Raw genomic sequence first — 56,142 nt, forward strand, 5'->3', positions numbered from 1 at the left:
GATACAGCTATGCGGGTGAGCTGCGGGCCATCGGAGATGTCTGGCATGACCATTTGCAAGCCCTTTGGCTGGTGGGCTTCGATAGCTTCGAAATCAAATCTGGCAAGCCTTTGCCACAGGACATACAGGCCGCGCGCCCTTTCAGCGAGCACTACCAGGCTAGCTTCCGCCAGCCGTGGCCACTGTTTCGTAGATGCATCAATCACGGTTGATGTGTTGTAAATTTGTTACAATACTTGTGCGGTAGGTGGATACAAAGTAGGTTCTTTAGCAACAGCTTGGTTCCTTTTGCCTCAGCTGTGCTGTTGACATGGGGTAGCCTGATTCCTATAGTGCCGGTTAACTGCATAAACACAGCCGAGGGCAAGAATCTGTTGTTTGCAGCCAAGCTTTACCTTGTGGGCACTTGTACCTCACACATGGGCCTGTAATCAGATAAGAAAGAGGGAAAAACATGACTAAACAGCTGAAACTGAGTGCGCTGGTCGCTGCTCTGCTGGTTTCCGCAAGCGCCTTCGCGGTCAAGCCGGGCTACACCGTTGACCAGTCGACCGACGCCGTTACCCGCAACAGCTACAACGAATGCTGGCACACCACCTACTTCGACAAGGCTACCGAAGGCCTGGTCGAATGTGGCGACAAGGCTGCGGCAGCTCCGGTAGCCAGCGCTCCGGTCGCTCCGACCGTGATGCATGAAAAAGTGACCCTGTCCGCCAAGGTGCTGTTCGCCTTCGACAAGGCTGTCCTGCGTCCGGAAGCCAAGGATGTTCTGGATCCGCTGGTAGCCAAGCTGAAGGGTGCTGACCTGAAGGGTGTTGCCGTGAATGGTTACACCGACTTCCTGGGCTCGGAAAAGTACAACCTGACCCTGTCGCAGAAGCGTGCTGACGCCGTCAAGGATTACTTCGTCGCCGGCGGCGTGCCGTCCGACAAGGTTGTTGCCGTAGGCCAAGGTCCGGCTAACGCCACCATGACCGACGAGTGCTCGACCAAGTTCAAGTACAAGAAGGGCCGTCGTGCTTCTCCGGCTCTGAAGGCCTGCCTGGAAGCTGATCGTCGCGTCGAACTGATGATCGACACCGTTCAGACCACGACCAAGTAAACGGTTCCGCCGTTCACCGAACCGCCTGTCACATTAGTGGCCGGCGGTTTTTGTTTTTTTGTTGGGCCTCATGTTGCCGAGGCCGGCTGGACGCTCGCGAGCCAAGGCGGCTACAATCGGACGTTTAAGTATGCAACTAGAGCCCGCTCATGCAGGTATTTTTTGGAAATCCGCGCCGCTTCGCTTTGTCCCCCTGTGCATTGACCATCGGTAACTTCGACGGCGTGCATCGCGGCCATCAAAAAATGCTGCAGCGTTTGCGGAGCGAAGCGGATTCGAGGCAATTGCCCGCCGCGTTGTTAACGTTCGAGCCGCATCCGCGCGAATTTTTCGCCCGTGGGGAACCGACGGCCCGTCTCGCCACGCTACGCGATAAGCTGGTGTTTCTACGGCAGTCAGGCCTTGTCGATTATGTCTTCGTGTATCGCTTCAATCACGGCTTTTCGCGCATGCCGGCGCAGGATTTCGTGCAGCATGTGCTGGGCGACGCGCTGCAAGCGCGCTACTTATTGATCGGCGACGACTTCCAGTTCGGCGCCGATCGCCGCGGCGATTTCGCCATGCTCTCCCGAGCGGACGGGGTGGTGACCGAAGCGATGCCGCCGGTACTGGTGGAAGGGGAGCGGGCGTCCAGTTCGTTGGTGCGCAACCGCCTGGCCGCGGGCGACCTTCGGAGCGCCGCGACCTTGCTGGGTCGGCCATACCAACTGTCCGGCCGGGTGATCCACGGCAAAAAGTTGGGGCGAACCCTGGGTTTCCCCACCGCCAACGTCCACTTGCCGCACCGCAAGCCGGCGCTCGACGGCGTATTTGTGGTCGAGGTCGAGACCGAAGCGGGTTGTTTCGGCGGCATGGCGAGCTTGGGACGCAATCCGACGGTGAGTAGTACCCAGGACTATAAGTTGGAAGTGCACCTGTTTGATTTCGCCGGCGACCTGTACGGTCGCCGCATCGTGGTACGTTTTCTAAAAAAACTGCGCGACGAAGCGCGTTATGATGACCTTTCCGCACTGGTGGCCCAGATCGAACTCGACGCCATCAATGCCAAAACCTATTTGACCAGTTTGCAACGAGAGCAGGCATGAGCATCGACTACCGTAAGACCGTCAATCTACTCGACACCCCGTTCGCCATGCGCGGCGACCTCGCCCGCCGCGAGCCGGCCTGGGTCAAGCGCTGGCAAGAGCAGAAGCGCTATGAAAAGCTGCGGCAACTGACCGCCGGCCGACCGAAATTCATCCTGCATGACGGCCCGCCCTATGCCAACAACGACATTCACCTGGGGCACGCGGTCAACAAGGTGCTCAAGGATTTGATCATCCGTTCGAAAACCCTGGCCGGTTTCGACGCGCCGTATGTGCCTGGCTGGGACTGCCATGGCCTGCCGATCGAGCTGATGGTGGAAAAGCTGCACGGCAAGGCGATTCCCGCCGCCAAATTCCGCGAGCTATGCCGCGAATATGCCAAGGAACAGGTGGCGCGCCAAAAGAAGGGCTTTATCCGCCTGGGCATTCTCGGCGACTGGGACAACCCCTATTTGACGATGGACTTCAAGACCGAAGCCGACATCGTGCGCACGCTGGGCAAGATTCATGACAACGGCTTCCTCAACAAGGGCGAAAAGCCGGTGCACTGGTGCATCGAGTGCGGCTCGTCGCTTGCCGAGGCCGAAGTCGAGTACGAGGACAAGGTTTCGCCGGCGGTGGACGTCGGCTTCAAGGTGGTCGATACCGCGCGCCTGGCCGAGATCTTCGGCCTCGCGGCGCCCGTGCATGGCGCCATGGCGGTTATCTGGACCACCACCCCGTGGACGCTGCCGGCCAACCAGGCGGTGTCGGTCAACCCGGGCCTGACCTATCAATTGCTGGAGACGGCCAAGGGCGTGCTGATTTTGGCCAAGGAACTGGCGGAAGCGACGCTCGCGCGCTATGGCATCGAGGCCGGCCGCGTGCTGGGCGAAGCACAGGGCGCCGCACTCGATCTTTTGGCGCTCTCGCATCCGTTCTACGACCGCCAAGTGCCGATCATCTGCGGCAACCACGTCACGACCGAAGCAGGTACCGGCCTGGTGCACACTGCGCCGGCGCATGGTCTGGACGACTATCTGGTCGGGCAGGCGTACCAACTGGGTATCAACAACCCGGTGGCCGACGACGGCCGCTATAAGTCGAACACCGAACTGTTTGCCGGCTTGCTGGTATGGGATGCCAATCCCAAGATCATCGAAGTGTTGGTCGAGCGCGGGGCGCTGATCCACCAGACCAAGCTGTCGCACAGCTATCCGCATTGCTGGCGCCATAAGACGCCGATCATCTTCCGCGCCACGCCGCAATGGTTCATCAGCATGGATCGTGCCGGCCACGGCGGCGAGACGCTGCGCGCCATCAGCCAGCGCGCCGTCGACGCCACCGAGTTCTTCCCGTCCTGGGGACGTGCCCGCCTGGAGGCGATGATCAAGAACAGCCCGGACTGGTGCGTATCGCGCCAGCGTAACTGGGGCGTGCCGATGACCTTCTTCGTGCACAAGGAAAGCGGCGAGCTGCACCCGCGTTCGGCGCAGCTTCTGGAAGAAGTGGCGCTGCGCATCGAGCAGCAGGGCATCGAAGCCTGGTTCAGCCTGGAGGCCGGCGAGCTGTTGGGTGCGGAGGCCGAGCAGTACAAGAAACTGTCCGATACGCTGGACGTGTGGTTCGACTCCGGTTCGACCCACTTCGCCGTGCTCAAGCAGCGTGCGGAACTGGCCTGGCCGGCCGATCTCTATCTGGAAGGGTCCGATCAGCATCGCGGCTGGTTCCAGTCCTCGCTCAAGACCGGTTGCGCCACCATCGGCCGCGCGCCGTACAAGCAGTTGCTGACACACGGTTTCACCGTGGACGACAAGGGCTACAAGATGTCCAAGTCGCGCGGCAACGGCATTGCGCCTGAAGAGATTTGCGGCAGCCTGGGCGCCGATATCCTGCGACTGTGGATCGCCAGCGCCGATTATTCCGGCGATATGGCCCTGTCGCAAGAGATTCTCAAGCGCACCACGGAGAGCTATCGTCGACTGCGCAATACGCTGCGTTTCCTGCTGGCCAACCTGTCGGACTTCGATCCGATCGATCACGCCGTGCCGTTCGAGCGCATGTTGGAAATCGACCGCTATGCGCTTACGCAAGCCAAGGCGCTGCAGGAGAAAGTGGCCGGGGAGCATTACGCCCGTTATGCCTTCCACCACGCCATGCAGGAAATCGTCGTCTACTGCGCGGAGGATCTGGGCGCCTTCTATCTCGATATCCTCAAGGATCGTCTGTACACCACGAGCGCCAATTCGCCGGCGCGTCGTTCGGCTCAGACCGCGCTCTACCACATCACCCGTTCGCTGCTGTTGCTGCTGTCGCCGGTGCTGTGCTTTACCGCCGACGAGGCCTGGGAAGTGTTTACCGGCAGCGAGGAGGAGTCGACGCTGTTCCATACCTGGCACGAGTTCCCGCTGCCCGACGCCGAGGTCGAGGCCGAACTGTCGGCCAAGTGGCAAGCTATCCGTGCGCTGCGCGCCGAGGTGAATCGCGAGATCGAAGTGCTGCGTGCCGGCGAACAGCTGGGCTCTTCGCTGCAGGCCGAAGTCGATATCGAGGCCGACGCGGCGCTGTTCCCGTTGTTGGCAAGCTTGGGCGACGATCTGAAATACGTGCTGATCGTCTCGCGCGTCGGTATCGCCCAGGGCAATGCCACGCGCATCCGCGTCACGCCGTCGAGCCACGGTAAGTGCGAGCGCTGCTGGCATTACCGCGCCGACGTCGGTCGCCACGCCGCGCATCCGACCCTCTGCGACCGCTGCGTGGGCAGTCTGGACGGCCATGGCGAGGGGCGGCAGCATGCATGATGTCCGTCGTTGGCCGTGGTTCGGCATCGCGTTGCTGATTATCGTGTCCGACCAGTTGGCCAAGTTGTATTTCAACGGCACGTACCAGTATGGCGAAACCCGCGCGGTGATCCCTGGGCTGTTCAACTTCACCTTGATCTACAACCCCGGTGCCGCCTTCAGCTTTCTGGCCGATGCCGGCGGTTGGCAGAAGCATGTTTTCACCGTGCTGGCCTTCGCGGTATCGGGCTGGCTCGGCTGGAATATCCTGCGCGGGCACTTCTCTTGTCTGATGCGCTGGGCAGCCGCCCTGATCATGGGCGGTGCGCTCGGCAACGTGATCGATCGCATGGCCTATGGCCACGTCGTCGATTTCATTCAGGTCTACTACCATGACTGGTACTATCCGGCCTTCAATCTGGCCGATTCCGCCATTTGTATCGGCGCGGCACTGATGGTGCTCGACAGTCTGAGAAAGCCGAATCGATGAATAAGACCATCATGCTGGCCAACCCGCGCGGCTTCTGCGCCGGGGTCGATCGGGCCATCGCCATCGTCGAGCGCGCCATCGAACTGTACGGCGCGCCGATTTACGTGCGTCACGAAGTGGTGCACAACCGCTTCGTGGTCGAGCAACTGCGCGACAAGGGCGCTATCTTCATCGAGGATCTGGCCGACGTGCCGACGGGCTCGATCCTGATCTACTCCGCCCACGGTGTGCCGCAATCGGTGCGGCAGCAAGCCGAGGCGCGCGGTCTGCAGGTTTACGACGCCACCTGTCCGCTGGTGACCAAGGTGCATGTCGAGGTCAAGCGCATGCACAAGGCCGGCATGGAAATCATCATGATCGGCCATGCCGGGCACCCGGAAGTGGAGGGCACCATGGGCCAGGTGCCGGATCGCATGTACCTGGTGGAAAGCATCGCGGATGTCGAGCGTCTCGAGGTCGTGCATGCCGATGCGCTGGCCTTCGTGTCGCAGACCACCTTGTCGGTCGACGAAACGCGCGACATCATCGCCGCCTTGCAGGCGCGTTTCCCAGCGATTGCCAGTCCGAAAAAGGACGATATCTGCTACGCCACGCAAAACCGCCAGGATGCGGTCAAGACGCTGGCCGATGCTTGCGACCTGGTGATCGTGGTCGGTTCGCCCAACAGCTCCAACTCCAATCGTCTGCGCGAAGTCGCGGCGCTCAAAGGCGTGACGGCGTACATGGTCGACAATGCCACCCAGCTTGAGGCGTCCTGGTTCGACGGCCCGACACGCATCGGCGTCACGGCCGGCGCATCGGCGCCGGAGGTGCTAGTGCAGGCGGTCATCGAGCGCATCCGCCAACTGGGCGTGGGCGAGGTCACCGAACTGCCGGGCGTCGAGGAGCACACCACCTTCGCCTTGCCGCCGGGGTTGCGCGCGGAAAAAGCCTGAACGATCCATCTCCTGTGAGTGTTAAGCCCGGCTGTCATGCCGGGCTTTGTCGTCTATGTGTTGTCTATTTCATAAGCTGAAGGCATGATGGTGCCCCCATCACTTGTTGAACTCTTCTCCCGGCAACGGGTTCGGAGCAAGCGGAAGACTGTCATGCCTATGCACGCAACCCCTCTTCGGTTCGACCTCGATGCGCTCACCATCCGCCAGGCGTCGCCTTACGAATTCGCCTCGGTGGTGCGTCTCTACGACGAAGGCGGTTACGACGGGCGTTATCAGGCATCGGACTTCCTGTTGTTGGCGCTGTCGGGGCAGCAGGCCGTCGGCGTGGTGCGCTTGGTGCAGGATCAGGGCTACACGCTGCTGCGCGGGCTGTACATCGGCAAGGACTGGCGCGGTCGCGGCATCGGCCGCCGGCTGCTGGCCGCCGCGGCTGGCCATCTGACGACGCCGTGCTATTGTCTGGCGCAGAGTTCGCTGCTTGGCCTGTTCGCCGCCCAGGGGTTTATTCCTTGCGACGACAGTATCTCGCCGCCGTTCCTGTTGGAGCGCCGCCACCGTTACGGCTGGACCGGCAAGACCTACCACATCCTCTATCGGCCGGACTAAGCGCGCGAACGCACGCAAATTGGCGCGTAGCTACCCGAACGCGCCCTACCATGCCGTTGGCCGTCTATTGAAATCGGGCAAGGCGCCCCTATCTGCGCTTTATCGTTGATCAACCCCGATGAATCTCCATGAGCGCACATAAAGAGACCTTGGGCTTTCAGGCCGAAGTGAAGCAACTCCTGCAACTGATGATCCACTCCTTGTATTCCAATAAGGAGATTTTCCTGCGGGAACTCGTTTCCAATGCCTCGGATGCCGCCGATAAACTGCGTTTCGAGTCGATGAGTAACCCGGCGCTGCTGGACGAGGACGGCGAGCTCAAGATCCGTGTCAGCTTCGACTCGGCGGCACGCACGCTGACCGTGGCCGATAATGGCATCGGTATGAGCCGTGACGAGGTGATCGAACATATCGGCACCATCGCCAAGTCCGGCACGCGTAAATTCTTCGAGGCGCTGACCGGCGACGCTCAAAAGGACGCCAACCTAATCGGTCAGTTCGGTGTCGGTTTCTACTCCGCTTTTATCGTGGCCGACAAGGTGACGCTGACCACGCGCCGTGCCGGTGCCGCCGCCGAGAGCGGTGTGCGCTGGGAGTCGACCGGCCACGGCGAATACACGCTGGAAGCCGTCGATAAGCCGAATCGCGGTACCGAAGTGGTGCTGCATTTGAAAGAGGGCGAGGACGAGTTCCTCAACGACTGGCGTCTGCGCCACATCGTGCGCACCTATTCCGACCATATCTCGCTGCCGATCGAGATGAAGACCGTCGCAACCGCGGACGAAGAGGGCAAGGAAGCCGCCGAGACCGAGGAAACATTCGAAGCGGTCAACCAGGCCTCCGCACTGTGGGCGCGCGCCAAGAGCGAGATCAGCGACGAACAATACCGCGAGTTCTACAAGCATGTGGCGCACGACTTCAGCGATCCGCTGGCATGGAGCCACGCTCGCGTCGAAGGACGCCAGGAATACACCGAGTTGTTGTACATCCCATCGCGTGCCCCGTTCGATCTGTACGACCGCGAACGCAAGCAGGGCGTCAAACTGTATGTCCGCCGCGTGTTCATCATGGAAGATACGGAAAAGCTGATGCCGCATTACCTGCGCTTCGTGCGCGGGGTCATCGATGCCAGCGATCTGCCACTTAACGTATCGCGTGAAATCCTGCAGGAATCGAAGGATATCGACGCCATCCGCGCCGGTTGCATCAAAAAAGTGCTCGGTATGCTCGACGACCTGGCACAGAACGATGCCGACAAGTACGCCAGCTTCTGGCGCGAGTTTGGCCAAGTGCTGAAAGAAGGCGTGGGCGAAGACTTCGCCAACAAGGAGCGCATCGCCAAATTGCTGCGCTTCCACTCCACTGCCGGCGAGAGCGACGCCGCCGACGTTTCGTTGGCCGATTACGTCGGCCGCATGAAGGAAGGTCAGGAGAAGATCTACTTCATCACCGCGGAAACGCTGGCCGCGGCCAAGAATAGCCCGCACCTGGAAGTCTTCAAGAAGAAGGGTATCGAAGTCCTGCTGTTGGTCGACCGGGTCGACGAATGGGTCGGTAGCCATCTGCACGACTTCGAAGGCAAGGCGCTGCAGTCGGTCGCCAAGGGCGAACTCGATCTGGGCGCGCTGGAAGACGAAGCCGATAAAGTCGCGCAGCAACAAGCCGAAGAGGCTGCCAAACCGGTGATCGGCCGCATCGCCGCGGCACTAGGCGAGCGGGTCAAGGAAGTACGCGCTACCGCGCGGTTGACCGATAGCCCTGCTTGCTTGGTGGTGGGCGAGCACGATATGAGTGCGCATCTGGAGCGCCTGCTCAAGTCGGCGGGCCAGGATGTGCCCGACGTCAAACCGGTGCTCGAGATCAACCCGGAGCATGTCCTGGTGCAGCGGTTGTCGTCGGAGGCCGACGAGGCGCGCGCGGCCGACTTGGCCCAGGTGCTGTACGACCAGGCGTTGCTGGCCGAAGGGGGCAAGCTCGACGATCCGGCATCCTTCGTCAAACGCATCAACCGCTTGATGCTTGAACTGTCTGCTTGATCTTTCTCCCCGCCCAGCCGGTCATGAGACCGGTAGGGCGGGGATTCCTACCTATCCGGGGCGGGTTAACGCTTCTCCGGCATCAACGACGAATGGTGGCTGGTGATCAGCCACTGTTTGCCATCGTAGTCGTAGGTGAAGGTGTAGCGCGCGTGCGCGAGACTGCCGTCGCCGAAGCGGAACGTGTATAGGCCGCTATCCAGCGCCGAATTACAGCCAATGCTAACGACGCGCTGGTCGATCTGACCGACCGGCTTCTTGACCAGGAAATGCTCAAAATAGTCGATCTTTTCCGCCTGCGTCAGCCGGGGCTTGTTAGACAGCGTCGGGAGCAGGAGCGAGCCCTGTGCGTAGTTGGCGGCGACCTTTGCCGGGTCGCCGGTTTGCAGCGAGGCATTCCAGCGGTCGAATAAGCCGGCGATTTCGGCTTGTGTGGTCGGCTTGCAGTTGGTGTCGGCATACGCGAGCGCGTTGGTGCCGGCAAGCACCAACGACAGGCAGAACGATAGAACTTTCATGGCGATTTCTCCTTATTTTGATGCGAACGATCCGCATGAAGGCAATGCGGCCGTGAGATTCTAGTGTTCTGTTGATCGCGAATAGCTAGGAAGAGTCTTAACAGGTCGACATTTGTCGTTCGCGCGCCCCTTTCCCCTCGGACGAGAGGTGAGGGCACGCGTTTCGGTCACGCAAAACGTATCAAGCCGACGGCGGGCAGGTGTCGACGAAGGACGGGCGCGTTTCCAGCTTTTGCTGCAAGGCGAGCAGGTTGGGATAGGCATCCTTCCACTGAATATCGGGGAAGCGGAAGTCCAGGTAGGCCAGGCAGCAGCCTACGGCGATGTCCGCCAGGCTGTAACCGTCGCCGTGGCACCACGGTCGTTCGCCCAGGTCGTGCGATAGCGCCGCCAGGCCGCGATCGATCTTTCCGTGCTGACGATCGAGCCATTCCTGGCTTTGTTGGACTGCCGGACGTTTCTTCTCCAGGAAGATCGCCACCGCGGCATCGATGATGCCGTCGGCCAGCGCTTCCCAGCGCTTGGTCTGGATCAGTTGACGGTTGCCGTCCGGCAACAGCCGCTGAACCGGCGAAACGTTGTCTAGATATTCGACGATGACGCGCGAATCGAACAGTGTCATGCCGTCGTCGAGTTCGAGTACCGGCACCTTGCCCAACGGGTTGTAGTCGGGCACTTTGCTGTCGGCATTCCAGGGAATGTCGACCTCGATCGGGCAGTCGATTTTCTTTTCCGCCAGCACGATACGCACCTTGCGGGCATAGGGGCTGGTGAGCGAAGCGATCAGTTTCATAAGAGGTTCAAACCGGGTTGATGATTCATCCGACTTGCGGAGCGACGACTTACTTTAGCGCAAGCGTCGCCGCCCCGGAAGAGCCTGCAAACCGACTTACTTCAAATCCAGCTTACCGCTGACCTGCAATTGCAGCATGGTGGTGCCTGCCTGCCAGTCGGGTGCGGCGACGCTTTCGGTGCTGGCGATGCCGCGTTTGGCCATCATCGCCATCAGCGGACGCGGCCCGTTGCCGCCGTTGCCGATCGACAGCTCGCGCACGCTGACGCTTGTTTTACCTAGCGCGCCGGCTGCGATCTTGGCGGTCGCCTGCAACTGGGAAATGGCTTCCGGCAGCATCTGTTGTTCGACGGTTTTGCGCATCTGATCCGATACGCTGAAGTCTACATTGCCTAAAAGCATGCTCTGCTGCAACTTGGCGACCAGTTGGGCCCCCTGTACGAAATCACGGCTCCTCAAGTGGATTTCCGCCCGCCCCTGCCAGCCTTTGATCTGGTTGTTCTTGTCGTACAGCGGCCAGCTCGAATAGGCCCCGCTCGTCGCTTGAACCGCGCTGTAGCCGCGAGCCACGGCCATGGCGGCGGCGGACTTGCGGTTCAGGCTATCGGCCAGTGTGGCCGGCTGCGACTGGGTTTCCTGGACGTACAGGGTGGCATCCAACTGGTCGTTGGCGACTTCGCGCTGGCTGGAAGCGGTCAATTCGAGCTGCGTGGCGGCCTCTTCGGCCGTGGCGGGCAACGCTGCGGCCAGTAGCAGGGTGCCGCCGATCAGGGCGTGCATGGGTTTCATGGCATCTCGCTGTCAATAAGGGAACTCGTCTGGACAAAAAAATGACGAGATCGTTCAGTTGATCTCGTCATTAATTTAGCGACATGTTGGCCGTTGAGACAAGTGCGTTATGACAGGTACTCGTAACCAGGCAGTGTCAGGAACTCCACGAAGCGGTCGGAAGTGGTGAGCATATCGAACATTTCGACCGCATCTTGGTACTGTTTGGTCCAGCGTGCGCCGTACTCTGCCTTGAGCTTGCCTACCTCATCCTCCTGCAGTTGGCGGAACAGTTCGACCGTGACCTTGCGGCCATCGTCCAGCACGCCTTTGGGCGAGCGGATCCATTGCCAGATCTGCGAGCGCGAGATTTCCGCGGTGGCGGCGTCTTCCATGAGATTGTGGATCGGCACGCAGCCGTTGCCCGAAATCCATGAGCCGAGATACTGGATGCCGACGTTGATGTTCATGCGTAGCCCGGCTTCGGTAATCGGCGTTTCCGGCTGGAAATTGATCAGATCGGCTGGCTTGACCTCGACATCCGGCCGCTGCTTGCCGATCTGGTTCGGTTGCTCGCCCAATACGGCGCTAAAGGCTTCCAACGCGATCGGCACCAGTCCCGGGTGTGCGATCCAGCCGCCGTCGTAGCCGTCGGCCGCGTCGCGATCCTTGTCGGCCTTTACGCCCGCCAGTGCCTTTTCGTTGGCAACCGGATCGTTCTTGATCGGAATCAGTGCCGCCATGCCGCCGATCGCCGGGGCGTTGCGGCGATGACAAGTCTTGAGCAGCAGCAGGCTGTAGGCACGCATGAACGGGACGGTCATGGTGATCTGGCCGCGGTTGGCCAGGCAGAAGTCGCGGTTGTTCTTGAACTTCTTGATGCAACTAAAGATGTAGTCCCAGCGCCCGGCGTTCAGCCCCGAGCTATGCTCGCGCAGTTCATACAGGATCTCGTCCATTTCGAAGGCGGCAAGGATGGTCTCGATCAGCACCGTCGCCTTGATGGTGCCGCGCGGCACCGAGAGCGCGCCTTGCGCCGCCACGAAGATGTCGTTCCACAGCCGGGCTTCCAGGTGGCTTTCCATCTTGGGCAGATAGTAGTAGGTCGCCGAACCGTTGGCGGTCAGATAATGGATGTTATGGAAGAACGACAGCGCGAAATCGAAAATCGCGCCGCTGACTTGTTCGCCGTCCACCGTCACGTGCTTTTCCATCAGGTGCCAACCGCGCGGACGCAGGATCAGTGTGGCGATGGTGTCGTTCAGGCGGTAGGCCTTGCCCTCCGGACTCGTCCAGGCGATGGTCTTGCGATAAGCATCGCGCACGTTGATTTGGCCGGTGATCTGGTTTTCCCAGCTCGGGCAGTTCGAGTCTTCGAAATCGGCCATGAAGCTCTTGGCGCCCGAGTTGAGCGCATTGATCATCATCTTGCGCTCTACCGGGCCTGTGATCTCAGCGCGGCGATCCAGCAGATCCGCCGGTAGCGGTGCGATTTTCCAGTCGCCTGTGCGGATGTGGCCGGTTTCCGCCAGGAAGTCGGGCAGCCGGCCGCCATCCAGTTCGGCTTGGCGAGTGACGCGCGCTGCTATCAGCTCGCGGCGGCGCGGCTCGAACTGGCGGTGCAGTGCCGCCACCAGCGCCAATGCGTCGGGGGTTAGTATGCTGGCGAATTCCGGCGTTACCTGCGCGTTGATCGCGACGCCCTGTGGCAATGTTGTCGACATAATGCTTCCTCTCGTGCTGTGCTTTTTATGAAAATGCGATAACCCAGTTTAGTGACCTCGATGTGATAAAAAAAGAGCTAAAATGCCATAACATCTTTTACTTTTTAGTAACTAATGGACAGCCTCAAGCAACTGGAAAGTTTTGTCGCGGTGGTCAAGCACGGCAGCCTGTCCGCCGCTGCGCGCAGTGAGGGCGTGGTGCCGGCGGTGATGGGGCGGCGGTTGGATGCCCTGGAGGAGCGGCTGGGCGCCAAGCTGCTGGTGCGCACGACGCGTAGTCTGACACTGACGCAGGAGGGGAGTGCCTTCTACGAGGACTGCCTGCGCATTCTGGCCGAATTGACGGAGGCGGAGGCGGCGGTTGCCTCCGGCAGCGCCCGTGCTCGTGGCCATTTGCGCATCAGCGCGCCGGCCGGCTTCGGCAGGCGCCATGTCGCGCCGCATGCCGCCGCCTTCCAACAGGCCAACCCCGACATCAAGGTCACGCTCGACCTGTCCGATCGTATGGTCGATCTGTTGCGCGACCCGATCGACTGTGCCATCCGCATCAGCGATTTGTCGGATTCCAACCTGGTTGCGGTGCGGTTGGCGCAGAATCGCCGCGTGGTGGTTGCCGCGCCCGCCTATCTCGCCCGGCACGGTATCCCGCGGACGCTGGACGATTTGGCCCGCCATGCCTGCTTGACCCTGGGCGAAAGCCAGAGCCGCGGTTGGCGCTTCGTGGTCGACGGCGAGCAGATCAACCTACGGGTCAGCGGCATGCTGGAGTGCAACGACGGCGCCGTGCTGCACGATTGGGCCTTGCAGGGCAGGGGACTGGCTTGGCGCTCGCTGTGGGAGGTCAAGGACGACTTGTCGGATGGCCGGCTGGTCAGTGTGCTCGATCACTATTCCTCGCCCGACTACCCGGTTTACGCCGTGGTGCCGCAACGAAAATTCCTGCCGCAGCGCGTGCGGCACTTCATCGATTATTTGAAAGCGGTCTATGCTCAAGCCGGTTATTGGGACTAAGGGAGAATGCCGATGAATAAACGCTTGCTTTTGCCGGGGGCGCTCATGCTGCTGGCAAGCTATGTTGCCGCTGCCGCCGAGCCGACCTATCAACTGACCTGTTTGCCGGACAATGCCTCACCGTCGCTGGTGGAAAACATCCACACCCGGCTGGCGTTGCACGGCTGGCAAGAAGCCCGGGGCAAGGCGGACTATCAGCTGTGCTTCCAGGTTTTGACGCGCCAGCAGATCGTCGCCGATCCGGCACCCTATCGCTACGGTCCCTATTGGGCGCCGCCTGTCGATCAAGTGGTGGACGTCCCCTACCTGTCGTTGCGTGCCACCGGCACCGACCAACCGGCCTGGCGCGGCGAGCAGACGCTGGATCAGGATGGTGGCCTCGAGGCGGCAATACGTAGTCTGATCGACCGTCTGCCGTTATGAGGCCTTAGCGCCTCGAGCGAGATGCGCCACAGCTTGTGGCGTTTTTTTTGCGTTGCAGTAAACTATTCGTGTTGCGAATTGATCAATGCAATATTTGCATTAAGTCAAGAGGAGTGGAAATAACTGCCTGGCAGCCTCGCGATGTGCTCTTAGCGCCATAAACTGTCTGTAATCGACAAATTTGGCTTTCACAAGGAAACAATCATGCGTTTACGCCCTTACCAACCAGGCGAAGAACCCAAGCTATGGGATCTTTACCTGCGGCTCGGCAAGACCGGGCAAAGCCGGCAGCAATGGTTGACGCGCCTGCAGTGCAGCATACCGTTCGTGGTCGAGTATGACCGGCAGGTCATCGGCTATGCCAATCTCGACAATGATGGCGTCATCGATCATTTCTTCGTGCGGGAAAACTGGCAGGGCAGGGGCGTCGGCACCCTGCTCATGGAAAAGATGCATAAGCAGGCTGCCAATCAGCGTCTCTCGGTGCTGACCGCGCTGGTGTGCCGCGAGTCGCAATCGTTCTTCGCCCGCTGGGGCTTTGTGCTCGAACCGGGCCAAGCGGTCGGCGCCGACAACGCCTTCATGCGCAAGAATCTGCGCTAAGCTTTCACGGCAATCATTCTTCCCCGCGGTCGGACGACGCGCCCCAAGCGCCTTCCGCCGCGACTTTGTCCATTAGATCCCGCATCAATGCACGCAGCCAGGCCAGTCCTGGCTCGCGATCTCGTACCGGATGCCAGACACAATTGAGGTGATAGCCCGGCAGTACCGCCGGCAGTGCGAGCAGCCGCAACGGCCAGAAGCCCGCCATCATCGACGCCACCCGGCGCGGCAGGATGAACAGGTGATCCGACTGGCTGACGATAGCCGCCGCCGACATATAGCTCTGGCTATTGACCGCGATGCTTCGCGACAAGCCGCGTTCGGCCAGGAAGCTGTCGAGCGCCGAACCGGACTTGCCAAGCGGCGAATGGAACACATGCGGCAGCAGAATGAGTTGATCGAGCGACAGCGCTTCGCCCGCCAGCGGGTGCCCTGCGCGCAGCAGGCCAGCCAACGGTTCGGTGAGCCAGGTCTCGCGGTGTAGATAGGCCGGGATCTGCATGTCTTCATCGAACCCCAGCACCAGATCGATTTCTCCATTGGATAAGGCATCCTCCGGCACTTGCTCGCGCAGGATCTGAATGTCGATGTGCACGCCGGGCGCTGCGTTGGCGAGATGGTGCACCAATGGCGGGATCAGCACGCATTCGACGAAATCGGTGGTGCTGATGGTGAACCGGCGTTGCGATGTGCGTGGGTCAAAGGCCTCGGGCTGATTCAAATGCGTTTCCAACTGGCTGAGCATCTGATGGACGCCGCGTTGCAGGTAGAGCGCGCGTTCGGTCGGCTGCATGCCCTGCGGTGTGCGCACCAGCAGTGGATCGTCGAAGGTGGCGCGCAGTCGGTTCAGGGCGTGGCTCATCGCCGGCTGGCTGATGAACAGCCGATCCGCTGCGCGGGTCACGCTCTTCAGACCGACCAGCGCATCCAGTGCCAGCAGTAGGTTCAGGTCAATCTGGTGTAATTTCATATTCGTGCCATGGATGGTTGTATTTGTATTATTCATTTGTTGCATGAAAGGTCAATGCCTAGACTGGCGGCATCACTACCGATCAACGCAAGGAGCCTAGTCATGGCAAGAATCGTCACTGTCGCAGCCACCCAGATGGCTTGTAGCTGGGATAGCGCCGGCAATATCGCCCGCGCGGAGAAACTGGTCCGCGAAGCCGCCGCCCGCGGTGCGCAGATCATCCTGCTGCAAGAGCTGTTCGAAGCACCCTATTTTTGCATCGAGCAAAACCCGCAGCATTTCGATCTGGCCACCTCGGTGGAGGAAAGTCCGCTGATCGCGCACTTCAGCGCCTTGGCACGCGAACTGCAGGTGGTGCTGCCGATCAGCTGGTTCGAACGCGGCCAGACCGCTTTCTACAATTCGCTGGTGGTGATCGATGCCGATGGGGGCGTGTTGGACACCTATCGCAAGACGCATATTCCCAATGGGCCGGCCTACCAGGAAAAGCAATACTTCACCCCGGGGGATACCGGTTTCAAGGTGTGGGATACCCGCTATGCCCGCATCGGCGTCGGTATCTGCTGGGATCAGTGGTTCCCTGAGACCGCACGCTCGCTGGCGCTGATGGGGGCCGAACTGATCTTCTTCCCCACGGCTATCGGCAGCGAGCCGGACTACCCGGAAATCGACAGCCAGCCGCACTGGACGCGTGTGCAACAGGGCCATGCCGGTGCCAATCTGGTGCCAGTCATTGCCTCCAACCGCATCGGCACCGAGGCCAGCGTACTGCATCCGGACTACCAGATGACCTTTTACGGCACGTCGTTCATCGCCGACGAGACCGGCGCATTGGTCTGCCAAGCCGACAAGACCAGCGAAAGCGTACTTGTGCACGCCTTCGATTTGGATGCGGTCAAGCGACGTCGCGTCGCCTGGGGTGTTTTCCGCGACCGTCGGCCGCAGATGTACGATGTACTGGCAACCTCCGATGGTCGGCATCGGGCGAAATAAGGAGAACGTCATGGATGCATTGCACTCGCCGTCGGCGGACGGCTACCACATGCCTGCCGAATGGGCGCCGCAACAGGCTGTCTGGATGCTCTGGCCCTATCGCGCCGACAACTGGCGCGAAGGTGGCCGCTTTGCCCAGCCGGTGTTCGCCGCCGTGGCCCACGCCATCGCCGCAGTCACGCCGGTGTTCATGGGTGTCCCGCCGGAGCATCTGGCGCAAGCGCGCGAAATCATGCCGTCCGAGGTGACGCTGGTGCCGTTGGCGAGCGACGACTGCTGGATGCGCGACACCGGGCCGACCGTGCTGGTCGGTCCTGCGGGCGCTCGGCGCGGCGTCGATTGGCAATTCAATGCCTGGGGCGGTCTGCAAGGCGGTTTGTACCATCCATGGGATCGCGACAGCGAGGTGGCGGGCCAGGTGCTGTCGAGCTTGGCGTTCGAGCGTTATGCGGCACCGCTGGTGCTGGAGGGCGGCTCGATCCACGTCGACGGCGAGGGCACTTTGCTGACCAGCGCCGAATGCCTGCTCAACGCCAACCGCAATCCGCAACTGAATCAGGGGCAGATCGAGGCGTTGCTTCGCGATTACCTGGGCGTCACGCACTTCATCTGGTTGCCGGAAGGCGTCTACATGGATGAAACCGATGGCCACATCGACAATATGTGCTGTTTCGCCCGCCCGGGCGAGGTCATCCTGCACTGGGTGGACGATGAAAACGACCCGCAGTATCCGCGCTCGCAGTCGGCCTACCAGGTTCTGTCGCAGGCGGTGGACGCCCGCGGTCGCCGGCTGAAGATTCATAAGATGGTGGCGCCGGGACCGTTGTACTACACCGAGGAGGAGGCCGCCGGCGTTGTCAGCGGCGACGCGGTGCCGCGTCCCGCGGGCGAGCGTATGGCCGCGTCCTACGTCAACTTCCTGATCAGCAATGGGCGTGTGATCTTCCCCTTGCTGGATGCGGCCACCGACGAACAGGCGCGCGACCAATTGGCGGCGATTTTTCCGGATCATCAGGTCGTTGGCGTGCCGGCGCGCGAGATTTTGCTGGGCGGCGGCAATATCCACTGCATCACGCAGCAGATTCCCGCCTGAACATGGTCTGCCATCGAGGCGTCGCGCTGGTTTGCCGGCGTGGCGCCTTTTGCTTGGTGGGCGGGCTTTCCCCGCCTTTTATCCAGTTGCGACAAGTTAATAAGAAGATGGTGATTTTGTGGTCTAGTCTTGATCTAGTGCAACTTGTCGCATCAGGCCTTGATGCACGATGCGAGCACTATAAAAAGACCTAAAAATTCGTATAAAAGGAAATCGATCCATGACTACCCCAATCATGCCGATTAATGTCGGAAACACTGGTTTCATGTTGTTGTGTTCCAGCCTGGTGATGTTGATGACACCGGGTCTGGCGTTCTTCTATGGCGGTCTGGTCGGCCGCAAAAACGTGCTGACCATCATGGCGCAGAGCTTTATGTCGCTGGGCTGGACCACGGTTCTGTGGTTTGCCTTCGGCTACTCGATGAGCTTTGGTCCGACCTGGCACGGCATCATCGGCGACCCCACTTACTATGCCTTCATGCGCGGCGTCACGCTGCACACCATGTTCGGCGGTAACGATGCGGGCATTCCGTTGATCGTGCACGTGGCCTACCAGATGATGTTCGCCATCATCACCCCGGCACTGATCACCGGCGCCTTCGCCAACCGCGTGACCGTCAAGGCCTACTTCCTGTTCTTGACCGCCTGGCTGATCTTCGTCTACTTCCCGTTCGTCCATATGGTATGGAGCCCGAACGGTCTGTTGGCGCAGTGGGGCGTACTGGACTTCGCTGGCGGTATCGTGGTGCACAACACCGCCGGTTTCGCCGCCCTGGCTTCGATCCTGTATGTCGGTCGCCGTTCGTTCGTCGAGAACAAGCCGCACAACGTACCGTTGATCGCCCTGGGTACTGGTCTTTTGTGGTTCGGCTGGTACGGCTTTAACGCCGGCTCCGAACTGCGCGTCGACTACGTCACCTGCTCGGCCTTCCTGAATACCGACGTGGCCGCCTCGTTCGCCGGCACCACCTGGTTCTTCCTCGAGTGGTCGCATTCCAAGCAACCGAAGCTGATCGGTCTGTTGACCGGTGCCGTTGCGGGCCTCGCTACCGTGACCCCGGCCGCCGGCTACATCTCGCTCGGCTCCGCCGCCACCATCGGCGTGATTGCCGCCGTAGTGTGCTACTTCGCCGTGATGATGAAGAATCGCCTGGGCTGGGACGATGCGCTCGACGTTTGGGGTGTGCACGGTGTCGGCGGTCTGCTCGGCACCATCCTGCTGGGCGTATTCGCCGACAAGGCGTGGAATGCCGCCGGCGCCAATGGCCTGCTGCTGGGCGATGCCTCGTTCCTGTGGAAGCAGGTCGTCGCCGCCGTGGTTTCGGGCATTTGGGCCTTTGTCTTCACCTACGGCATGCTGTGGGTGATCGATCGCTTTACGCCGGTGAAGGTAGATCCGAAGACCCAGGAATCCGGTCTGGATGCTGCCTTGCATGGCGAAGAGGCCTATACCCAAGGGCTGTGACCCGAGGGATACCTCTCTTTTCAAATTTTGTAAGCCGCGATGCGTTTCGCGGCTTCTTTTTTTGTTTGGATAACGAAAAAGCCGCCTCCACACAGTGGAGACGGCTTTTGTTTTGCGAACCCGCGAAAATCAGTGGAACTGTTCTTCTTCCGTCGAGCCGGTCAGCGCGGTGGTGGACGATTGCCCGCCCTGAATGGTCTGGGTGACGGCGTCGAAGTAGCCGGTACCGACTTCGCGTTGATGCTTGACGGCGGTGAAGCCCTTCTCGGCGGCCGCGAATTCGTTCTGTTGCAGTTCGACGAAGGCGGTCATTTGCTGACGGGCATAGCCGTGGGCCAGGTTGAACATCGAGTAGTTCAGGCTGTGGAAGCCGGCGAGCGTGATGAACTGGAACTTGTAACCCATGGCGCCCAGTTCCTTCTGGAAACGGGCGATGGTGGCATCGTCCAGATTCTTCTTCCAGTTGAAGGACGGCGAGCAGTTATAGGCCAGGAGCTTGCCCGGGAATTGGGCATGGATCGCTTCGGCGAATTTGCGCGCGTACTCCAGATCCGGCTTGCCGGTTTCGCACCAGATCAGGTCGGCGTAAGGCGCATAGGCCAGACCGCGCGAGATGGCTTGCTCCAGGCCCGGCTTGGTACGGTAGAAACCCTCCACCGTGCGTTCGCCGGTGCAGAACGGACGGTCGCGCTCGTCGACGTCGGAGGTCAACAGATCGGCGGCTTCGGCATCGGTACGCGCCACCAGAATCGTCGGCACGCCGTAGATGTCGGCGGCAAGGCGGGCGGCGACCAGCTTTTCGACGGCTTCGCGCGTCGGGACCAGTACCTTGCCCCCCATGTGACCACACTTCTTCACCGAGGCGAGTTGGTCTTCGAAGTGAACGCCGGCGGCACCCGCTTCGATCATGCTCTTCATCAGTTCGTGGGCATTGAGCACACCGCCGAAGCCGGCTTCGGCGTCGGCTACGATCGGGGCGAAGAAGTCGATTTCATCGTTGCCCTCGGCGTGGTGCAGTTGGTCAGCGCGCTGGAAGGTGTTGTTGATGCGCTTGACCACCGCCGGTACCGAGTTGGCCGGATACAGCGACTGATCGGGGTACATTTCGCTGCCGAGGTTGGCATCGGCGGCGACCTGCCAGCCGGACAAGTAGATGGCCTTCAGACCCGCTTTGACCTGTTGCATGGCCTGATTGCCGGTCAAGGCGCCCAGTGCGTTGACGAACGGTTCCTCATTGATCAAAGTCCACAGCTTCTCGGCGCCGCGACGGGCCAGGGTGTGTTCGATCAGTACCGTGCCGCGCAGTCGTTCGACGTCGGCGGCGCTGTAGCCCCGGGTGATGCCCTTCCAGCGTGGGTTCTGATCCCAGTCTTTTTGGATGGCAGCAATGCGTTGTTCGCGAGTAGTCATACGTTACCCTTCATCGATATGTTTCTTCCAAGTCGCCGGCAAGCGACTTCCCTCGTGGTGGCCACCGGTAGGGGATGCTTGACTTCGGTGGCTAAGCAGTCCGGGATCACCGGGGCCGTTCTCTCTTTGCGGCGGCCGTCGGTGGGTGGTGCGGCCGCTATAAAACGTCATATGACGTCCTTCTTGTGAGGCTATTTAAGCATAAATAATCTGCTTTGTGTGCGGCGCAGCACAAAAAAATCGTTTATTTTCAATTGCTAACAAATTTGACCGAAAACGAATATGTATTCGAATATTTGTTTTGCATTTTCGAACCTGAGAGGCCGAAAGCGAGCATTGCCGCTATTGCACTGCGCAATTGGCTTGGCGTGGAGAATTTGTGCCGGTTGCATCGCCACCCCCTTGAATTCGCCGCTAAAGACCCTACTTTGCAAGAAGTTAACATTTAGTCACAGCCGTTCCATCGAGGATTTGCCATGCAGGAAAAACCGGAAAACGTCGCCGCGGCAGCGGTGGACGCCGTCGAAACGACCGATTCGCATACCGAAATCATCAGCGAAGCCAGCGCCGAAGAGCGCATCGGCGTTCTGGAGGCCGAACTGGCCCAGGTCAAGGATCAGTACCTGCGAAGCCTTGCGGATATGGAAAACCAGCGTCGCCGGCATCTCGACGAACTGACCAATACGCAGAAATACGCCATCAACAAGTTCGCCATGGAGCTTCTGAGCGTCAAGGATAGCCTCGAGATGGCGCTGGCCGATCAGAGCGGGCAATTCGACAACCTCAAATTCGGCGTCGATCTAACCCTCAAACAACTCGCCAGCGCGTTCGAGAAGGCACAGATCGAGGAGATCAATCCCTTGGGCCAAGCGCTTGATCCGCACAAGCACCAAGCGATCAGCAGCGAGGAGGCGGAAGTCGAAGCCAATACCGTGCTGCGCGTGATGCAGAAGGGTTACGCCGTTGCCGATCGCCTGCTGCGTCCGGCCATGGTGGTGGTGGCGAAATAACCGACGGAAAGTGCTGGCGTGACCCTTGAAAAAGCGGACTTCGCCACGACTTGCAGAACATGATCAAGGAAGCCGACCGTTCAACGGGGTTTCCAACCGGATTAAAGGGAAGACAATATGGGCAAAATCATTGGTATTGACCTCGGCACCACCAACTCCTGTGTCGCCGTGGTAGAAAACGGCAACCCGAAAGTTATCGAGAACGCCGAAGGCAACCGCACCACCCCGTCGATCATCGCCTACATGGAAGACGGCGAAATCCTGGTGGGTGCGCCGGCCAAGCGTCAAGCGGTGACCAACCCGAAGAACACCTTGTACGCCATCAAGCGTCTGATCGGCCGTCGCTTCGAAGACAAGGAAGTGCAGAAAGACATCGACCTGATGCCGTTCGAAATCGGCAAGGCCAAGAACGGCGATGCCTGGGTCAAGGTGCGCGACAGCGAATTGGCGCCGCCGCAGATCTCCGCCGAAGTGCTGCGCAAGATGAAGAAGGCCGCCGAAGACTACCTGGGCGAGGAAGTGACCGAAGCCGTGATCACCGTGCCGGCTTACTTCAACGACAGCCAACGCCAGGCGACCAAGGACGCCGGCCGTATCGCCGGCCTGGAAGTCAAGCGCATCATCAACGAACCGACCGCCGCGGCGCTGGCCTTCGGCCTGGCCAAACAGGAAGGGGATCGCAAGATCGCCGTGTATGACCTGGGCGGCGGTACCTTCGACATCTCCATCATCGAGATCGCCGATGTGGATGGCGAGCACCAGTTCGAAGTGTTGTCGACCAACGGCGACACCTTCCTGGGCGGCGAAGACTTCGACCAACGCGTGATCGACTACATCATCTCGGAGTTCAAGCGCGACCAGGGCGTGGATCTGAAGCAGGACGTGATGGCGCTGCAACGCCTGAAGGAAGCCGCCGAAAAGGCCAAGATCGAGCTGTCCTCCAGCCAGCAGACCGAAGTCAATCTGCCGTACATCACCATGGACGCCACCGGTCCGAAGCACTTGGCCATGAAGATCACCCGCGCCAAGTTCGAGTCGCTGGTGGAAGATCTGATCGAACGCTCGATCGAGCCGTGCCGCGTGGCCCTGAAGGACGCCGGCCTGTCGATCGGCGACATCAGCGACGTGATCGTGGTCGGCGGCCAGACCCGCATGCCCAAGGTGCTGGACAAGGTTAAGGAATTCTTCGGCAAGGAGCCGCGCCGCGACGTGAACCCGGACGAAGCCGTCGCCGTCGGCGCCGCGATCCAAGGTTCGGTGTTGGCCGGCGAGCGCAAGGACGTGCTGCTGCTGGACGTGACCCCGCTGTCGCTCGGCATCGAGACCATGGGCAGCATCATGACCAAGCTGATCCAGAAGAACACCACGATCCCGACCAAGGCGACCCAGACTTTCTCGACCGCCGAAGACAACCAGACCGCGGTGACCATTCACGTGCTGCAGGGCGAGCGCGAACGCGCCTCGGCCAACAAGAGCCTGGGCCAGTTCAACCTGTCCGATATTCCGCCGGCACCGCGCGGCATGCCGCAGATCGAAGTCACCTTCGACATCGACGCCAACGGCATCCTGCACGTCAGCGCCAAGGACAAGGCCACCGGCAAGCAAGCCAACATCACCATCCAGGCCTCCAGCGGTCTGAGCGAAGCCGAGATCCAGAACATGGTGAAGGACGCCGAGCTCAACGCCGAGGAAGACCGCAAGTTGCATGAGCTGGTGATGGCGCGCAACCAGGGCGAATCGCTGGTGCACTCGGTCAAAAAATCGCTGGTCGACTTCGGCGACAAGGTTTCCGACGAAGAAAAGACCGCGATCGAGGCCGCCATCAAGGAGGCCGAGGAAGTGCTCAAGGGCGAGGACAAGGAAGCCATCGACGCCAAGGTCGAAGCGCTGATGAAGGTTTCGCACAAACTGGCCGAGCAGATGTACGCCGCCCAGTCCGGCGAAGGCGAGCCCCAGGCAGCGGCCGGCGCCGACAAGAAGGACGACGGCAACGTGGTCGATGCCGAGTTCGAAGAAGTCAAAGACAAGAAGTAAGCGGTAATCTGTCGTTTCAATGAATACACAGAGCTCCCGCAAGGGGGCTCTGTGCAATGGTCAAGCATATGTCAAAACGAGATTACTACGAGGTACTGGGGGTCAACCGCGATGCTTCGGAAGAAGAGATCAAGAAGGCCTATCGCAAACTGGCGATGAAGTACCACCCGGACCGCAATCCGGACAGCAAGGAAGCCGAAGACAAGTTCAAGCAAGGCAAGGAAGCCTACGAGATCTTGTCCGATAGCCAGAAGCGGGCGGCGTATGACCAGTTCGGTCATGCCGGCGTCGACCCGAATGCCGGCGCCGGCGGTTTCCGTGGCGGCGGCCAGGGCTTCGGCGACTTCTCCGATGCGTTCTCCGATATCTTCGGCGATATCTTCGGCGGCGGACGCGGTGGCGGTCGCTCCCAAGTTTTCCGTGGCGCCGACCTGCGCTACAACATGGAAATCACGCTGGAAGAAGCGGCCCGCGGTTGCGAGCGCCAGATTCGCATTCCGGCGCACGAGCATTGCGACACCTGTCACGGCAGCGGCGCCAAGCCGGGCACCCAGCCCAAGACCTGCGCCACCTGCGGCGGCCACGGTCAAGTGCGCATGAGCCAAGGCTTTTTCTCGGTGCAGCAGACCTGCCCGACTTGCCACGGCAGCGGCAAGCAGATCACCGAACCGTGCCCGAAGTGCCACGGCGCCGGCCAGTTGAAGACCACCAAGACGCTCAACGTCAAGATCCCGGCCGGGGTCGACGAAGGCGACCGCATTCGCCTGGCGGGCGAGGGCGAGCCGGGCGAGAACGGCGGCCCCAACGGCGACTTGTATGTCGTCACGCACATCAAGCCGCACGCGGTATTCCAGCGCGAAGGCATGGATCTGCATTGCGAGATGCCGATCAGTTTTGCCACGGCGGCGTTGGGCGGCGAAGTGGAAATCCCCACGCTCGACGGCATGGCCAAGGTCAAGATCGGCGGCGAAACCCAGAGCGGCCGGGTGTACCGTCTGCGCGGCAAGGGTATCAAGGCCGTACGCGGCAATACCTTCGGCGATCTGATGTGCCACGTAGTGGTGGAGACGCCGGTCAATCTGACCGAACGGCAGAAGGAACTGCTGCGCGAATTCGAGGAAATCAGCCAGAGCGACACGGCGGTGCATAATCCGCGCGCCAAGTCGTTCATGGACAAGCTGAAGGATTTCTTCGCCTGACCCTGCGCGACGACAGCGTTTGAGTGTCATGACAGAACCCGTCGCCGGTTACCGGCACGGGTTTTTTTATTACTTGTGCCGCACGTTGCGCATCGTGCCGCGCCTTGTGGCTATATCGGCGAAAACTGATGCACTACCACGCAATCGGCGTACAATAGCTTTGTCATTATTTAATCTGTGGAATAATGAACCTGCTGCATTCCACCTGGTTCTGGGGCCTGATCATTGCCGGCCCCTTTGCAACGGTTGTCGCCATTCTGGCGCGTCTGTCGCGCCTGGAGCCGCCGCCGACCCTGCCTGACCGGGTGGTCGATTCCGCTGCGGACGGCGCCGATGAAGCCCTTTCGCCTTCCTCCTCATCTCCAGAAAAAGACTAGAAATGATTTTTGCCAATCGTGATTTCCCATTCTCGCGCATGCGTCGCATGCGTCGTGACGACTTTTCCCGCCGCTTGATGCGCGAAAACGTGCTGACGGCCGACGATCTGATCTACCCGGTATTTGTGCAGGAAGGCGAGAATCGCCGCCAAGCGGTGGCGTCGATGCCCGGCGCGGATCGGGTCAGCCTGGATCTGCTGCTGAAGACGGCGGAGGAAATGCTGGAACTCGGCATTCCGATGATCTCGCTGTTCCCGGTCATCGAAGGCGGCAAGAGCAACACCGCCGAAGAGGCCTATAACGAAGATGGCCTGATTCCCACCGTGGTGCGCGCACTCAAGTCGCGCTTCCCGGAACTGGGCGTGATGACCGACCTGGCGCTCGACCCCTATACCATTCACGGCCAAGACGGCGTGATCGACGACAACGGCTACGTGCTGAACGACGAAACCGTCGAAATCCTGATTAAACAAGGCTTGTGCCACGCGGCCGCCGGCGTCGACGTGCTCGGGCCGTCCGACATGATGGACGGTCGTATCGGCTATCTGCGCGAAGAGCTGGAAGGGCACGGTTTCATCCATACCAAGATCCTGGCCTATTCGGCCAAGTATGCCTCCGGCTTTTACGGCCCGTTCCGCGACGCGCTGGGTTCCAGCGCCAATCTGGGCAAGGGCAACAAGTATACTTACCAGATGGATCCGGCCAATTCGGACGAAGCGTTGCAGGAAGTGGCGATGGATCTGCACGAAGGCGCCGATATGGTCATGATCAAGCCCGGTATGCCGTATTTGGATGTGATCCGTCGCGTCAAGGATACCTTCGGCGTACCGACCTATGCCTACCAGGTCTCGGGCGAGTACGCGATGCTCAAGGCCGCGTTCGCCAACGGCTGGTTGAACGAGGAGGCTTGCATGATGGAAAGCCTGCTGGCCTTCAAGCGCGCCGGCGCGGATGGCATCTTGACATACTTCGCCATGGACGCGGCGCGGCTGCTCAAACGCGGCTGACGGATGAATTTTATGCGGCACAGCGGCAGCCTTTTTCGGTTGGGAACAGTCGAACGACAGCGTGCGGCAAGAAGCGCGCATGAGCGGCCGCGTGCCTTTCTTCCCTCAAATCATGAGTCAATGCGATGAACCACACCTATCTAGCTCATTTGGATGCGACCTTGGCGCAAATCCGCGCCGACGGCTTTGAAAAGCCGGAGCGCGTGATCGCCACGCCGCAGGGCCCGGACGTTGCACTCGGCAACGGCAAGCATGTCTTGAACTTCTGTGCCAACAACTACCTGGGGCTGGCCGACGACCAACGGCTGATCGACGCCGCCAAGGCCGGCCTGGATCAGTACGGCTACGGTTGCGCCTCGGTACGTTTTATCTGCGGCACGCAGCAAGTCCACAAGGATTTGGAAGCGGCCATTTCGCGCTTCCTCGGCACCGACGATACCATCCTGTATTCCAGTTGCTTCGATGCCAATGGCGGTGTGTTCGAAACGCTGTTGACCGAAGAGGATGCCGTCATCTCCGATGAGTTGAACCATGCCTCGATTATCGATGGCGTACGCTTGTGCAAAGCGCAGCGCTATCGCTACAAGAACAACGACATGAGCGATCTGGAGACCCAGCTAAAGGCTGCCGATGCCGCAGGCGCGCGCTTCAAGCTGATCGTCACCGATGGCGTGTTCTCCATGGACGGTATCATCGCCGACCTGAAATCGCTGTGCGAAGTGGCCGACCGCTACGGCGCGCTGGTGATGGTCGACGACTCGCACGCCGTCGGCTTCATCGGCGAAACCGGCGCAGGTACGCCGCAACTGTGCGGTGTCGCCGATCGCATCGATATCTACACCGGCACCTTGGGCAAGGCCCTGGGGGGCGCTTCCGGCGGCTATGTGTCCGCCCGCAAGGCCATCGTCGAATTGTTGCGTCAACGCTCGCGTCCCTACCTGTTCTCCAATAGTCTGGCCCCGGCGATCACCGCCGCCAGCCTCAAGGTGTTCCAGATCCTGGAGCAGGACGGCGCCCGCCTGCGCGCCAACCTCAAGCGCAATGCCGAACTGTTCCGCCAAAAGATGAGTGCGGCCGGCTTCACCCTGGTGCCGGGCCAACACCCGATCATCCCGGTGATGCTGGGCGACGCCCGCCTTGCCGGCGAAATGGCCGCTGCGCTGTTGGCCGAAGGCATCTACGTGATCGGCTTCTCCTTCCCGGTGGTGCCCAAGGGCCGCGCGCGCATTCGCACGCAGATGTCGGCGGCGCACACCGAGGCGCAGGTGGAGCACGCGGTGAATGCCTTTATCCGCGTGGGCCGCGAACTGGGCGTGATCGCCTGATCTATGGCGCAATCGCTGGCGATTGCGCCGTTTCGACAGACACAACCGATGCGGCTCGACCCGCGTCAGGGAGACATAACAATGAAAGCGCTGGCTAAACTCAAGTCCGAACGCGGTCTGTGGTTGACCGACGTCGCCAAACCCGAAGTCGGTCACAACGACCTGTTGATCCAGATCCGCAAGACAGCCATCTGCGGCACCGACATCCATATCTACAACTGGGACGAATGGGCGCAGAAAACCATCCCGGTGCCGATGCACGTTGGCCATGAATACGTCGGTGTGGTTGCCGGCATGGGCTCGGAAGTCAAAGGTTTCGAAATCGGCGACCGCGTCTCCGGCGAAGGCCACATCACTTGCGGTTACTGCCGCAACTGTCGCGCCGGGCGTCGCCACCTGTGCCGCAACACCGTCGGTGTCGGCGTCAACCGCGAAGGTGCGTTTGCCGAATATCTGGTGATCCCGGCTTTCAATGCCTTCAAACTGCCGCCGGACATCTCCGACGATCTGGCATCGATCTTCGATCCGTTCGGCAATGCCGTGCACACCGCGCTGTCGTTCAACCTGGTCGGCGAGGATGTACTGATCACCGGCGCAGGCCCGATCGGCATCATGGCGGTGGCGATCGCGCGCCACGTCGGCGCGCGTCATGTGGTGGTCACCGACGTCAACGAATATCGGCTCGACCTGGCCCGCAAAATGGGCGCCAGCCGAGCGGTCAACGTGGCGAAGGAAGATCTGCGCGAAGTGATGGGCCAATTGCATATGTGCGAGGGTTTCGACGTCGGCCTGGAAATGTCCGGCAACCCGCAAGCCTTCCGCCAGATGCTGGAAACCATGAATCACGGCGGCAAGATCGCCCTCCTGGGCATCCCGCCGGCCAACACCGCCATCGATTGGAACCAGGTCATCTTCAAGGGCCTGGAAATCAAGGGGATCTACGGTCGCGAAATGTTCGAGACCTGGTACAAGATGGTGGCCCTGATCCAGTCTGGCCTCGATATCACGCCGATCATCACCCACCACTACAAGATCGACGACTTCCAGCAAGGCTTCGATGCCATGCTGTCCGGTCAGTCGGGTAAGGTGATTCTCGACTGGGCGTGAGCGATACCTAGCTCAATCCAGAACCCCGTGGGTAGTCGCCACGGGGTTTTTTGTTGCGACGACGGCTAGAAGGCGACCCAGGAGTAGAGGTACAGGGTGTTGTTGTCATGGGCGTTGCTGCCGTTGCCATCGTAATTGGTCGCCGCCCCCATGAATGCGTTGTAAGCCGTGTACTGCAGGCCAAGGCGCCACCATGGGCGCGGCATGTAGTCGAATTCGACGATCTGACCGCGCGTGTTTGGGCTGCCGTTGGCGGAAGTGGGGTAAAGCAAGGCGTCGTGGCTGCCGTCGACGTGGAACACGCCCAGTGTCAGTCCCCATTGGCGTCGATACCAGTATGAAATTTTTGCCTGCGCGCTGTGCAGCGTGTCGCTGTTGTTGCTCTGGTTGACGCCGAGTCCGACCTGATTCCAATTGGTGTGCTCATCGATGTATGAGGCCTGCATGGAGACACTGTGGGGCTCGGATAAATACTGGTACTGTGCGTCAAGCCCGATGTCGCGAAAGTGATTCGAGGGCGCGCCGTTGCTGCCGGGGTCGACGCTGACGTGGGCATCGAGCCCGAAGGTGCCGATTTCCAGCGAATGTGGGCCCCAGTCCCGGTTCCATGCCAGGCGCCAATAGGGGTTATTGCCCTCGAGCCGGTTGTAAAAAGACACGCCGCGGCTGAACAGGCCGAACTTGCCGTCCGCGGCTTGGTAATCTCCCAGCTCGACATACCAGCGGCGATTGAGGAGTGCGTAGGCGGACAGGCCGACGGCTTGTTGTGCGAGTCCCTCGGCGATCAAAGGCGCGGGCGGCGTGTTGAGCCAGGTGTTGTACGACAAATTGGAAACCTGATACGGAAAGCTCAAGGCGGGCGTGGTGTTCCAGGCGTCCTGTCTGGTCGGGTTGTTGTTGAGCGACAGCCCGTAGATCAGATCCTGGTCCTGGTTTGCGCTATGGCCGACAAAGCGAAGGTCGGTGTTATCGCTCGCAAGCCCAGCGTCGAATCGCGTGCTGCCGTTGTCGTCGGTGGAGGAGGCCAGATTATCGTAAGTCCATTTAGAGAAGATGCCGATGTGCTCGTCCAGTTTGCCGGCGATAAATAAACTCCCGCCCTCGATGACGCCTTGATTGTTCTTGGGATAGTTATGCGTGTTATTGGCCACGCCGGTGTGTGACGCGGTGAGTGTGGCCGACAAGGGAAACAACGAGGTGCTGCCCAGGGTATAGCCAGACAGCTTGAACGCGCGGCCTTCTGGGGTGAGTTCGGGGGCGCCGAGGTGGCAGGCGGCACAGTCCAGGCCCGTCTGGCGGGCGAATGCCGGAACAGCTTGCGCAGGCGCGTGCCATAACAGGGCGGCGCAGACGATGAGCGGGAACAAGCGCCGAAATAAGAGAGCCGAGTGCATATCATTTCCTTTTTTTGATTATGACTGCGTCGTTTTAATTATTTATTTATTGATCATATCGGCAATGGGTGGGGATGGCGATAGGGCAGGGCTGGCCAAGCTGCCACGGGCATCGTTCTCCTCGCCGAGACGAATACATGCCGAATCAAGGGCTTTGCACCAGGGGTTGCAACGGGCTCTTCTTTCCTCTGCGCCCGCGAACCGGTAGAATCTCCGTTTAATTTTCTCTTTGCTGAACGGCGTCATGCTTACTTTCCAGGAAATTATCCTTACGCTGCAGAACTATTGGAATCGCCAGGGCTGCGCCCTGCTGCAGCCTTACGATATGGAAATGGGCGCGGGAACCTCGCATACCGCGACCTTCCTGCGCTCCATCGGACCGGAGCCGTGGAACGCGGCCTACGTGCAGCCGTCGCGCCGGCCGAAGGACGGCCGCTATGGCGAAAACCCCAATCGGCTGCAGCACTACTACCAATTCCAGGTGGTGCTCAAACCGTCGCCGTCGAATATCCAGGATCTGTACCTGGGCTCGTTGCGCGAATTGGGTATCGACACCACCGTGCACGACATCCGCTTCGTCGAGGACGATTGGGAGAACCCGACGCTCGGCGCGTGGGGGCTGGGCTGGGAAGTGTGGCTCAACGGTATGGAAGTCACCCAGTTCACCTACTTCCAGCAGGTCGGCGGCTTGGATTGCCGTCCGGTGCTGGGCGAGATCACCTATGGGCTCGAGCGCCTGGCGATGTACCTGCAGGGCGTGGAAAACGTCTACGACCTGACCTGGACCGTTTATCCCAACGGCCAGAAAGTCAGCTACGGCGACGTGTTCCACCAAAACGAAGTCGAGCAGTCGCGCTATAACTTCGAGCATTCGAACGTGTCGTTCCTGTTCGAGCAGTTCAACCAGTTCGAGGGCGAGGCCAAGCGACTGTTGGACGCCGGTCTGCCGCTGCCGGGCTACGAGATGATCCTCAAGGCCGCGCATGCCTTTAACCTGCTCGATGCGCGCGGCGCCATCTCGGTGACGGAACGCGCCGCCTATATCGGCCGTATCCGCGCGTTGGCGCGCCAGGTAGCACAAGCCTATTACGACTCGCGCGAAGCCCTGGGCTTCCCGATGTGCCCGAAGGACGCTTGATGAAACGAGCTGTCCTGTCGATGTTGTGCCTTGCCGCCTGCGCGTTGCCGGCGGCGGCCGCCGAGCGCCTGGCCGACTGGCAGGTGTATCAGCGGGGGGCCGCGCTCGAACTGTCGATCGATCGCAATGCGATCTGGCAGGAGTCCGACGGCCTCGCGCACTTCGTCAATCAGGAACGTTTCGTTCAGCGCCAGTACGACAAGCACTACCAGGTCTATTACTGGATCCGTCGCACCACGGGCTACGCTGATTGCAAAAAGTACCAGTACGTGCTGACCAGCACCGATTTCTACACCGACACCAATCGACATGTCTGGTCGACCATGTATCCGGTGCCGCGCTATGCCTGGAAGTGGCAGCCGGTCTACCAGGATACGCTGGCGGCCGCGATGATCGATCTGGTGTGCAGTAACCCTGCCTCGCGCAAGAAACCCGAATAAGCCATGAACGCTACCCTGTTGATCGAACTCCTCACCGAGGAATTGCCGCCCAAGGCTCTGCCCAGGCTGGCGGCCAGTTTCGCCGAAACGATCGGCGACGAACTGAAGAAAATGCAATTCGTCGCCGCCGATGCGGCGGCGACCGTGTACGCCAGCCCGCGCCGCCTGGCGGTGACCCTGCCGCAGGTGTTGTCGGTACAGCCCGAGCAGCACATCGTGCGCAAGGGGCCGGCGCTGTCGGCCGGCATGAAGGGCGGCGAGCCGACCCCTGCGCTGATGGGCTTCGCCCGATCCTGCGGCGTGGAAGTGGCCGAACTGACCACCTTGCACGACGGTAAGCAGGACGTGTATGCCTGGCAGACCGTCAAAGCCGGCCAGTCGCTTGCCGAAGTGCTGTCCGGCATCGTGGCCATGGCCCTCAAGAAACTGCCGGCGCCCAAGTTGATGCGCTGGGGCGATTCCGAACATCAATTCGTGCGCCCGGTGCATGGCCTGGTCATGCTGCATGGCGACGCGGTGGTCGACGGCGAGGTGTTGGGTCTGACGAGCGGCCGCGATACCCTCGGCCATCGTTTCCTGTGCAATGCGCCGGTGCCGCTGCCGGACGCGGATACCTACGCCCGGGTGATGTTCGAGCGTGGCCGCGTGGTGGCGAGCTTCGCCGCGCGTCGCGAACTGATTCATCATCGGCTGACCGAAGCAGCCGCGCAGCAAGGGGCAACCATCGCCGCCAGCGATGCGCTGTTCGATGAAGTCGCCGCGCTGGTCGAGTGGCCGGTCGTGCTGGAGGCCGGTTTCGATGCCGAATTCCTTCAGGTGCCGCAGGAGTGCCTGATTCTGACCATGCAGCAGAATCAGAAATATTTCCCGCTGCTCGACGCGACCGGCAAGTTGAAGAACCGCTTCTTGCTGGTCTCCAACCTCGAAGCCAGCGATTCGTCCGCCATCGTCGGCGGCAACGAACGCGTGCTGCGCGCCCGACTGTCGGATGCCAAGTTTTTCTACCAGCAGGATCAGAAGGCGCGGCTCGAATCGCGTCTGCCGCGCCTGGCCGACGTGGTCTACCACAACAAGATCGGTAGCCAGTGGCAGCGTATCGAACGTCTGCAAGTGATTGCCGGCGCCATCGCCGGCCGCCTGGGCGCCGATGCCGCGCTGGCCGAACGCGCCGCGCAGTTGGCCAAGGCCGACCTGGTGTCGGACATGGTGGGCGAGTTCCCGGAGCTGCAAGGTATCATGGGGATGTACTACGCCGAGCTCGACGGCGAGCATCCAGAGGTGTCGGCCGCCATCGAGGGCCATTATCACCCGCGCTTTGCGGGGGACTCGTTGCCGCAAGGCCCGGTCGCCACGGCCGTGTCGTTGGCCGATAAGCTGGAGACGTTGGTCGGCATCTGGGGCATCGGCTTGGTGCCCTCTGGCGACAAGGATCCGTTCGCGCTGCGCCGTGCTGCGTTGGGCGTGTTGCGCATGCTGCTGGCGCACCCGCTCGACTTGCGCGATCTGCTGCGTCTGACCGCCGATGCCTTCCCGCCGGGGCTGTTGGCCGCCGAGGCGGTGGACGAAGTATTCGGTTTTTGCCAGGAACGGTTGAAGAACTATCTGGCCGGCGAATATCGCGGCGACGAGATCGACGCCGTGCTGGCGCTGGCGCCGTCGGCCATCTCCGATGTCCCGGCCGTGCTGGCCGCCGTGGCGGAATTCAAGCGCCTGCCGGAGGCGGCAACGCTGGCGGCCGCCAACAAGCGCGTGAAGAACCTGTTGAAGAAAACCAGCGGCGACAACGGCGAAGTCGACCCGGCGCTGTTGCAGCACGATGCCGAACAGGCGCTGTTGGCCGCGCTCGAGGCGCTGTCGCCGACTGTCGAGGCACTGTTCGCCGCGCATGATTTCGCCGCCGCGCTGGCCGCGCTGTCTAGCCTGAAGGAGCCGGTAGACGCCTTCTTCGACGGGGTGATGGTGATGGACGAAGATATGGCGATCCGTCGCAACCGCTTGGCGCTGTTGACGCGACTGGCCACACTGTTCAACCGCGTGGCCGATATCTCGCTGCTCGCCGAATAAGCGAGGCATGCCGCACTTCGCCGGCGCGCCCTGCCGCGCCGGCGACCGAAGATTGGAGATCCGTATGAAGCTGGTGATTCTCGATCGCGATGGTGTCATCAACGAAGACCGCGATGACTACGTCAAAAGCCCAGCCGAGTGGGTGCCGATCGCCGATAGTCTGGAGGCGATCGCCAATCTGACCCAGGCGGGTTGGCGCGTGGTCGTTGCCACCAATCAGTCGGGCATCGGCCGCGGCTTGTTCGACATGCATGCGCTCAATGCCATGCACGAAAAAATGCACCGACTGGTCAATCAAGCCGGTGGGCGTATCGATGCCGTGGTGTTCTGCCCGCATACCCGCAACGATCAGTGCCGTTGCCGCAAACCGGCACCCGGCATGGTGCTGGAAATCGCCGAGCGCTTCCATGTGCGCCCGGATTCGCTGCCCATGGTTGGCGACAGTCTGCGCGATTTGCAGGCCATCGACGCCGCCGGCGGCCATCCGATCCTGGTCAAGACCGGCAAGGGACAGAAGACCCTGGCCGGTGGCGAGCTGCCGGAGCATACCCGAGTGTTCGACAATCTCTACGATGCCGCCGAATTCCTGATTCAATCCCCCGATTACCAATAATTCGAAACGAGGCCCGATGCTGCTCTGGATTCGCAACCTGCTCTATTGGGTGGTGCTGGTCATCTCCACCACCGTGTTCTTCCTGTGTCTGCTGCTGCTCGCGCCGCTGCCGCGCCGCCGCCGTCATTTCCTCGGCGTGGCCTGGTGCAAGGTGCTGATGTGGATGCTGGAAAACGTCATCGGCCTCAAATACCGGCTGATCGGTGCCGAGCATATTCCCAATACACCGTCCATCATTTGCTCCAAGCACCAATCCGGCTGGGAAACCCTGTCGCTGCAAACCATTTTCCCGTATCAGATCTACGTCGCAAAACGCGAATTATTGTGGATTCCGATCTTCGGCTGGGGGTTGGCGTTGATGAACGCCATCATGATCAACCGCTCCGAGCGGGCGCGCGCCAACCAGCAAATCATCGAGCAGGGGCGCGAGCGCTTGCGTCACGGTTTCTGGATCACCGTGTTCCCCGAGGGCACGCGCGTCAAACCCGGCGTACGCGGCAAGTACAAGCTGGGCGCGGCGCGCATGGCGATCGACCTGCAAATTCCATTGGTGCCGGTGGCGCATAACGCCGGCGAATTCTGGCCGCGCAATTCGTTTCTCAAATACCCGGGCCTGATCACCATGGTGATCGGTCCCGCCATTGCCCCGGAAGCCGGCAAGAGTGCCGACGATCTGATGTCCGAGGCCGCGGACTGGATCGAGGCGCGCCAGCAGGAAATCGGCGGTGTCGGTCCCTGTGCCGGTCAGGCGCGCTCTGGTGCTCCAGCTCGCTCTGCCTGACGGCAGCCGCCCCGAGATCGTGGTCTCGCGCCGTGCGCGCCGGACCATCGGCATCCGGGTACTCGACGGCCGCATCGAATTGGCGGCGCATGCCCGTGTGCCGCTTTCGATGCTGCAGCGGGTGCTGGACGAAAAGCGCGATTGGATCTGGCGTCATTGGCAGCGCCAACAGGCGCTGCTGCTGGCCCGGGCCGCAGCGCCGCAGGCCGTTTGCCTGCAGGGGCGGCCGCTGGCTTTGCTTTGCGAGCCGGCGCGGCCCGCCGGCGCCGCCCTGACCGACGACGCGTTGCGCGTGGGCGGTACGGCGGGGGATGTGCGTGCGCAGGTAGCCCATTTCCTGTTTTGCCAGGCCGCCGAAGTATTTCCGCGCCATCTGCGCCGGCTGGCACCGTTGGCCGCGCGCGCACCCGGACAGCTGCTGTTGTCCTCTGCGCGTACACGCTGGGGCAGTTGCCATCGCGATGGCCGCATTCGCCTGAATTGGCGTTTGATCCAGGCGCCGCCGACCATCCTCGATTACGTGATCGCCCACGAATTGGCGCATTTGCGCCATATGAACCATTCGCCGGCCTTTTGGCAGGAAACCGGGCGACTGTATCCGGACTGGCGCACTGCGCGCGCCTGGCTGCGCCGGCAAGGCGAAAGCCTGTTCGATTTTGGCTGAATCGATACCAAAAGGAGATAAATTCAATGAGAATATTGCATACCATGCTGCGCGTGGGGAACCTCGAGCGCTCTTTGGCTTTCTATCAGCAGGTGCTCGGAATGCGCCTGCTGCGTCGTCAGGATTTTCCGGATGGGCGCTTTACCCTGGCGTTCGTCGGCTATGGCGAAGAGTCCGAGCATACCGTGCTGGAGCTGACCCACAACTGGGATACGGCCGAGTACGAACTGGGCGCAGGCTTTGGCCACATTGCGCTCGAGGTCGACGACGCGGCCGCCGCTTGTGACGCCGTGCGCGCCAAAGGGGGCAAGGTGGTGCGCGAAGCCGGTCCGATGAAACATGGCACAACGGTCATCGCTTTCGTCGAGGATCCGGACGGTTACAAGATCGAATTCATCCAGAGAGGCAGTCGATAGCGCGGGGCCGGGCAGGCCTCCCGGCATTCCCTGCACTCTGGATATCATGCAGAAAGAGTAGGGAATGACAATGCAACAAAAACTGCTGGCGGGGCTACTGCTCCTTGTGCCGATGGCGGCGCAAGCGGCCACGCTCGATGGCGCAAGCCTGAGTCTGCTGTGGGGGCTGCCCTTTGCCGCCATCCTGCTGTCGATTGCGCTGTTTCCGATGTTTGCCGAGTCCATTTGGCATCATCACTTCGGCAAGATCGTGGCAGTGTTTACGCTGGCCTTCCTGCTGCCGTTCGTCTCGTGGTTCGGCATCGAGGCGATGCTCGGGCTGTTGGCGCACGCGCTGTTGACCGAGTACTTACCCTTCCTGATTCTGTTGTTGACGCTGTATACGCTGTCGGGCGGGATCTTGCTCACCGGGCGGCTGCATGCCACACCGGCACTCAACACCCGCATCCTGGCGCTCGGCGCGTTGCTCGCGCCGGTCATGGGCACCACCGGCGCCGCCATGCTGCTGATCAGACCGCTGTTGCGCGCCAACAAGGGCCGGCATCACAAGGTCCATGTGGTGGTGTTCTTCATTTTCCTGGTGGCCAATATCGGCGGCGGACTGACGCCGCTCGGCGATCCGCCGCTGTTTCTCGGCTTTCTCAACGGCGTGAGCTTTCAGTGGACCTTCCGCCATATGTTGGCCCCGGTACTGGTGGCGGTGGCTCTGTTGTTGGCGATGTTCTATTTTCTCGACCGGCACTATTTCCGCAAGGAGCGCCAGCAGCATCCGACGCATGGGCCGGACGAACCGCTGCGCCTGTCCGGGCGGATCAACCTGCTGTTGTTGATGTTTGCCATCTGCGCCGTGCTGTTGTCCGGGGTGTGGAAACCCGGCATCGAGCTGTCGCTGTTCGGCGTGCACTTGCCGCTGCAGGACATGGTACGAGATGCGATGTTGCTGCTGCTTACCGGACTGTCGCTCTGGCTTACGCCACGCTGGGTGCGTGCCGGCAACGAATTCAATTGGCATCCGATCGCCGAGGTGGCCAAGCTGTTCGCCGGCATCTTCATCACCATCGCGCCGGTGATCGCCATGCTGCGCGCCGGCCACGCCGGACCGCTGGCCAGCTTGTCGCGGTTGGTGACCCTCCCGTCCGGACAGCCTCACGATCCGGCCTACTTCTGGATGACCGGCTTACTGTCGAGTTTCCTCGACAACGCACCGACCTACCTGGTGTTTTTCAATATGGCGGCCGGCGACGCGCACATCCTGATGGGGCGGTTGTCCTCGACCCTGCAGGCGATCTCCATGGGTGCGGTTTTCATGGGGGCGATGACCTATATCGGCAATGCGCCCAACTTCATGATCAAGAGCATCGCCAGTCATCATCGCGTCAGAATGCCGAGCTTCTTCGCTTACCTCGGCTGGTCTTGCACCTTTCTGCTGCCGGTGTTTGTGCTGTTGACGCTGCTGTTCTTTTGATTCCGGTGCGGCGGCGTCGCAGTTTCTGCGGCGCCGCGGGAAATCCGGTTGAGAGGGGGGCTATTCCCGCGTAAGCTACCGGCTTTAATTGTTTTCGCTGTTTACCCTATGCATATCCACATCCTCGGTATCTGCGGTACCTTCATGGGCGGTGTCGCCGCCCTGGCTCGCGAATCCGGCCATCGGGTTACCGGTTGCGATGCCAACGTCTATCCGCCGATGAGCACCCAGTTGGAGGCCATGGGCATCGAATTGATTCAGGGCTTCGATGCCGCGCAGGCCGATATCGGCGCCGACATGTTCGTGGTCGGCAACGTGGTCACGCGCGGCAAGCCGTTGATGGAGGAGATCCTTAACCGTGGCCTGCCGTACTGCTCCGGGCCGCAGTGGCTGGCCGAGCATGTGCTGCGCGACCGCTGGGTGCTTGCCGTGGCCGGCACGCACGGCAAAACCACCACCAGCTCGATGCTGGCCTGGATTCTTGAACATGCCGGCCTGGCGCCGGGCTTCCTGATCGGCGGCATTCCGCAGAACTTCGGCGTGTCGGCGCGCATGCCGGGCCGGCCGACGCAGGATCCGGCAAGTCTCAGCCCATTCTTCGTCATCGAGGCCGACGAATACGATACGGCCTTCTTCGACAAGCGGTCCAAGTTCGTGCATTACCACCCGCGGACGGCCATTCTCAACAACCTGGAATACGATCACGCCGACATTTTCGCCGACCTGGCGGCCATCGAGACGCAATTCCACCACCTGGTGCGCACCATTCCCGCCAACGGCCGCATTGTGGTCAATGGACGCGAAGAGAGCCTCGCGCGCGTGCTGGCACAGGGCTGCTGGACGCCGGTCGAGTCGTTCGGCGTGGCCGGCGGTTGGCAGGCAGGGCCGAGCGACGATCAAGGACACTTCGACGTCCTGTTCGACGGACAGCGGCAGGGGCGTGTCGCCTGGGAACTGTTGGGCGAGCACAACCGCATGAATGCCTTGGCGGCGATCGCCGCCGCGCGTCATGTCGGCGTAACGGCGCAAACCGCCATCGAGGCGCTGACGCATTTCCGCAATGTGAAACGCCGTATGGAAGTTCGCGGCGAGGTAAATGGCATTACGGTTTACGACGACTTCGCCCACCACCCGACGGCGATCGCCACCACGGTTGCAGGGCTGCGCAGCAAGGTGGGTTCGGCGCGCATCCTGGCCGTGCTCGAACCGCGCTCGAATACCATGAAGCTCGGCACCATGAAGGACGCTTTGCCACAGGCACTCGCCGATGCCGACTTGGTGTTCTGTTCGGCGGCAGGGCTCGGCTGGCATCCGGCCGAAGCGTTGGCGCCGCTGGGCGAACGTGCGCGAACCTTCGACGATTTCGAGTCAATGTTGACGGCGATTCTGCAAACCGCCCGGCCGGGGGATCAACTGCTGGTCATGAGTAACGGCGGCTTCAACGGCATCCACCAGAAACTGCTGGATGGTTTGAAATCGTAGGAAGGTAGGGTGCAATGCCTGTGGCATTGCGCCGAAGCGGAGGGGGCTACAGGTGCGTACCCACCCAGTAGCTGACCATCACCAAGAGGCCCGCCAGCAGTACCAGTACACTGGCCCGTTCGCGATAGATCGCCAAACGCGGTACGCGGCGGAATATGTAGACCGGCATCACATAGCAGACCAGCGCGATGATCGGCGCGGCCACCATGCCGATCAGCGCCAGGATCGATGGGTCGGCCAGCGCGAATCCCCACAGCGGTAGGGCAATCGCCAAGGTGGTGATCCACTCCAGCGAGTGGAGTCCGTGCGGATGTTGCTGCTGGCGCCGCCATTGGCCGAGCAGGCCGATCAGACCGTTGCGCGCGCCGAGAAAGGCCGAAAAGTACGAGTGCAGGATGGTGGCGAATGCCAACAGCGGAAGGCTGTAGCGCAATAGGCGCGGCTTGATGTGCAGGGACATCAGCGTCAGCACGTCGATGTTGTGTTGCAATGCGAAGGTCAAGTCGTGTTGTTCGGTGGCCAGCACGCAGGAGAAGGTGAAGAACAGTACGAACACCAACAGCATCAGGCTGCTCCAGTACACGGCGCGGTCGCTACGACGCATCGCCACGCGCGCGTCCGGGTAGTGGCGCCGGTAGGAGGCCGCCAGCATGGCGCAAATCGGCGAAAAATCCATACTGAAATACAGGATCGGCACGATCAGCAACAGACTCTTGCTCAAAGCCCAGGCGTCGGGCACCTGCGCGAACATCGCCGGGTTCCAGCTCGGAATCAGGTAGATCGACAGGAACAACAGCGCGGCGATCAGCGGAAAGGCGATGCCCGAGGTGATGCGCAGGATGGCGCTTTCGCCGGCGGTCAGCATGACCGCCGATAGGCCCAGTGCGATCAGTAGGCACAGAATCGGCCGCGGCATGGCTTCCAGGCCGAGCTGGTTTTCGATATACGTGGCGGCGATGTTGATCATGCCGGTGGCGAATGCCACCACCAGTGCCAAGTAGAACATCAAGTAGAGCAGGCTGACCGCCAGGCCGGCTGCGCCGCCCAAGTCGTCCTCCACCACCTGAGGCAGTTCGCAAGGTTGCTTGTGGGTGACGACCAAGTGCGTCAGTGTGCGATGCGAAAGCCAAACCACCGGAAAACTGACGCAGCTGAGAATCAGCACCGGCCAGATGCCGCCGAATCCCGCTTGGATCGGTAGAAAGAGTATGCCGGCGCCCACGGCGGTGCCGAACAAGGTGAGAATCCACTCCACATCGTGCTGGGTCGTGCCAGCTTTCATCCCGGCCGGTATATTCATTTGATCTTATTGGTTTGCCTGTGTGATTGCCGGTTGTGCTCGTTGATTGCGAGGGCGCGGCAGATGTCGGCGTCAGTATAGCCTGGAACGAGCCCATGCCGCAGCCAAACCCGGAGCAGGCACATGGCAAATGTCGGTGCCGTGCCTGTCCGGTTGTCTACCGCGAGTGCCCCCTACATGGCGGCGTGGAAGGTGCGGTGGATGACGTCCAACTGTTGCTCGCGCGACAGCTTGACGAAGTTCACCGCATAGCCGGATACCCGGATCGTCAGTTGCGGGTATAGCTCCGGATGCTCCATGGCATCTTCCAGTTTCGCCCGATCCAGCACGTTGACGTTGACATGGAAGCCGCCGGCGCAGCAATAACCGTCCAGGCAGGCAGATAGATTGGCGATCCGTTCGGATAGCGTGTGGCCCAGTGCATCCGGCGTGGCCGAGGCGGTCCAACTGATACCGTCTTGCGCATCGTCGTAGGGCAGCTTGGCCACCGAGGCGCCGGCGGCGACGAAACCCAGGTGGTCGCGGCCGTTCATCGGGTTGGCGCCCGGTGCGAACGGTTCGCCGGCGCGGCGGCCATCCGGCGTATTGCCGGTCTTCTTGCCGTATACCACATTGGACGTGATGGTCAGCACCGACTGGGTCGGCATGGCTTGGCGATAGGTCTTTTGCCGCCGCACCTTGTCCATGAAACGATGCACCAGATCCACGGCGATCTGGTCGACTCGGTCGTCGTTGTTGCCGAAGGCAGGGTAGGTGCCGTCGATCTCGAAATCCACCGCCAGACCCTGCTCGTTGCGCAGAATACGCACCTTGGCGTATTTGATGGCGGACAGCGAGTCGGCGGCCACCGACAGGCCGGCAATGCCGCAAGCCATGGTGCGCAGGATGTCGCGGTCGTGCAGCGCCATTTCGATGCGCTCGTAGGCGTACTTGTCGTGCATGTAGTGGATGCAGTTGAGTGCCTTGACGTAAGTGCGCGCCAGCCAATCGAGCAGCAGATCGTATTTGATCATCACTTCGTTGAAATCGAGTAGCTCACCCGAGATCGGGGTGAAGCCGCGCGCCACGCGCACGCCGGATTTCTCGTCCACGCCACCGTTGATCGCATACAGCAGCGCCTTGGCCAGGTTGGCGCGCGCGCCGAAGAACTGCATCTGCTTGCCGATGCGCATGGCCGAGACGCAGCAGGCGATGCCGTAGTCGTCGCCCCAGTGCGGGCGCATGACGTCGTCGCTCTCGTACTGGATCGAACTGGTGTCGATCGAGGCCTTGGCGCAGAAATCCTTGAAGCCCTGCGGCAGATGTTCCGACCACAGCACCGTCAGGTTCGGCTCCGGTGCCGGACCCAGATTGAATAGCGTATTGAGGAAGCGGAAGCTGTTCTTGGTCACCAGTGTGCGGCCGTCCATGGCCATGCCGCCGATGCTTTCGGTCACCCAGGTCGGGTCGCCGGAGAACAGTTCGTTGTACTCCGGCGTACGCAGGAAGCGCACGATACGCAGCTTGATCACCAGGTCGTCGATCAGCTCCTGCGCGCGTTCCTCGTCAAGCCGACCCGCGTTCAGGTCGCGCTGGAGGTAGACGTCGAGGAAGGTGGAGACGCGGCCAAGCGACATGGCGGCGCCGTTTTGTTCTTTGATGGCCGCAAGGTAGCCGAAGTACAGCCATTGCACCGCTTCTTGCGCACTGTGCGCCGGGCGGCCGATATCGAAGCCGTAGCTCGCCGCCATGCTCTTGAGTTCGCCTAGTGCGCGATATTGTTCCGACAACTCTTCGCGCAGCCGGATCACGTCCTCGGTGAAGTCGCGCTCGTCCAGTTCGTCATACAGCGCTTGCCGGTCGGCGATCAAGCGGTCGATACCGTACAGGGCCACGCGGCGGTAGTCGCCGATGATGCGGCCACGGCCATAGGCGTCCGGCAAGCCGGTGATGATGCCCGACTTGCGCGCGGCGCGAATTTCCGCGTTATAGGCATCGAAAGTGCCTTGGTTGTGATCCTTGCGATAGCGGCTGAAGACATCCTTCAGCGTCGGGTCGAGTTGGTAGCCGTAGGCGTTGAGCGCCGTCTCGACCATCCGGATGCCGGAGAAGGGCATGATGGCACGTTTGAGCGGCGCGTCGGTCTGTAGACCGACGATCAACTCCCGCTCCTTGAGGATATAGCCCGGACCATAGGCGGTGATACCGGCGCCGACGTCGGTGCTGACGTCCAACACGCCTTTTTCCCGTTCTTGTTTGAGCAGTGGAGTCAGCGCTTCCCAGACGGCACGGGTGCGGCTGCTTGCGCCGGATAGAAAGCCCGCATCGCCGGTATAGGGCGTGATGTTCAGTTGGATGAAGTCGCGTACATCGATGGCATGTTGCCAGTTGCCGGGCTGGAAACCTTCCCAAGGATCTAACGATGCTGCGGCACGGTCGGTGGTAAGCATGGAACCTCTCCTAAAATCGGTGCCACGGGGCTGCCCCTAGCGTGCCAGGATGCCTCGGCGGTGGCGCCGGAAAACCCATTTCTCCCACAGGTGCAAGGTGAACTCGTCGAGTGCCGGCAGGATGTCCAGCGTGATCTGATGTTGCCCGCCCTCTATCGGCACGCTGGCGCTGACGGTCGCCGCCAGATAGAGCACCAGCGCCGAATCGGCGTGCGGGAACATCTCGATCCGCAGTTTTTCGCCCAGCGTGTACGGGTGCTGCGAGAGCCAGCCGATCGCGTCGAGCCCGACGCGGCAGGAGGTCAGCATCGGCCGTTCCGGATAGCGCGACAGTAGGCTGACTTCCAGTGCCAGATCCAACTTGGCTTCCAAGCGTTGCAAGAGCGGATCGGTGTTTTCCACGCTGTCGACCGGCGCCGCCAGGACGCGAAGCGCCAGCCGGGTTTCCCGTACCTGTTGCGGCGTGCAGGCACTTTGCGCCATCGGGATGGCGGCGAAGGGGAGCTCGGCATCGAAACTGGCGGTGGTAAGCGTTGGCAGCGGTGACATGTTTTCCTCGAACCTATTCCATATTCATTGAAGCATAATCGGTGAAATTTAGCGGAACAAACGCAAGATGCCATCCAGGCCGCCGGCATTGATGGTCGCATCCGCCTGCGCGCGCACCACCGGCTTGGCATGGAATGCCACGCCAATGCCGGCTTCGGTCAGCATCTTCAAATCGTTGGCGCCGTCGCCGACCGCCAGCACCTGGTCGGCTCGCAGTCCCAGGCGTTCGCGCGTCTCGATCAGCAGCTCGCGCTTGGCATCGGCATCGACGATTCGTCCCTGCACGCGGCCGGTCAGCTTGCCGTCGCGCACTTCCAGTTGGTTGGCGAAGCTGTAGTCGAGTCCAAGATGCTGCTGAAGCCGGTCGGTGAAGTAGGTGAAGCCGCCGGAAACCAGCATGAATTTCACGCCGTGCTGCCGACAGGCGGCGACAAGCCGCTCCGCGCCGGGCGTCAAGCGCACCCGCTCAGCATAGACCTGTTCCAGCGCCGCGGCATCGAGTCCGGCCAAGAGCGCGACGCGTTCGACCAGCGAGGCGGAAAAATCGAGTTCGCCGCGCATCGAACGTTCGGTGATCGCCGCCACCTGCGCTTTCAGGCCTTGCATGTCGGCGATCTCATCGATGCACTCGATGGTGATCAGCGTCGAGTCCATATCCGAGACGACCAGTCCCAGGTCGGCAAAGCGCATGTCGGATGGTAACCAGCCCGCGTCCCACGACCAGTCGTGGCAGAGCTCGGCAACGATCGCGCGCGCGCCGGTACTGGCGCCAGCCAGCCGTGCCTGGGTCGGCTCGGGGCGTTCGATGGCGTGGGCGGCAGTCAGTTCGACCAGCCGGGAAAGCCGCGCGTCGTCGAGCGGCTCGGCGGATTGCACAACCAGGGTAGTAGCGTTTGCGGTCATCGGCGTCGAAAGAGGGATCGGGCCAACGATTATGTCACGCCCGCCGTTGGATGACATCTTTCTATCGAGCGAAAAATACTCGCCCCCGGGGCAGGGGGCGATGGCGCCGACATCAGCGAATGCGGATCGTTTTGTGAGTCTGCAGCGACAGGCGCCAGCGAGGGTGCGCCAGGCAATAGGCGATGGCGGCTTGCAGATTGGCGTCGGCATCCGGCCCATCCATCGGCTGCAGATACCAGTGGGTGAAGTCGAGGTGCTCGAAGGTTTCGGGCAGGGCGGTCTGCTGTGGGTAGACCAGCTTGAGCTCGCTGCCGGAGGTCTGCCGCAGCGGCGCGCCGGCCTTGGGGCTGACGCAGAGCCAGTCGATGCCCTGCGGGGCGACAACGGTGCCGTTGGTCTCCACCGCCACCTCGAAGCCGCGTGCATGCAGCGCGTCGATCAGGGGGGCGTCCAGTTGCAACAGCGGCTCGCCGCCGGTACAGACCACGTAGGGCCGGCCTTGATTGCGATCCGGCCAGGCGGCGGCGACGCGCTCGGCCAGCGCTTCGGCGTCGGCGAACTTGCCGCCGTCCGGGCCGGTGCCGACGAAGTCGGTATCGCAGAATTGGCAGATGGCCTGGGCGCGATGACGCTCCTTGCCGCTCCACAGGTTACAGCCGGCAAAGCGGCAGAACACCGCGGCGCGGCCGGTCTGTCCGCCCTCGCCCTGCAGCGTGTAGAAGATTTCCTTGACGGTGTACATGGCGTTCTCTTTACAGCAGCGGCCAACGCATGTCGTGATCGAAGGTGAGCGACACGCCGCGCTCGGCGGTGTCGTACAGGTCGATGCGCGACAATTCTGGCACCAGCGGCGCCAGGTGGACGTGCACCCATTCCGCCACCGACGTGCTCTTGCCGTTGCGGATGCCGGACAGGCGGTCGAGCGGGTTGTGATCCAACTGGCGGTAGACCGGCTTGAAGCGGTCCTTCACGTCGCCGAAGTCGAGCACCCACCCCATGGTGCGATCCAGGTCGCCGGTCAGCATCAGGCGAATCAAATAGCTGTGGCCGGTATAGGCGCCGTCTTGTGCGAACGGCACCGCGCTTTCGAAGCGTTGTTCTTTCCAGATGTTGAAGTGCTGACCATCGTATTGGCTGCCGGCACTGTGGGTCTCGCGGACTTCGACCCAGGCCAGGCCCGGCAGCGTATCGCGCAAGCGCTCGAACAGCCATTTGGCCAGCACTTCGCTGGTCGGGTTGTCCAGGCCGTCGATATCGTTTAGATAGCGGTGGTTGAGTCGCTCGAACAACGGCTGCCAAGCAGCCTCCAGCCGCATGTGGTCGCAACGGGCGGCATCGGCGAACAAGCGCACGCCGAAGCGGTGGCCGTGCAGGCGACCGCATTTGTGGCCGGCCGGCACTTGCGGCAGCTGGTGCGCGGCTTCGAACGAGACGGTCAGGCTGACCAGTGCCAGGTTGTTGTCGACCAGTGCGCCGCGGCGCATCGAGCTTTGCAGGGCCAGCGTCACCGGGCTGGAAATACTATCGGCTAGGTAACGGGCGATGCCCAGGTCGTCCGGATCGGCCAGCGTGTCGTTGATCTGGGCGTAGTGGAGCGGGGCGGCCGCGGTGGCGAGCGCCGCTTCCAGCGTAGCCTGGTCGGTATGCGTGGCGTCGGCGCGCGCCAGGGCGCGGAAGCTATGGCCGTGCGTATTGATCAATCGCTCGTCGGTCGCGCCGGGAATACGGCGGGCGGCCTCGAAACCGGTGGCGGCCAGTAGGAAGGTCGTATGCATGTTCAGCTCCGCGCGGTACGCACGACCAGCGGATCGGCGATGCCGGCATCCGCGAAGCCCTTGGCGCGCAGGCGGCACGAGTCGCACTGGCCGCAGGGCGGCACGGCGCCGTTGTAGCAAGTATGGCTCCAGGCCATGGCCTCCATCGCGCCGACTTCTTGCGCCAGGTGCACCGTCTGCGCTTTGGTCAGGTACATCAGCGGGGCATGTAAGGACAGCGGTGCGTCCATGCCGAGGCGAATCGCCAGTTCCAGCGCCTTGAGCGTGTTTTCGCGGCAGTCGGGATAACCGGAGTAGTCGGTCTGGGCCACGCCGGTGACGATGTGGCGTATGCCGCGGGTGTAGGCCAGCGCGGTGGCGAAAGTCAGGAAGATCAGGTTGCGCCCCGGCACGAAAGTGTTGGGCAGGGCCGCGCTGTCGGGTGTGTCGCCGGTCTGCGGCGCGATGGCTGCGTCGGTGAGCGCATTGCCGCCGATGGCGCCAAAGGTGTCGATCGGCAACTCGATTTGCTCGACGCCGGCAATGGCGGCGACTTTTCGTGCGCTATCGAGTTCGATGCGGTGGCGCTGACCGTAGTCGAACGTGACCGCCGAGACGTTGGCAAGGCCGAAGCGGCGGATCGCCCAAAAGAGGCAGGTGGTCGAGTCCTGGCCGCCGGAGAGGACGACCAGGGCCTTTTCGTTGTTTTGTTCCATACAATGTTCCATCGATAAACAGTCGAGGTCGCGGCACTCGGGATCGGTCTCACCCGGCGCGGCAGTCGGAGGCGGGCCTCCGGAGCAACCCCATAGTGTAGCCGTTTTCGTGTCACGCAGCCAGAAAATCCCCTGTTACTCGATGACGGCTCGTCCGTGCGTCATTGCTTTATTTATGGTTCAACGGCGACCGGGCTGCTCTACTTTATGTGGCTTGCATTGCCTTGCCGCTAGCCCGTACTCTTCTCCGATGGCTCAACCGCATATTTGCTTCATTCTGCATGGTCGTCGCAGCCCGGCGCATTGGCCCGACCGGCTGCTGCGCCAGTTTTCTCGTGGCTACGCGGTGCACATCCACATCACCAGTTCCGGCCTGCGCGCCGAGGAGGTCGCTTGCCAGGCCGTGACACAGGGCTGCGATTTTGTCGTCGCGGTGGGCGGGGATGGCACCGTGCACGAGGTCGTCAACGGCGTCATGCGTGCGCCGGCCGCTCAGCGCGAGCGCGTGACGCTGGGCATTTTGCCGGTCGGCACCGGTAACGATTTCGCACGCTCGATCGGTATGAACGCCTCGGTGTCTCGGCTGTACCGGCTGATTCAGAGCGGTAGCGCGCGCCGGCTGGATCTGGGGTGCATCGAAACGCTCGGCTCGCAGCCAGCGACGCGTTATTTCGCCAATATCGCTTCGCTCGGCATCAGCTCCGCCGTGGTCGACCGGGTGGCACGGATGCCGCGCTGGTTACCGGCGGGGCTCGCCTATGGACTGGGTACGGTGTTGTCGCTCTTGACCTGGCGGCCGGCGCGCTTGCGGCTGACGTTCGACGAGGGGAACGTGCGCGAGGAATCGATGATCAACTTGTGCCTAGCCAACGGGCGCTACTTTGGCGGCGGACTCGGTGTGGCGCCGCGGGCGCGGCTGGACGATGGTTTGCTTGAGATCGTCATGATCCGCAATGCCACGGTGGCGGCATTTTTGCGCCTACTGCCGTTGCTGCGCCAAGCACGGCCTATCGACGATGCGCGCGTGTGTTATGCCCAAAGCCGCGGGCTGCGGATAAGCACCGAGCCGCCGGGATGCCCGCTGGAAGCCGACGGCGAACGGATCGGCAGAGAACCGGTTCGTGTCAGCGTGCTGCCCGGCGCCTTGCGCTGGTTGGGGCGCGCCTAAGCTATTTGCCTGCAGGTGTCAGCCGCAGTGCTACAACAGACCATATCGGCGAAGCCAGCGTCGAGATGGCGCGCAGCGTGTTCCTGACCGTGGTGCGTGGTGACGATCAGGGGGCCATGAAAGGCCTGGCGTAACTGTCGCCACCAGCGCTCGCTGATTTGCGGCCCAAAGGGCCACGTCGGCTCGATGATGCGCAGATACGCCAGGCCGCGCGCGTTGGCCTGCGAGGCTAATTCCAGCGAGGCTTCCGCCAGCGCCGTACCGGACAGCAGTCCGTTGAACACGCCGCATGGCGCCAGTGCCAAGCCAAGCAAGTTGGCGGCGCAGTTCTGTAGCGCGGCATCCAGCACCGCCAGCACCAGATGCAAGCGGTTGGTTAGGCTGCCGCCATAGTGGTCGTTGCGACGGTTGATGGCGGGCGAGAGAAACTGATGCAAGAGATAGCCGTGCGCGGCGTCGATCTCCACCCAATCCGCTCCGGCGGCGAGTGCCTGGGCCGCGCCACGGTGAAAGGCCTCGGTCAACCCTTCGATCTCGTGTGCCCCGAGCGCCCGGGCTCGGCCGCAGCGCGCGCGCGTGACGCCGCCGTGCGCATTGGCGATCGAGGTGAAGCAGGCCGCCTGGCTGGCCGAGGGCGCCAAGGGCGCGCGCCGGCGCGGCTGCAGCCTGCGGTGCGATACCCGCCCGGCGTGGGTCAGTGGCAGTGCCAGGCGGTAGCCGGCTTGCCGGCTGGCGCAGATGACCGTTTGCCATCCACGCCATTGCTCCGTATTGAATAGGCCCGGCATACCCATGTGTGCATAGCCGGTCGCGGCGATGGTGGCCGGCGGCGCCAGCAGCATGCCCGCCGGACCGAGGTCGGTCGCCGCCATGGTGGGAATGCCGCGCGCATCGGCGCGCAGGTTGGTAAGCCCTGTCGCCAGTGCGATGCGGTTGGCAACGGAGATGGTGCCGATCAGGGTCGGCGATAACAGAATCGAGGATGACATGGCGAACTCCTCATTAAAAGTGCCGATAACTCGGTATGGGAGTCCAGTCTAGATAGCGGATGGGGGAAGAGAAGTCAGATCATTCCTATCGCCAAGCAGAAGCGTGGAGGTTTTGACTTGACACAAGAGCGGTAGGCGGGTCGACAAAGCGGCCTCGAAAGGCCGCTTTGCATTGCCATGGCGGCGCTATAGCGTCGGGTAGTCGGTGTAGCCCTTGGCGCTGCCGCCGTAGAAGGTGGACAGGTCGGGCTGGTTCAGCGCCGCGCCGGTTTGCAGTCGCTCGGCCAGGTCGGGGTTGGCGATGTAGCTGCGGCCGAAGGCCACCGCGTCGGCGTAGCCCTTGGCGATCACGGCTTCCGCTTTGGCACCGTCGTAGCCGCCGGCGGCGATGATCACGCCCGGGTATTCGGCACGCACCGCTTGGCGGAATACCTCGGTCAGTGCCGGCCCGCCGGCCCAGTCGGGTTCCGAGATATGTAGGAAGGCCAGCTTGCGGCGTGCCAGTTCCTTGACCAGGTAATGCGCCATTTCCTCTTGGCCGACATCGGACAAACCGTTGAAGATGCCCAGCGGCGAGATCCGGATGCCGACGCGGTCCGCCGACCATTCGCCCACCACGGCATCGACCACTTCCAGCACCAGCCGGGCGCGGTTTTCGATGCTGCCGCCGTAGGCATCGGTACGCTGATTGGCTTGCGGCGACAGGAATTGTTGTAGCAGATAGCCATGTGCGGCATGGATTTCCACCAAGTCGAAGCCGGCGCGGCGCGCATTGTCGGTGGCGCGGCGGTAGTCCTCCAACATATCTTCGATTTCCGACAACTCCATGGCGCGCGGCTCGTCGCAGGGTACGCGCTCTAGGCCGCCGTCGGCGGTGCGGATATTGGTGTTGCTCTCGGCACGCAGTGCCGACGGCGCCAGCGGCGCATCATTGTCCGGCTGCAGCGAACGGTGCGAAATCCGTCCGGTGTGCCACAGTTGCAGCGCGATCAGGCCGCCGTCCTGGTGCACGGCCGCGGTGACGGGCTGCCAGGCGCGCACTTGGTCTTCGCTATAGATGCCCGGCGCACCGGCGTAGCCCTTGGCGGTGGGGGAGATGTGCGTGCCTTCGGCGATCAACAGCCCGCCGCTGGCGCGCTGACGGTAGTAGTCGACCGCCAGTGCCGTCGGCGTATCGCCCGGTTCGGTATTGCGCAGACGGGTCAGCGGCGCCATGACCACGCGGTTTTTCAGGGTGACGGCACCGACGCGCAGCGGGGTGAACAACTTGTCCAAATTCATCATGTTCCTTTCGGATTTATTGATCGAAGCCAAAACCCTGCTTACGCGCCACCACGGCGGTCAGCGGGAAGTAAACGGTTTTGTAGGTCTGGGCGGTGTTGGCCGACCAGGGCTGCCCATCGGGGCGGCCGATTTGCTGCCAGTATTGTGCGAGCTCGGTGTCGTATGCGCGGATCGACGGCGCGATCGCCGCGGTGTCATAGCGTTCGCGATGCACGAAGCTCGCGCGCGGCAGACGCGGTTTGATGCTGCCGTCCTGCTCGATATGGCCGATGACCACACCGGCCACGGCAAAGGTACGCGGCGGCAGGCCGAGTAGATCGATCATCGCCTGCGGGTCGCGGCGGATGCCTCCGATCGGCACCACGCCGAGTCCGGCGGAGCGCGCGGCGGTCATCAGGTTGCCCAACGCGATGCCGGCATCCACCGCGCCGACGGCGAAGCCTTCCACACTTTGGTGGATGACTTGCGACTCGCCAGCCAACTCCGCACCGACGGCGGTCTTGTGAAAATCGATCACCACGGCGACGAAGACCGGCGCCTGGGCGATCCACGGCTGGCCGCCGGCGATTTCGGCGATGCGCGCTCGGCGCGCCGCGTCTTGCACCACCACCAACGACACTTGTTGGCCGTTGATCGAGGTCGGGCCTTTCCAGGCGGCATCGAGAATCGCGTCGAGCACGGCCGGATCGACCGGCTTGTCTTGATAACTGCGCACACTGTGGTGCTGTTGCATCTGTTCGAGGGTCGGGTTCATGGCGGTTCCTGCAAAAAGATTAGACTGGTCGTCTAGTTCGAGTCGAACTCTACTAGACCGGTCGTCTAGTTGCAAGTGATTTTTCTGTGAGACTGCAACATATTATGTCTTTTGGTGATGCCGTTGCGTGGTGCGGGCCCGTCCCTTAGGCTTAGGCTCTAAGCAAGAGCATCAATAGAGGACGAGCTACATGCGCATCGAACAGGAATTGCCCTTGCCTTCAGGCGAGGCGACATTGCGGCAAATTGACCGGCAAGATATCGACGCTTGGTACCGTTGCCTATCCGATCCGCATGTGACAGAGCACACCAGTTGGTCGATCGCGTCGGCCGCAGAACTGGCGCCGTTGGTGACATCGTATCTTTCTTCCGATCCAGATTCGCCGATTCGCCTGGCGGTCTTGCGGCAGACCGATAGCGCGTTCCTGGGTACGGTCGGTTTCCATACCATTTCCACGCGCCATCGTACCGCCGAGATCGCCTATGAGTTCGCCTGCGAGCATTGGGGGAGGGGATTGGCCTCGCAGTGTTGCCGTGCCATGGTCGAATGGGGATTCGTGCAGCGTCGTTACGTGCGTATTCAGGCGACCGTCCTCGATAGTAACCACGCCTCGGCCCACATGCTGGAGCGCTGCGGTTTCGTTTTCGAGGGGGTGTTGCGTCATTACCGTATTGTCCGTGGCGAACCGCGAAATTACCGCCTTTACGCCATTACCCCAAACTGAAGTTCGGCGGCTGCCGCGTTATTTATCCGTTTTTCTAATAAATTCATAAAAAAACGTTGTTTGAGTGATAAATGGCTTTGCGCTGTAATGCAGAAGGCCCTTAGAGCGTGAACAGGCTCTTCATCTTGGAGCGACCATGAATGTTTTGTTGAATGAAACGCACGACCCCGAACTGACGAGTTGGCTGGTATCGGCCAATCGCGCCGGCCAGGATTTCCCCATCCAGAATTTGCCGTTCGCGGTGTTCCGCCGTGCGGGCAGCGACGAAAGTTATCGCGGCGGCGTGGCGATCGGCGACCGGATTGTCGATCTGGCGGCGCTGGCGGCGGCGGGCGTATTCGAAGGCGAGGCTGCCGTGGCGCTTGCCGCGTGTGCGGCCCCGGCACTCAACGATTTCATGGCATTGGGTCAGCGCGCCTGGTCGGCGCTACGTTTGAGCTTATCGCGCGCACTGCGCGAAGGTTCGCCGATGGCCGACCTAGTAAAGCCCTGCCTGGTGCCGCAAAGCGACGCCGAGTTCGCCCTGCCGGCCCGCATCGGCGACTACACCGATTTCTACGCCTCGATCCACCACGCCACCAATGTCGGCAAGTTGTTCCGACCGGACAACCCGCTGTTGCCCAACTACAAGTGGGTGCCGATCGGTTACCACGGCCGGGCGTCGTCGATCGGCGTGTCCGGCCAACGATTTTTGCGGCCATGCGGGCAGACCATGGCGCCGGGGGCCGAACACCCGAGCTTCGGGCCGAGCCAGCGCCTGGATTACGAGATGGAGGTGGGTATTTTCATCGGCCAGGGCAATCCGCTCGGCTCCCACATCGCCTTGGATCGGGCCGAACAGCATGTGTTCGGGCTGTGCCTGCTCAACGACTGGTCGGCGCGCGACATCCAGGCTTGGGAATATCAGCCGCTCGGGCCGTTTTTGGCGAAGAACTTCGCCACCACCATCTCGCCGTGGATCGTCACGTTGGAGGCTCTAGCACCTTTCCGCGTCGAATGGACCCGCCCGGTCGAAGATCCGCAGCCGCTGCCCTATCTGGCGTCGGCGACGTTGCGCCGCGAGGGCGCGTTCGATATCCAATTGGAAGTGTGGCTGCAGACCGAACGCATGCAGCGCGAAGGGCAGGCCGAGACGCGCCTGTCGCACACCAGTTTCCGTCATGCCTATTGGAGCGTGTCGCAGATGGTGACGCACCACACCGTCAACGGTTGCGGCTTGCAACCGGGGGACCTGCTGGGGAGTGGCACCATGTCGGGACCTGCGGCGGACGAGGCTGGCTCCTTGCTGGAGTTGAGCGCCGGCGGCAAGCAGCCGCTGGTACTGGCCAATGGCGAAGAACGGCGCTTTTTGCAAGACGGCGACACGGTGACGATGCGCGGCTATTGCGAGCGCGCGGGCGCCGCACGCATCGGCTTCGGCGCAGCGGTGGGCCAGGTGCTGCCGGCCGGGGATCGAGGGTCGGCCGATGCGTAAGCTCTACAGTTATTTCCGTAGTTCCGCGGCCTATCGCGTGCGCATCGCGCTGGCGCTCAAGGGGGCGGATTACCTGACGGTGCCGGTGCACTTGCTGCGCGATGGCGGCGAACAGCATCTTCCCGCGTTTCGCGCGCTCAACCCGGCCGAACTGGTGCCGATGCTCGACGACGACGGGACATTGCTGACCCAGTCGCTGGCGATCATCGAATACCTGGACGAAACCTGCCCGGGCCCGGCGCTATTGCCGGCCGACCCCGCCGGCCGTGCGCGCGTTCGGGCGCTGGCGCAATCCATCGCTTGCGAAATCCACCCGCTCAACAATCTGCGCGTGTTGGCCTATCTGCGCGACGAGCTCGGCGTCAGCCAGGCGGCGCGCGACGGCTGGTACCGGCATTGGGTCGAACACGGCTTGGCGGTGGTGGAACGTCAGTTGGCCGGCGACGCGCGCACCGGACGCTTCAGCCACGGCGATACGCCGACGTTGGCCGATTGCTGCCTGGTGCCACAGATTTTCAACGCGTTGCGTTTCAGTTGCCGGCTCGATGGGCTGCCCACCGCACTGCGCATTTACGAGCAGTGCATGCAACTGCCGGCATTTCAGTCCGCGGCGCCGGAGCGACAGCCGGACGCCGAGTGAACATGTCTATACCGGACTTGCCAGTTCGTTGGAAAGCTCGGGGTGGTTCATCAGCAAGCGCATCAGGCACACGACCGCGCCAGGCGGTTTGAAGCGTCCTTGTTCCCAGTCGCGTAAGGTAGATGGCGGCGTGTTGATACGTTGCGCGAACTCTTTTTGGGACAGGCCGGTTTTGACTCTGGCTTCACGAAGGAGAATCTGCTCAGGCGTCGTGACGCGACCAATGCCTGCCTCTGCCTCGGCCAGCGCCTGACGCAGCTCAGGGAGTGCTTCCCCAATATCGGTCTCGATGGCCTTGGCGATTTTTTCGATGTCCATGATCAATCTCCTCTTTCGATCTCGCCGGGTATGACATTAGCGCGTTCAGCGCGTCGCCGGGGGAATCGGTCAACCCGACTCCGCCCCTGCGAGCGTTTCGATCTCGACCAACCATCCCTCGGCCTGGCCGCGAAGCCAGGCCGGGCCCTCTGACCACAAGAGCTCTCCCGGCGAAATCGACAGCGTCAACGATCCGGCGCGCAGGCTGCCGGCGGTCAGGTAGATCAGCCACAGCGGGTGATCGACCCACTGTTCGCCGTCGAGCCGTAGCGGTCGCAATCGGTGGCGGTAGCATCCGCGCCGGGTCATGACGTTGAAGTCGATCAGCGTGCTGCCGGGCGCCACCTCGCCATAGACCGATGTCTCGCCGGCGAACTGATTCCATTGTTCGCCTGGATGCAACGTCAGCTCGTCGGATTGCTCGCCGCCGGTGGCGACGGTGAGCCGTAGATCGCCGCCGGACAGGAGCGCGAGCGAGCGGTCGATGTCGGGAAAGGCGGAGAAGGGGCCGCTGCTGTCCACCCGGGCGCTGGTGACGCGCCAGTCGAAGTTGTCGAGATCGGCTTCGGGGGGCCAGATGGCGAGTTGGGTGGTTTCGCCGCCGCCGTTCTTCCATGGCATGCGCTTGAAGTCGGCGGTATTCAATCGATACAGGATCATACTGAGTCCCGAGGTTCGCCTCCGATCCAGCAGGCTGCGAGCGGTCGCTGTCCGAGGTGGTAGACCAGATCTACCGGCTCCTGGATGTGCCATAGCGCCAGGTCGGCGCGCATGCCGACCGCGAGCTGGCCTCGATCGGCGAGCCCGAGCGCTTGCGCCGCGTGGCGCGTGATGCCGGCCAGCGCCTCCTGCGGCGTCAGGCCGAACAGCACGGCGCCCATATTGGCGACGGCGAGTAAGGAGGTGATTGGGGACGTGCCGGGATTGCAGTCGGTCGACAGCGCCATCGGCACGGCGGCCGACCTTAGCGCGTCGATGGGCGGCAGTCGGGTCTCGCGCAGGAAATAGAAGGCGCCGGGCAGCAGAACCGCCACGCTGCCGGCGTCCCGCATGGCGGCGATGCCGGCCTCGTCGAGCCACTCCAAATGGTCTGCCGACAGTGCGCGATGACGCGCCGCCAAGGCTGCGCCGCCCTGGTTGGACAATTGTTCGGCATGCAGTTTGACCGGCAGGCCCAGTCGGTCGGCCGCGTCGAATAACCGGTCTACCTGGGCCGGCGAGAAAGCGATGCGCTCGCAGAAGGCATCCACCGCGTCCACCAATCCTTCGTCGGCGAGTCGCGGCAGCCAGTCGCGACACAGGATGTCGATATAGTCGTCGGGACGGTTGGCATACTCCGTCGGCAAGGCATGCGCGCCAAGGAAGGTGGTGCGCACGGTGACCGCGCGGACTTCGCCGATCTGGCGCGCCACGCGCAACATGCGCCGCTCGCTGACCAGATCCAGACCGTAGCCGGACTTGATCTCCAATGTGGCGACCCCCTCGGCCAGCAACGCGTCGACGCGCGGCAAGCTCATGGCCAACAACAACTCTTCGTTGGCGGCGCGGGTGGCGAGCACGGTGGCGGCGATACCGCCGCCGTTCTGCGCGATTTCCTGGTAGCTCACGCCATTTAGCCGGGCCTCGAATTCGCCCGCGCGGTTACCGGCGTAGACCAAGTGGGTGTGGCAGTCGATCAGGCCGGGCGTCAGCCAACCGTCGTGCCCGTCCTGGCGCGACAGATCCATGTATTCGCCCGGCAGATCCACCTGCGGGCCAAGCCAAGCGATACGGCCGTCGCGCCAGGCGATGGCCGCATCGCGGATTTCGCTGTAGCCCTCGCCGGCGAAAGTGGCCA

At 61.9% G+C, this 56,142-nt stretch carries 54 protein-coding genes (2 of these 54 only partly in view); 34 read left to right on the forward strand and 20 right to left on the reverse strand.

What is annotated here, in order from left to right; translation table 11 throughout:
• From DFP86_RS15190 to htpG, 8 genes are all read left to right on the forward strand, one after another.
• A protein-coding gene (locus DFP86_RS15190) for a DUF934 domain-containing protein (RefSeq protein WP_133682766.1) crosses the window boundary here: on the forward strand, nt 1–212 show its 3' portion. The gene continues 301 nt to the left of window position 1, outside the view; the window shows 212 of its 513 coding nt (coding positions 302–513); its start codon lies off the left edge, out of view; its stop codon occupies nt 210–212.
• 242 nt (nt 213–454) lie between these two features.
• On the forward strand, nt 455–1,102 hold the full coding sequence (locus DFP86_RS15195; protein WP_133682768.1) for an OmpA family protein: 648 nt from the start codon (nt 455–457) through the stop codon (nt 1,100–1,102).
• Between the two features lie 149 nt (nt 1,103–1,251).
• Entirely contained in the window at nt 1,252–2,187 is a 936-nt protein-coding gene (locus tag DFP86_RS15200) for a bifunctional riboflavin kinase/FAD synthetase (RefSeq protein WP_133682770.1), read from the forward strand.
• On the forward strand, nt 2,184–4,967 hold the full coding sequence (gene ileS / locus DFP86_RS15205; RefSeq protein WP_133682771.1) for an isoleucine--tRNA ligase: 2,784 nt from the start codon (nt 2,184–2,186) through the stop codon (nt 4,965–4,967). The genes DFP86_RS15200 and ileS overlap by 4 nt, the downstream gene beginning before the upstream one ends.
• Entirely contained in the window at nt 4,960–5,436 is a 477-nt protein-coding gene (gene lspA / locus DFP86_RS15210; RefSeq protein ID WP_208108355.1) for a signal peptidase II, read from the forward strand. Before ileS ends, lspA begins: the two co-directional genes overlap by 8 nt.
• Nucleotides 5,433–6,371: a 4-hydroxy-3-methylbut-2-enyl diphosphate reductase gene (gene ispH / locus DFP86_RS15215; RefSeq protein WP_133682775.1), complete on the forward strand. Its 939-nt coding sequence runs from the start codon at nt 5,433–5,435 to the stop codon at nt 6,369–6,371. Before lspA ends, ispH begins: the two co-directional genes overlap by 4 nt.
• Before the next feature lie 153 nt (nt 6,372–6,524).
• Nucleotides 6,525–6,980: a GNAT family N-acetyltransferase gene (locus DFP86_RS15220; protein ID WP_166642292.1), complete on the forward strand. Its 456-nt coding sequence runs from the start codon at nt 6,525–6,527 to the stop codon at nt 6,978–6,980.
• A 128-nt stretch (nt 6,981–7,108) separates the two neighbouring features.
• Nucleotides 7,109–9,016, forward strand: a complete 1,908-nt coding sequence (gene htpG, locus DFP86_RS15225; protein WP_133682779.1) for a molecular chaperone HtpG — start codon at nt 7,109–7,111, stop codon at nt 9,014–9,016.
• A 65-nt stretch (nt 9,017–9,081) separates the two neighbouring features.
• Here the strand turns inward: htpG and DFP86_RS15230 are convergent, their stop codons facing one another.
• The 4 genes from DFP86_RS15230 to aceB form a co-directional block, all read right to left on the reverse strand.
• On the reverse strand, nt 9,082–9,534 hold the full coding sequence (locus tag DFP86_RS15230; RefSeq protein ID WP_133682781.1) for a DUF4440 domain-containing protein: 453 nt from the start codon (nt 9,532–9,534) through the stop codon (nt 9,082–9,084).
• Nucleotides 9,535–9,715: 181 nt separating this feature from the next.
• Nucleotides 9,716–10,327 (reverse strand): glutathione S-transferase, encoded by a 612-nt coding sequence (locus DFP86_RS15235; RefSeq protein ID WP_133682783.1) that lies wholly within the window; start codon nt 10,325–10,327, stop codon nt 9,716–9,718.
• Nucleotides 10,328–10,423: 96 nt separating this feature from the next.
• A complete protein-coding gene (locus DFP86_RS15240; protein ID WP_133682785.1) occupies nt 10,424–11,116 on the reverse strand; it encodes an SIMPL domain-containing protein in 693 nt (230 codons plus the stop codon).
• A 107-nt stretch (nt 11,117–11,223) separates the two neighbouring features.
• Entirely contained in the window at nt 11,224–12,819 is a 1,596-nt protein-coding gene (gene aceB / locus DFP86_RS15245) for a malate synthase A (protein WP_133682787.1), read from the reverse strand.
• A 114-nt stretch (nt 12,820–12,933) separates the two neighbouring features.
• On the opposite strand from aceB, the gene DFP86_RS15250 reads away from it, so the two are divergent.
• The 3 genes from DFP86_RS15250 to DFP86_RS15260 all read left to right on the forward strand — a co-directional run bounded on the left by DFP86_RS15250 (nt 12,934) and on the right by DFP86_RS15260 (nt 14,856).
• Complete coding sequence (locus DFP86_RS15250) at nt 12,934–13,830, forward strand: LysR family transcriptional regulator (protein WP_133682789.1); 897 nt, start codon at nt 12,934–12,936, stop codon at nt 13,828–13,830.
• A 12-nt stretch (nt 13,831–13,842) separates the two neighbouring features.
• Nucleotides 13,843–14,253: a hypothetical protein gene (locus DFP86_RS15255; protein WP_133682791.1), complete on the forward strand. Its 411-nt coding sequence runs from the start codon at nt 13,843–13,845 to the stop codon at nt 14,251–14,253.
• A 204-nt stretch (nt 14,254–14,457) separates the two neighbouring features.
• Entirely contained in the window at nt 14,458–14,856 is a 399-nt protein-coding gene (locus DFP86_RS15260; RefSeq protein WP_133682793.1) for a GNAT family N-acetyltransferase, read from the forward strand.
• A gap of 13 nt (nt 14,857–14,869) precedes the next feature.
• On the opposite strand, the gene DFP86_RS15265 is transcribed toward DFP86_RS15260, so the two are convergent.
• Entirely contained in the window at nt 14,870–15,826 is a 957-nt protein-coding gene (locus DFP86_RS15265) for a LysR family transcriptional regulator (protein WP_133682795.1), read from the reverse strand.
• Nucleotides 15,827–15,928: 102 nt separating this feature from the next.
• On the opposite strand from DFP86_RS15265, the gene aguB reads away from it, so the two are divergent.
• The 3 genes from aguB to DFP86_RS15280 all read left to right on the forward strand — a co-directional run bounded on the left by aguB (nt 15,929) and on the right by DFP86_RS15280 (nt 19,377).
• Nucleotides 15,929–16,819, forward strand: coding sequence for an N-carbamoylputrescine amidase (gene aguB, locus DFP86_RS15270; protein ID WP_133682797.1), 891 nt, complete (start codon nt 15,929–15,931; stop codon nt 16,817–16,819).
• A 10-nt stretch (nt 16,820–16,829) separates the two neighbouring features.
• Nucleotides 16,830–17,912, forward strand: coding sequence for an agmatine deiminase (gene aguA, locus DFP86_RS15275; protein WP_133682799.1), 1,083 nt, complete (start codon nt 16,830–16,832; stop codon nt 17,910–17,912).
• A 220-nt stretch (nt 17,913–18,132) separates the two neighbouring features.
• On the forward strand, nt 18,133–19,377 hold the full coding sequence (locus DFP86_RS15280; protein ID WP_208108356.1) for an ammonium transporter: 1,245 nt from the start codon (nt 18,133–18,135) through the stop codon (nt 19,375–19,377).
• 129 nt (nt 19,378–19,506) lie between these two features.
• Here DFP86_RS15280 and aceA read toward each other — a convergent pair whose 3' ends face one another.
• Complete coding sequence (gene aceA, locus DFP86_RS15285; protein ID WP_133682801.1) at nt 19,507–20,787, reverse strand: isocitrate lyase; 1,281 nt, start codon at nt 20,785–20,787, stop codon at nt 19,507–19,509.
• A gap of 476 nt (nt 20,788–21,263) precedes the next feature.
• Here aceA and grpE point away from each other — a divergent pair, with 476 nt between their 5' ends.
• The 7 genes from grpE to tdh all read left to right on the forward strand — a co-directional run bounded on the left by grpE (nt 21,264) and on the right by tdh (nt 28,846).
• Nucleotides 21,264–21,797, forward strand: a complete 534-nt coding sequence (gene grpE / locus DFP86_RS15290; RefSeq protein WP_133682803.1) for a nucleotide exchange factor GrpE — start codon at nt 21,264–21,266, stop codon at nt 21,795–21,797.
• Nucleotides 21,798–21,914: 117 nt separating this feature from the next.
• Nucleotides 21,915–23,831: a molecular chaperone DnaK gene (dnaK, locus tag DFP86_RS15295; protein ID WP_133682804.1), complete on the forward strand. Its 1,917-nt coding sequence runs from the start codon at nt 21,915–21,917 to the stop codon at nt 23,829–23,831.
• Between the two features lie 68 nt (nt 23,832–23,899).
• Complete coding sequence (gene dnaJ / locus DFP86_RS15300) at nt 23,900–25,030, forward strand: molecular chaperone DnaJ (protein WP_133682807.1); 1,131 nt, start codon at nt 23,900–23,902, stop codon at nt 25,028–25,030.
• 185 nt (nt 25,031–25,215) lie between these two features.
• A complete protein-coding gene (locus DFP86_RS15305; RefSeq protein ID WP_133682809.1) occupies nt 25,216–25,407 on the forward strand; it encodes a hypothetical protein in 192 nt (63 codons plus the stop codon).
• 2 nt (nt 25,408–25,409) lie between these two features.
• Nucleotides 25,410–26,414, forward strand: coding sequence for a porphobilinogen synthase (hemB, locus tag DFP86_RS15310; RefSeq protein ID WP_133682811.1), 1,005 nt, complete (start codon nt 25,410–25,412; stop codon nt 26,412–26,414).
• Nucleotides 26,415–26,539: 125 nt separating this feature from the next.
• Nucleotides 26,540–27,739 (forward strand): glycine C-acetyltransferase, encoded by a 1,200-nt coding sequence (locus DFP86_RS15315; protein WP_133682813.1) that lies wholly within the window; start codon nt 26,540–26,542, stop codon nt 27,737–27,739.
• 81 nt (nt 27,740–27,820) lie between these two features.
• Nucleotides 27,821–28,846 (forward strand): L-threonine 3-dehydrogenase, encoded by a 1,026-nt coding sequence (tdh, locus tag DFP86_RS15320; protein ID WP_166642293.1) that lies wholly within the window; start codon nt 27,821–27,823, stop codon nt 28,844–28,846.
• Nucleotides 28,847–28,911: 65 nt separating this feature from the next.
• Here tdh and DFP86_RS15325 read toward each other — a convergent pair whose 3' ends face one another.
• Nucleotides 28,912–30,240, reverse strand: a complete 1,329-nt coding sequence (locus DFP86_RS15325) for a cytochrome C (protein WP_133682815.1) — start codon at nt 30,238–30,240, stop codon at nt 28,912–28,914.
• A gap of 244 nt (nt 30,241–30,484) precedes the next feature.
• On the opposite strand from DFP86_RS15325, the gene glyQ reads away from it, so the two are divergent.
• From glyQ to mpl, 9 genes are all read left to right on the forward strand, one after another.
• Entirely contained in the window at nt 30,485–31,378 is an 894-nt protein-coding gene (gene glyQ / locus DFP86_RS15330; RefSeq protein ID WP_133682816.1) for a glycine--tRNA ligase subunit alpha, read from the forward strand.
• Nucleotides 31,378–31,818: a surface-adhesin E family protein gene (locus tag DFP86_RS15335; RefSeq protein WP_133682818.1), complete on the forward strand. Its 441-nt coding sequence runs from the start codon at nt 31,378–31,380 to the stop codon at nt 31,816–31,818. Before glyQ ends, DFP86_RS15335 begins: the two co-directional genes overlap by 1 nt.
• A gap of 3 nt (nt 31,819–31,821) precedes the next feature.
• Complete coding sequence (gene glyS / locus DFP86_RS15340) at nt 31,822–33,882, forward strand: glycine--tRNA ligase subunit beta (RefSeq protein ID WP_133682820.1); 2,061 nt, start codon at nt 31,822–31,824, stop codon at nt 33,880–33,882.
• A 64-nt stretch (nt 33,883–33,946) separates the two neighbouring features.
• Nucleotides 33,947–34,495, forward strand: a complete 549-nt coding sequence (gene gmhB, locus DFP86_RS15345) for a D-glycero-beta-D-manno-heptose 1,7-bisphosphate 7-phosphatase (protein ID WP_133682931.1) — start codon at nt 33,947–33,949, stop codon at nt 34,493–34,495.
• A gap of 16 nt (nt 34,496–34,511) precedes the next feature.
• Nucleotides 34,512–35,276, forward strand: coding sequence for a lysophospholipid acyltransferase family protein (locus DFP86_RS15350; RefSeq protein WP_133682822.1), 765 nt, complete (start codon nt 34,512–34,514; stop codon nt 35,274–35,276).
• Complete coding sequence (locus DFP86_RS15355) at nt 35,254–35,940, forward strand: M48 family metallopeptidase (RefSeq protein ID WP_243729418.1); 687 nt, start codon at nt 35,254–35,256, stop codon at nt 35,938–35,940. Before DFP86_RS15350 ends, DFP86_RS15355 begins: the two co-directional genes overlap by 23 nt.
• 26 nt (nt 35,941–35,966) lie before the next feature.
• Nucleotides 35,967–36,356 carry a lactoylglutathione lyase gene (gene gloA, locus DFP86_RS15360; protein ID WP_133682824.1) on the forward strand — a complete coding sequence of 130 codons (390 nt, stop codon included), beginning with the start codon at nt 35,967–35,969 and terminating at the stop codon, nt 36,354–36,356.
• A gap of 70 nt (nt 36,357–36,426) precedes the next feature.
• Nucleotides 36,427–37,821: a sodium:proton antiporter gene (locus DFP86_RS15365; RefSeq protein ID WP_133682826.1), complete on the forward strand. Its 1,395-nt coding sequence runs from the start codon at nt 36,427–36,429 to the stop codon at nt 37,819–37,821.
• A gap of 108 nt (nt 37,822–37,929) precedes the next feature.
• Entirely contained in the window at nt 37,930–39,303 is a 1,374-nt protein-coding gene (mpl, locus tag DFP86_RS15370; protein WP_133682828.1) for a UDP-N-acetylmuramate:L-alanyl-gamma-D-glutamyl-meso-diaminopimelate ligase, read from the forward strand.
• A gap of 46 nt (nt 39,304–39,349) precedes the next feature.
• Here the strand turns inward: mpl and DFP86_RS15375 are convergent, their stop codons facing one another.
• The 7 genes from DFP86_RS15375 to queC all read right to left on the reverse strand — a co-directional run bounded on the left by DFP86_RS15375 (nt 39,350) and on the right by queC (nt 46,954).
• Entirely contained in the window at nt 39,350–40,603 is a 1,254-nt protein-coding gene (locus tag DFP86_RS15375) for an amino acid permease (RefSeq protein ID WP_133682830.1), read from the reverse strand.
• 173 nt (nt 40,604–40,776) lie between these two features.
• Nucleotides 40,777–43,032 (reverse strand): formate C-acetyltransferase, encoded by a 2,256-nt coding sequence (gene pflB / locus DFP86_RS15380; RefSeq protein WP_133682832.1) that lies wholly within the window; start codon nt 43,030–43,032, stop codon nt 40,777–40,779.
• Nucleotides 43,033–43,068: 36 nt separating this feature from the next.
• A complete protein-coding gene (locus DFP86_RS15385) occupies nt 43,069–43,581 on the reverse strand; it encodes a hypothetical protein (RefSeq protein WP_133682834.1) in 513 nt (170 codons plus the stop codon).
• A gap of 48 nt (nt 43,582–43,629) precedes the next feature.
• Nucleotides 43,630–44,484, reverse strand: coding sequence for a phosphoserine phosphatase SerB (gene serB / locus DFP86_RS15390; RefSeq protein ID WP_133682836.1), 855 nt, complete (start codon nt 44,482–44,484; stop codon nt 43,630–43,632).
• Nucleotides 44,485–44,596: 112 nt separating this feature from the next.
• Nucleotides 44,597–45,226, reverse strand: a complete 630-nt coding sequence (queE, locus tag DFP86_RS15395) for a 7-carboxy-7-deazaguanine synthase (protein ID WP_133682838.1) — start codon at nt 45,224–45,226, stop codon at nt 44,597–44,599.
• Nucleotides 45,227–45,236: 10 nt separating this feature from the next.
• Complete coding sequence (locus DFP86_RS19880) at nt 45,237–46,259, reverse strand: 6-pyruvoyl trahydropterin synthase family protein (RefSeq protein ID WP_133682839.1); 1,023 nt, start codon at nt 46,257–46,259, stop codon at nt 45,237–45,239.
• A 2-nt stretch (nt 46,260–46,261) separates the two neighbouring features.
• Nucleotides 46,262–46,954, reverse strand: coding sequence for a 7-cyano-7-deazaguanine synthase QueC (gene queC, locus DFP86_RS15405; protein ID WP_133682841.1), 693 nt, complete (start codon nt 46,952–46,954; stop codon nt 46,262–46,264).
• 250 nt (nt 46,955–47,204) lie between these two features.
• On the opposite strand from queC, the gene DFP86_RS15410 reads away from it, so the two are divergent.
• Nucleotides 47,205–48,122 carry a diacylglycerol/lipid kinase family protein gene (locus DFP86_RS15410; RefSeq protein WP_166642294.1) on the forward strand — a complete coding sequence of 306 codons (918 nt, stop codon included), beginning with the start codon at nt 47,205–47,207 and terminating at the stop codon, nt 48,120–48,122.
• Here DFP86_RS15410 and DFP86_RS15415 read toward each other — a convergent pair.
• From DFP86_RS15415 to DFP86_RS15425, 3 genes are all read right to left on the reverse strand, one after another.
• On the reverse strand, nt 48,119–49,111 hold the full coding sequence (locus DFP86_RS15415) for an oxidoreductase (protein WP_133682845.1): 993 nt from the start codon (nt 49,109–49,111) through the stop codon (nt 48,119–48,121). The genes DFP86_RS15410 and DFP86_RS15415 overlap by 4 nt on opposite strands.
• Nucleotides 49,112–49,297: 186 nt before the next feature.
• On the reverse strand, nt 49,298–50,395 hold the full coding sequence (gene nemA / locus DFP86_RS15420; protein ID WP_341802667.1) for an N-ethylmaleimide reductase: 1,098 nt from the start codon (nt 50,393–50,395) through the stop codon (nt 49,298–49,300).
• Nucleotides 50,396–50,408: 13 nt separating this feature from the next.
• Nucleotides 50,409–51,149, reverse strand: a complete 741-nt coding sequence (locus tag DFP86_RS15425) for an NADPH-dependent oxidoreductase (RefSeq protein WP_133682847.1) — start codon at nt 51,147–51,149, stop codon at nt 50,409–50,411.
• A 190-nt stretch (nt 51,150–51,339) separates the two neighbouring features.
• Between DFP86_RS15425 and DFP86_RS15430 the strand changes: the two genes are divergently transcribed.
• The 3 genes from DFP86_RS15430 (at nt 51,340) to maiA (ending at nt 53,987) form a co-directional block, all read left to right on the forward strand.
• Nucleotides 51,340–51,873 (forward strand): GNAT family N-acetyltransferase, encoded by a 534-nt coding sequence (locus DFP86_RS15430; protein ID WP_133682849.1) that lies wholly within the window; start codon nt 51,340–51,342, stop codon nt 51,871–51,873.
• 136 nt (nt 51,874–52,009) lie between these two features.
• On the forward strand, nt 52,010–53,347 hold the full coding sequence (gene fahA, locus DFP86_RS15435) for a fumarylacetoacetase (protein ID WP_133682852.1): 1,338 nt from the start codon (nt 52,010–52,012) through the stop codon (nt 53,345–53,347).
• The gene (maiA, locus tag DFP86_RS15440; protein WP_133682855.1) at nt 53,340–53,987 is read left to right on the forward strand and encodes a maleylacetoacetate isomerase; all 648 of its coding nucleotides are present in this window, start codon (nt 53,340–53,342) and stop codon (nt 53,985–53,987) included. Before fahA ends, maiA begins: the two co-directional genes overlap by 8 nt.
• Nucleotides 53,988–53,993: 6 nt before the next feature.
• Here the strand turns inward: maiA and DFP86_RS15445 are convergent, their stop codons facing one another.
• From DFP86_RS15445 to hutI, 3 genes are all read right to left on the reverse strand, one after another.
• Nucleotides 53,994–54,305 carry a helix-turn-helix domain-containing protein gene (locus DFP86_RS15445; protein ID WP_133682857.1) on the reverse strand — a complete coding sequence of 104 codons (312 nt, stop codon included), beginning with the start codon at nt 54,303–54,305 and terminating at the stop codon, nt 53,994–53,996.
• 69 nt (nt 54,306–54,374) lie between these two features.
• Nucleotides 54,375–54,965 carry a HutD/Ves family protein gene (locus DFP86_RS15450; protein WP_166642295.1) on the reverse strand — a complete coding sequence of 197 codons (591 nt, stop codon included), beginning with the start codon at nt 54,963–54,965 and terminating at the stop codon, nt 54,375–54,377.
• A protein-coding gene (gene hutI, locus DFP86_RS15455) for an imidazolonepropionase (RefSeq protein ID WP_133682861.1) crosses the window boundary here: on the reverse strand, nt 54,962–56,142 show its 3' portion. 34 nt of this gene lie beyond the right edge of the window; the window shows 1,181 of its 1,215 coding nt (coding positions 35–1,215); its start codon lies off the right edge, out of view — the gene reads right to left on this strand; its stop codon occupies nt 54,962–54,964. The genes DFP86_RS15450 and hutI overlap by 4 nt, the downstream gene beginning before the upstream one ends.

Source organism: Paludibacterium purpuratum (genome assembly GCF_004363805.1).
Classification (GTDB): domain Bacteria; phylum Pseudomonadota; class Gammaproteobacteria; order Burkholderiales; family Chromobacteriaceae; genus Paludibacterium; species Paludibacterium purpuratum.

What these genes read in the sequence shown, in the direction of transcription:
- DFP86_RS15350 (WP_133682822.1), top strand. Translation starts at nt 34,512, where the DNA reads ATGCTGCTCTGGATTCGCAACCTGCTCTATTGGGTGGTGCTGGTCATC.
- DFP86_RS15235 (WP_133682783.1), bottom strand. Translation starts at nt 10,327, where the DNA reads ATGAAACTGATCGCTTCGCTCACCAGCCCCTATGCCCGCAAGGTGCGT.
- DFP86_RS15410 (WP_166642294.1), top strand. Translation starts at nt 47,205, where the DNA reads ATGGCTCAACCGCATATTTGCTTCATTCTGCATGGTCGTCGCAGCCCG.
- DFP86_RS15265 (WP_133682795.1), bottom strand. Translation starts at nt 15,826, where the DNA reads ATGAAATTACACCAGATTGACCTGAACCTACTGCTGGCACTGGATGCG.
- serB (WP_133682836.1), bottom strand. Translation starts at nt 44,484, where the DNA reads ATGACCGCAAACGCTACTACCCTGGTTGTGCAATCCGCCGAGCCGCTC.
- DFP86_RS15200 (WP_133682770.1), top strand. Translation starts at nt 1,252, where the DNA reads ATGCAGGTATTTTTTGGAAATCCGCGCCGCTTCGCTTTGTCCCCCTGT.
- tdh (WP_166642293.1), top strand. Translation starts at nt 27,821, where the DNA reads ATGAAAGCGCTGGCTAAACTCAAGTCCGAACGCGGTCTGTGGTTGACC.
- mpl (WP_133682828.1), top strand. Translation starts at nt 37,930, where the DNA reads ATGCATATCCACATCCTCGGTATCTGCGGTACCTTCATGGGCGGTGTC.
- DFP86_RS15220 (WP_166642292.1), top strand. Translation starts at nt 6,525, where the DNA reads ATGCCTATGCACGCAACCCCTCTTCGGTTCGACCTCGATGCGCTCACC.
- ispH (WP_133682775.1), top strand. Translation starts at nt 5,433, where the DNA reads ATGAATAAGACCATCATGCTGGCCAACCCGCGCGGCTTCTGCGCCGGG.
- DFP86_RS15240 (WP_133682785.1), bottom strand. Translation starts at nt 11,116, where the DNA reads ATGAAACCCATGCACGCCCTGATCGGCGGCACCCTGCTACTGGCCGCA.
- DFP86_RS15335 (WP_133682818.1), top strand. Translation starts at nt 31,378, where the DNA reads ATGAAACGAGCTGTCCTGTCGATGTTGTGCCTTGCCGCCTGCGCGTTG.
- DFP86_RS15250 (WP_133682789.1), top strand. Translation starts at nt 12,934, where the DNA reads ATGGACAGCCTCAAGCAACTGGAAAGTTTTGTCGCGGTGGTCAAGCAC.
- DFP86_RS15255 (WP_133682791.1), top strand. Translation starts at nt 13,843, where the DNA reads ATGAATAAACGCTTGCTTTTGCCGGGGGCGCTCATGCTGCTGGCAAGC.
- maiA (WP_133682855.1), top strand. Translation starts at nt 53,340, where the DNA reads ATGCGTAAGCTCTACAGTTATTTCCGTAGTTCCGCGGCCTATCGCGTG.
- hemB (WP_133682811.1), top strand. Translation starts at nt 25,410, where the DNA reads ATGATTTTTGCCAATCGTGATTTCCCATTCTCGCGCATGCGTCGCATG.
- aceA (WP_133682801.1), bottom strand. Translation starts at nt 20,787, where the DNA reads ATGACTACTCGCGAACAACGCATTGCTGCCATCCAAAAAGACTGGGAT.
- aguB (WP_133682797.1), top strand. Translation starts at nt 15,929, where the DNA reads ATGGCAAGAATCGTCACTGTCGCAGCCACCCAGATGGCTTGTAGCTGG.
- queE (WP_133682838.1), bottom strand. Translation starts at nt 45,226, where the DNA reads ATGTACACCGTCAAGGAAATCTTCTACACGCTGCAGGGCGAGGGCGGA.
- queC (WP_133682841.1), bottom strand. Translation starts at nt 46,954, where the DNA reads ATGGAACAAAACAACGAAAAGGCCCTGGTCGTCCTCTCCGGCGGCCAG.
- pflB (WP_133682832.1), bottom strand. Translation starts at nt 43,032, where the DNA reads ATGCTTACCACCGACCGTGCCGCAGCATCGTTAGATCCTTGGGAAGGT.
- DFP86_RS15385 (WP_133682834.1), bottom strand. Translation starts at nt 43,581, where the DNA reads ATGTCACCGCTGCCAACGCTTACCACCGCCAGTTTCGATGCCGAGCTC.
- DFP86_RS15415 (WP_133682845.1), bottom strand. Translation starts at nt 49,111, where the DNA reads ATGTCATCCTCGATTCTGTTATCGCCGACCCTGATCGGCACCATCTCC.
- DFP86_RS15430 (WP_133682849.1), top strand. Translation starts at nt 51,340, where the DNA reads ATGCGCATCGAACAGGAATTGCCCTTGCCTTCAGGCGAGGCGACATTG.
- DFP86_RS15375 (WP_133682830.1), bottom strand. Translation starts at nt 40,603, where the DNA reads ATGAATATACCGGCCGGGATGAAAGCTGGCACGACCCAGCACGATGTG.
- ileS (WP_133682771.1), top strand. Translation starts at nt 2,184, where the DNA reads ATGAGCATCGACTACCGTAAGACCGTCAATCTACTCGACACCCCGTTC.
- DFP86_RS15260 (WP_133682793.1), top strand. Translation starts at nt 14,458, where the DNA reads ATGCGTTTACGCCCTTACCAACCAGGCGAAGAACCCAAGCTATGGGAT.
- gmhB (WP_133682931.1), top strand. Translation starts at nt 33,947, where the DNA reads ATGAAGCTGGTGATTCTCGATCGCGATGGTGTCATCAACGAAGACCGC.
- fahA (WP_133682852.1), top strand. Translation starts at nt 52,010, where the DNA reads ATGAATGTTTTGTTGAATGAAACGCACGACCCCGAACTGACGAGTTGG.
- DFP86_RS15450 (WP_166642295.1), bottom strand. Translation starts at nt 54,965, where the DNA reads ATGATCCTGTATCGATTGAATACCGCCGACTTCAAGCGCATGCCATGG.
- DFP86_RS15365 (WP_133682826.1), top strand. Translation starts at nt 36,427, where the DNA reads ATGCAACAAAAACTGCTGGCGGGGCTACTGCTCCTTGTGCCGATGGCG.
- aceB (WP_133682787.1), bottom strand. Translation starts at nt 12,819, where the DNA reads ATGTCGACAACATTGCCACAGGGCGTCGCGATCAACGCGCAGGTAACG.
- nemA (WP_341802667.1), bottom strand. Translation starts at nt 50,395, where the DNA reads ATGATGAATTTGGACAAGTTGTTCACCCCGCTGCGCGTCGGTGCCGTC.
- glyS (WP_133682820.1), top strand. Translation starts at nt 31,822, where the DNA reads ATGAACGCTACCCTGTTGATCGAACTCCTCACCGAGGAATTGCCGCCC.
- DFP86_RS15230 (WP_133682781.1), bottom strand. Translation starts at nt 9,534, where the DNA reads ATGAAAGTTCTATCGTTCTGCCTGTCGTTGGTGCTTGCCGGCACCAAC.
- DFP86_RS15315 (WP_133682813.1), top strand. Translation starts at nt 26,540, where the DNA reads ATGAACCACACCTATCTAGCTCATTTGGATGCGACCTTGGCGCAAATC.
- dnaK (WP_133682804.1), top strand. Translation starts at nt 21,915, where the DNA reads ATGGGCAAAATCATTGGTATTGACCTCGGCACCACCAACTCCTGTGTC.
- glyQ (WP_133682816.1), top strand. Translation starts at nt 30,485, where the DNA reads ATGCTTACTTTCCAGGAAATTATCCTTACGCTGCAGAACTATTGGAAT.
- htpG (WP_133682779.1), top strand. Translation starts at nt 7,109, where the DNA reads ATGAGCGCACATAAAGAGACCTTGGGCTTTCAGGCCGAAGTGAAGCAA.
- DFP86_RS19880 (WP_133682839.1), bottom strand. Translation starts at nt 46,259, where the DNA reads ATGCATACGACCTTCCTACTGGCCGCCACCGGTTTCGAGGCCGCCCGC.
- DFP86_RS15195 (WP_133682768.1), top strand. Translation starts at nt 455, where the DNA reads ATGACTAAACAGCTGAAACTGAGTGCGCTGGTCGCTGCTCTGCTGGTT.
- DFP86_RS15445 (WP_133682857.1), bottom strand. Translation starts at nt 54,305, where the DNA reads ATGGACATCGAAAAAATCGCCAAGGCCATCGAGACCGATATTGGGGAA.
- gloA (WP_133682824.1), top strand. Translation starts at nt 35,967, where the DNA reads ATGAGAATATTGCATACCATGCTGCGCGTGGGGAACCTCGAGCGCTCT.
- dnaJ (WP_133682807.1), top strand. Translation starts at nt 23,900, where the DNA reads ATGTCAAAACGAGATTACTACGAGGTACTGGGGGTCAACCGCGATGCT.
- lspA (WP_208108355.1), top strand. Translation starts at nt 4,960, where the DNA reads ATGCATGATGTCCGTCGTTGGCCGTGGTTCGGCATCGCGTTGCTGATT.
- DFP86_RS15280 (WP_208108356.1), top strand. Translation starts at nt 18,133, where the DNA reads ATGACTACCCCAATCATGCCGATTAATGTCGGAAACACTGGTTTCATG.
- aguA (WP_133682799.1), top strand. Translation starts at nt 16,830, where the DNA reads ATGGATGCATTGCACTCGCCGTCGGCGGACGGCTACCACATGCCTGCC.
- DFP86_RS15305 (WP_133682809.1), top strand. Translation starts at nt 25,216, where the DNA reads ATGAACCTGCTGCATTCCACCTGGTTCTGGGGCCTGATCATTGCCGGC.
- DFP86_RS15425 (WP_133682847.1), bottom strand. Translation starts at nt 51,149, where the DNA reads ATGAACCCGACCCTCGAACAGATGCAACAGCACCACAGTGTGCGCAGT.
- grpE (WP_133682803.1), top strand. Translation starts at nt 21,264, where the DNA reads ATGCAGGAAAAACCGGAAAACGTCGCCGCGGCAGCGGTGGACGCCGTC.
- DFP86_RS15325 (WP_133682815.1), bottom strand. Translation starts at nt 30,240, where the DNA reads ATGCACTCGGCTCTCTTATTTCGGCGCTTGTTCCCGCTCATCGTCTGC.